The 57,671-nt window shown below is 51.3% G+C and carries 55 protein-coding genes (2 of these 55 cut by a window edge); 29 read left to right on the top strand and 26 right to left on the bottom strand.

What is annotated here, in order from left to right:
- From mnmE to rpmH, 5 genes are all read right to left on the bottom strand, one after another.
- On the bottom strand, positions 1–561 hold the 5' end (the start) of the coding sequence (gene mnmE, locus BTJ39_RS10090; RefSeq protein ID WP_078002561.1) for a tRNA uridine-5-carboxymethylaminomethyl(34) synthesis GTPase MnmE. 804 nt of this gene lie to the left of the window's left edge; the window shows 561 of its 1,365 coding nt (coding positions 1–561); the start codon lies at positions 559–561; the stop codon falls past the left edge of the window.
- A 74-nt stretch (positions 562–635) separates the two neighbouring features.
- Positions 636–2,282, bottom strand: coding sequence for a membrane protein insertase YidC (gene yidC / locus BTJ39_RS10085; RefSeq protein WP_078002560.1), 1,647 nt, complete (start codon positions 2,280–2,282; stop codon positions 636–638).
- A 2-nt stretch (positions 2,283–2,284) separates the two neighbouring features.
- Entirely contained in the window at positions 2,285–2,542 is a 258-nt protein-coding gene (yidD, locus tag BTJ39_RS10080; protein ID WP_078002559.1) for a membrane protein insertion efficiency factor YidD, read from the bottom strand.
- Positions 2,506–2,865 (bottom strand): ribonuclease P protein component, encoded by a 360-nt coding sequence (rnpA, locus tag BTJ39_RS10075; protein ID WP_078002558.1) that lies wholly within the window; start codon positions 2,863–2,865, stop codon positions 2,506–2,508. Before rnpA ends, yidD begins: the two co-directional genes overlap by 37 nt.
- 17 nt (positions 2,866–2,882) lie before the next feature.
- A complete protein-coding gene (gene rpmH / locus BTJ39_RS10070; protein ID WP_000831330.1) occupies positions 2,883–3,023 on the bottom strand; it encodes a 50S ribosomal protein L34 in 141 nt (46 codons plus the stop codon).
- 602 nt (positions 3,024–3,625) lie between these two features.
- On the opposite strand from rpmH, the gene dnaA reads away from it, so the two are divergent.
- The 4 genes from dnaA (at position 3,626) to gyrB (ending at position 9,829) form a co-directional block, all read left to right on the top strand.
- Complete coding sequence (dnaA, locus tag BTJ39_RS10065) at positions 3,626–5,020, top strand: chromosomal replication initiator protein DnaA (RefSeq protein WP_078002557.1); 1,395 nt, start codon at positions 3,626–3,628, stop codon at positions 5,018–5,020.
- 4 nt (positions 5,021–5,024) lie between these two features.
- Positions 5,025–6,125, top strand: coding sequence for a DNA polymerase III subunit beta (gene dnaN, locus BTJ39_RS10060; protein ID WP_078002556.1), 1,101 nt, complete (start codon positions 5,025–5,027; stop codon positions 6,123–6,125).
- Positions 6,126–6,317: 192 nt separating this feature from the next.
- On the top strand, positions 6,318–7,403 hold the full coding sequence (gene recF, locus BTJ39_RS10055; RefSeq protein ID WP_078002555.1) for a DNA replication/repair protein RecF: 1,086 nt from the start codon (positions 6,318–6,320) through the stop codon (positions 7,401–7,403).
- A 17-nt stretch (positions 7,404–7,420) separates the two neighbouring features.
- Positions 7,421–9,829, top strand: coding sequence for a DNA topoisomerase (ATP-hydrolyzing) subunit B (gene gyrB / locus BTJ39_RS10050; RefSeq protein ID WP_078002554.1), 2,409 nt, complete (start codon positions 7,421–7,423; stop codon positions 9,827–9,829).
- Between the two features lie 82 nt (positions 9,830–9,911).
- Here the strand turns inward: gyrB and BTJ39_RS10045 are convergent, their stop codons facing one another.
- Positions 9,912–11,378 (bottom strand): C69 family dipeptidase, encoded by a 1,467-nt coding sequence (locus tag BTJ39_RS10045; RefSeq protein ID WP_078002553.1) that lies wholly within the window; start codon positions 11,376–11,378, stop codon positions 9,912–9,914.
- Between the two features lie 317 nt (positions 11,379–11,695).
- Between BTJ39_RS10045 and yidA the strand changes: the two genes are divergently transcribed.
- Positions 11,696–12,505 (top strand): sugar-phosphatase, encoded by an 810-nt coding sequence (yidA, locus tag BTJ39_RS10040; RefSeq protein WP_078002552.1) that lies wholly within the window; start codon positions 11,696–11,698, stop codon positions 12,503–12,505.
- Between the two features lie 101 nt (positions 12,506–12,606).
- Here yidA and BTJ39_RS10035 read toward each other — a convergent pair whose 3' ends face one another.
- A complete protein-coding gene (locus BTJ39_RS10035) occupies positions 12,607–14,073 on the bottom strand; it encodes a sensor histidine kinase (RefSeq protein ID WP_078002551.1) in 1,467 nt (488 codons plus the stop codon).
- Entirely contained in the window at positions 14,070–14,792 is a 723-nt protein-coding gene (locus tag BTJ39_RS10030; RefSeq protein WP_078002550.1) for a response regulator transcription factor, read from the bottom strand. Before BTJ39_RS10030 ends, BTJ39_RS10035 begins: the two co-directional genes overlap by 4 nt.
- Positions 14,793–14,931: 139 nt before the next feature.
- On the opposite strand from BTJ39_RS10030, the gene BTJ39_RS10025 reads away from it, so the two are divergent.
- The 3 genes from BTJ39_RS10025 to BTJ39_RS10015 are packed head-to-tail and all read left to right on the top strand — an operon-like array spanning position 14,932 to position 16,637.
- Positions 14,932–15,540 carry a cytochrome b/b6 domain-containing protein gene (locus BTJ39_RS10025; RefSeq protein ID WP_078002549.1) on the top strand — a complete coding sequence of 203 codons (609 nt, stop codon included), beginning with the start codon at positions 14,932–14,934 and terminating at the stop codon, positions 15,538–15,540.
- Between the two features lie 3 nt (positions 15,541–15,543).
- A complete protein-coding gene (locus BTJ39_RS10020) occupies positions 15,544–16,338 on the top strand; it encodes a molybdopterin-dependent oxidoreductase (protein ID WP_078002548.1) in 795 nt (264 codons plus the stop codon).
- Positions 16,339–16,382: 44 nt separating this feature from the next.
- Complete coding sequence (locus BTJ39_RS10015; protein WP_078002547.1) at positions 16,383–16,637, top strand: pentapeptide MXKDX repeat protein; 255 nt, start codon at positions 16,383–16,385, stop codon at positions 16,635–16,637.
- A 157-nt stretch (positions 16,638–16,794) separates the two neighbouring features.
- Here the strand turns inward: BTJ39_RS10015 and BTJ39_RS10010 are convergent, their stop codons facing one another.
- A complete protein-coding gene (locus BTJ39_RS10010; RefSeq protein ID WP_078002546.1) occupies positions 16,795–17,538 on the bottom strand; it encodes an SDR family oxidoreductase in 744 nt (247 codons plus the stop codon).
- Between the two features lie 206 nt (positions 17,539–17,744).
- Here BTJ39_RS10010 and BTJ39_RS10005 point away from each other — a divergent pair, with 206 nt between their 5' ends.
- The 8 genes from BTJ39_RS10005 to BTJ39_RS09970 all read left to right on the top strand — a co-directional run bounded on the left by BTJ39_RS10005 (position 17,745) and on the right by BTJ39_RS09970 (position 26,207).
- Positions 17,745–18,539 (top strand): AraC family transcriptional regulator, encoded by a 795-nt coding sequence (locus BTJ39_RS10005; protein ID WP_198412943.1) that lies wholly within the window; start codon positions 17,745–17,747, stop codon positions 18,537–18,539.
- 168 nt (positions 18,540–18,707) lie between these two features.
- Complete coding sequence (locus BTJ39_RS10000) at positions 18,708–19,592, top strand: SDR family oxidoreductase (protein ID WP_078002545.1); 885 nt, start codon at positions 18,708–18,710, stop codon at positions 19,590–19,592.
- Between the two features lie 370 nt (positions 19,593–19,962).
- Complete coding sequence (locus BTJ39_RS09995) at positions 19,963–20,661, top strand: FadR/GntR family transcriptional regulator (protein WP_078002544.1); 699 nt, start codon at positions 19,963–19,965, stop codon at positions 20,659–20,661.
- Entirely contained in the window at positions 20,658–21,533 is an 876-nt protein-coding gene (locus BTJ39_RS09990) for a 2-dehydro-3-deoxygalactonokinase (RefSeq protein WP_078002543.1), read from the top strand. Before BTJ39_RS09995 ends, BTJ39_RS09990 begins: the two co-directional genes overlap by 4 nt.
- Positions 21,517–22,134 (top strand): 2-dehydro-3-deoxy-6-phosphogalactonate aldolase, encoded by a 618-nt coding sequence (locus tag BTJ39_RS09985; protein ID WP_078002542.1) that lies wholly within the window; start codon positions 21,517–21,519, stop codon positions 22,132–22,134. Before BTJ39_RS09990 ends, BTJ39_RS09985 begins: the two co-directional genes overlap by 17 nt.
- Complete coding sequence (gene dgoD / locus BTJ39_RS09980; protein ID WP_078002541.1) at positions 22,131–23,279, top strand: galactonate dehydratase; 1,149 nt, start codon at positions 22,131–22,133, stop codon at positions 23,277–23,279. Before BTJ39_RS09985 ends, dgoD begins: the two co-directional genes overlap by 4 nt.
- Positions 23,280–23,454: 175 nt before the next feature.
- Positions 23,455–24,780 (top strand): MFS transporter, encoded by a 1,326-nt coding sequence (locus BTJ39_RS09975; protein ID WP_078002540.1) that lies wholly within the window; start codon positions 23,455–23,457, stop codon positions 24,778–24,780.
- 164 nt (positions 24,781–24,944) lie between these two features.
- On the top strand, positions 24,945–26,207 hold the full coding sequence (locus BTJ39_RS09970; RefSeq protein ID WP_078002539.1) for a YidR family protein: 1,263 nt from the start codon (positions 24,945–24,947) through the stop codon (positions 26,205–26,207).
- Here BTJ39_RS09970 and BTJ39_RS09965 read toward each other — a convergent pair.
- Positions 26,188–26,553, bottom strand: a complete 366-nt coding sequence (locus tag BTJ39_RS09965; RefSeq protein ID WP_078002630.1) for a YceK/YidQ family lipoprotein — start codon at positions 26,551–26,553, stop codon at positions 26,188–26,190. The genes BTJ39_RS09970 and BTJ39_RS09965 overlap by 20 nt on opposite strands.
- 291 nt (positions 26,554–26,844) lie before the next feature.
- On the opposite strand from BTJ39_RS09965, the gene ibpA reads away from it, so the two are divergent.
- Complete coding sequence (gene ibpA, locus BTJ39_RS09960; RefSeq protein ID WP_078002538.1) at positions 26,845–27,261, top strand: small heat shock chaperone IbpA; 417 nt, start codon at positions 26,845–26,847, stop codon at positions 27,259–27,261.
- 257 nt (positions 27,262–27,518) lie between these two features.
- Positions 27,519–27,662 carry a hypothetical protein gene (locus tag BTJ39_RS24850; RefSeq protein ID WP_176110285.1) on the top strand — a complete coding sequence of 48 codons (144 nt, stop codon included), beginning with the start codon at positions 27,519–27,521 and terminating at the stop codon, positions 27,660–27,662.
- 376 nt (positions 27,663–28,038) lie between these two features.
- Here the strand turns inward: BTJ39_RS24850 and ghrB are convergent, their stop codons facing one another.
- The 6 genes from ghrB to BTJ39_RS09930 all read right to left on the bottom strand — a co-directional run bounded on the left by ghrB (position 28,039) and on the right by BTJ39_RS09930 (position 34,091).
- The gene (gene ghrB, locus BTJ39_RS09955; protein WP_078002537.1) at positions 28,039–29,013 is read right to left on the bottom strand and encodes a glyoxylate/hydroxypyruvate reductase GhrB; all 975 of its coding nucleotides are present in this window, start codon (positions 29,011–29,013) and stop codon (positions 28,039–28,041) included.
- A 48-nt stretch (positions 29,014–29,061) separates the two neighbouring features.
- Positions 29,062–30,345, bottom strand: coding sequence for an MFS transporter (locus BTJ39_RS09950; protein WP_078002536.1), 1,284 nt, complete (start codon positions 30,343–30,345; stop codon positions 29,062–29,064).
- A gap of 70 nt (positions 30,346–30,415) precedes the next feature.
- Positions 30,416–31,369, bottom strand: a complete 954-nt coding sequence (locus BTJ39_RS09945) for a sugar kinase (protein ID WP_078002535.1) — start codon at positions 31,367–31,369, stop codon at positions 30,416–30,418.
- Positions 31,370–31,373: 4 nt separating this feature from the next.
- A complete protein-coding gene (locus BTJ39_RS09940) occupies positions 31,374–32,108 on the bottom strand; it encodes a sugar phosphate isomerase/epimerase family protein (protein WP_078002534.1) in 735 nt (244 codons plus the stop codon).
- Positions 32,109–32,332: 224 nt separating this feature from the next.
- Positions 32,333–33,367: a LacI family DNA-binding transcriptional regulator gene (locus tag BTJ39_RS09935; RefSeq protein ID WP_078002533.1), complete on the bottom strand. Its 1,035-nt coding sequence runs from the start codon at positions 33,365–33,367 to the stop codon at positions 32,333–32,335.
- A 157-nt stretch (positions 33,368–33,524) separates the two neighbouring features.
- Positions 33,525–34,091, bottom strand: a complete 567-nt coding sequence (locus BTJ39_RS09930; protein ID WP_078002532.1) for a DNA-3-methyladenine glycosylase I — start codon at positions 34,089–34,091, stop codon at positions 33,525–33,527.
- Positions 34,092–34,236: 145 nt separating this feature from the next.
- Between BTJ39_RS09930 and BTJ39_RS09925 the strand changes: the two genes are divergently transcribed.
- Positions 34,237–34,821 (top strand): hypothetical protein, encoded by a 585-nt coding sequence (locus BTJ39_RS09925; protein ID WP_078002531.1) that lies wholly within the window; start codon positions 34,237–34,239, stop codon positions 34,819–34,821.
- A gap of 108 nt (positions 34,822–34,929) precedes the next feature.
- Here BTJ39_RS09925 and BTJ39_RS09920 read toward each other — a convergent pair whose 3' ends face one another.
- From BTJ39_RS09920 to tssF, 10 genes are all read right to left on the bottom strand, one after another.
- Positions 34,930–35,541: a glutathione S-transferase gene (locus BTJ39_RS09920; RefSeq protein ID WP_078002530.1), complete on the bottom strand. Its 612-nt coding sequence runs from the start codon at positions 35,539–35,541 to the stop codon at positions 34,930–34,932.
- A 165-nt stretch (positions 35,542–35,706) separates the two neighbouring features.
- On the bottom strand, positions 35,707–36,348 hold the full coding sequence (locus BTJ39_RS09915; protein WP_078002529.1) for a helix-turn-helix domain-containing protein: 642 nt from the start codon (positions 36,346–36,348) through the stop codon (positions 35,707–35,709).
- A 156-nt stretch (positions 36,349–36,504) separates the two neighbouring features.
- A complete protein-coding gene (locus tag BTJ39_RS09910) occupies positions 36,505–36,981 on the bottom strand; it encodes a DcrB-related protein (protein ID WP_078002528.1) in 477 nt (158 codons plus the stop codon).
- Between the two features lie 5 nt (positions 36,982–36,986).
- Positions 36,987–38,621 (bottom strand): OmpA family protein, encoded by a 1,635-nt coding sequence (locus tag BTJ39_RS09905; RefSeq protein ID WP_078002527.1) that lies wholly within the window; start codon positions 38,619–38,621, stop codon positions 36,987–36,989.
- Positions 38,621–39,253 carry a hypothetical protein gene (locus tag BTJ39_RS09900; RefSeq protein WP_078002526.1) on the bottom strand — a complete coding sequence of 211 codons (633 nt, stop codon included), beginning with the start codon at positions 39,251–39,253 and terminating at the stop codon, positions 38,621–38,623. Before BTJ39_RS09900 ends, BTJ39_RS09905 begins: the two co-directional genes overlap by 1 nt.
- A complete protein-coding gene (locus tag BTJ39_RS09895) occupies positions 39,247–40,572 on the bottom strand; it encodes a GlcNAc-transferase family protein (protein WP_078002525.1) in 1,326 nt (441 codons plus the stop codon). Before BTJ39_RS09895 ends, BTJ39_RS09900 begins: the two co-directional genes overlap by 7 nt.
- A gap of 32 nt (positions 40,573–40,604) precedes the next feature.
- On the bottom strand, positions 40,605–41,600 hold the full coding sequence (locus BTJ39_RS09890) for a fimbrial protein (protein ID WP_241825896.1): 996 nt from the start codon (positions 41,598–41,600) through the stop codon (positions 40,605–40,607).
- Positions 41,601–41,605: 5 nt separating this feature from the next.
- Positions 41,606–42,673: a type VI secretion system protein TssA gene (locus BTJ39_RS09885; protein ID WP_078002524.1), complete on the bottom strand. Its 1,068-nt coding sequence runs from the start codon at positions 42,671–42,673 to the stop codon at positions 41,606–41,608.
- A gap of 50 nt (positions 42,674–42,723) precedes the next feature.
- Positions 42,724–43,758, bottom strand: a complete 1,035-nt coding sequence (gene tssG, locus BTJ39_RS09880) for a type VI secretion system baseplate subunit TssG (protein WP_078002523.1) — start codon at positions 43,756–43,758, stop codon at positions 42,724–42,726.
- Position 43,759: 1 nt separating this feature from the next.
- On the bottom strand, positions 43,760–45,640 hold the full coding sequence (tssF, locus tag BTJ39_RS09875; RefSeq protein ID WP_078002522.1) for a type VI secretion system baseplate subunit TssF: 1,881 nt from the start codon (positions 45,638–45,640) through the stop codon (positions 43,760–43,762).
- A 361-nt stretch (positions 45,641–46,001) separates the two neighbouring features.
- On the opposite strand from tssF, the gene tssH reads away from it, so the two are divergent.
- The 10 genes from tssH to tssK all read left to right on the top strand — a co-directional run.
- The gene (gene tssH / locus BTJ39_RS09870; protein WP_078002521.1) at positions 46,002–48,662 is read left to right on the top strand and encodes a type VI secretion system ATPase TssH; all 2,661 of its coding nucleotides are present in this window, start codon (positions 46,002–46,004) and stop codon (positions 48,660–48,662) included.
- Positions 48,663–48,730: 68 nt separating this feature from the next.
- Positions 48,731–49,267, top strand: coding sequence for a fimbrial protein (locus BTJ39_RS09865; RefSeq protein WP_078002520.1), 537 nt, complete (start codon positions 48,731–48,733; stop codon positions 49,265–49,267).
- A 144-nt stretch (positions 49,268–49,411) separates the two neighbouring features.
- A complete protein-coding gene (locus tag BTJ39_RS09860; RefSeq protein ID WP_078002519.1) occupies positions 49,412–50,176 on the top strand; it encodes a fimbria/pilus periplasmic chaperone in 765 nt (254 codons plus the stop codon).
- 87 nt (positions 50,177–50,263) lie between these two features.
- Positions 50,264–52,870 (top strand): fimbria/pilus outer membrane usher protein, encoded by a 2,607-nt coding sequence (locus BTJ39_RS09855; protein WP_241825895.1) that lies wholly within the window; start codon positions 50,264–50,266, stop codon positions 52,868–52,870.
- Positions 52,855–53,451, top strand: coding sequence for a fimbrial protein (locus tag BTJ39_RS09850; RefSeq protein ID WP_078002517.1), 597 nt, complete (start codon positions 52,855–52,857; stop codon positions 53,449–53,451). Before BTJ39_RS09855 ends, BTJ39_RS09850 begins: the two co-directional genes overlap by 16 nt.
- A gap of 95 nt (positions 53,452–53,546) precedes the next feature.
- On the top strand, positions 53,547–54,077 hold the full coding sequence (gene tssB, locus BTJ39_RS09845) for a type VI secretion system contractile sheath small subunit (RefSeq protein ID WP_078002516.1): 531 nt from the start codon (positions 53,547–53,549) through the stop codon (positions 54,075–54,077).
- Between the two features lie 56 nt (positions 54,078–54,133).
- Positions 54,134–55,603, top strand: a complete 1,470-nt coding sequence (gene tssC / locus BTJ39_RS09840) for a type VI secretion system contractile sheath large subunit (RefSeq protein ID WP_096777715.1) — start codon at positions 54,134–54,136, stop codon at positions 55,601–55,603.
- Positions 55,604–55,746: 143 nt separating this feature from the next.
- On the top strand, positions 55,747–56,232 hold the full coding sequence (locus tag BTJ39_RS09835; protein WP_078002514.1) for an Hcp family type VI secretion system effector: 486 nt from the start codon (positions 55,747–55,749) through the stop codon (positions 56,230–56,232).
- 69 nt (positions 56,233–56,301) lie between these two features.
- On the top strand, positions 56,302–56,859 hold the full coding sequence (gene tssJ / locus BTJ39_RS09830) for a type VI secretion system lipoprotein TssJ (protein ID WP_078002513.1): 558 nt from the start codon (positions 56,302–56,304) through the stop codon (positions 56,857–56,859).
- Between the two features lie 7 nt (positions 56,860–56,866).
- Positions 56,867–57,671, top strand: partial view of a type VI secretion system baseplate subunit TssK gene (tssK, locus tag BTJ39_RS09825; RefSeq protein ID WP_078002512.1) — the 5' portion only. The gene runs 542 nt beyond the window's last position; 805 of the gene's 1,347 nt are visible here — the first part of the coding sequence; the start codon lies at positions 56,867–56,869; the stop codon falls past the right edge of the window.

Below are 57,671 nucleotides of genomic sequence, written 5' to 3'. Positions count from 1 at the left end.
GCCATCTGAAAGGAAGTCGATTTCTTCATCCGGGAAGTCAATTGCCGCCTCTACGTAGATTCGTAGGTTAGTAAGTGCTTCCACTAAGGTGTTAACGCGCAGTGAGAACGCACCCTGAAGGGAGTTCAACGCCGAGCGGGCCGCCTGCTCTGAGCTGGCGTCGATTAAATCGGCTATCGCCTCGGCCTGCGCCAAATCCAGCTTATCATTGAGAAAGGCGCGCTCAGAAAACTCGCCCGGTCGGGCAATGCGCAAACCGGGCAGGGCAACGATGCGTTTGAGCAACATATCCAGAATAACCGGGCCGCCGTGGCCCTGTAGCTCCAGAACGTCCTCACCGGTAAAGGAATGGGGTCCCGGAAACCAGAGGGCGATGCCTTCGTCCAGTGCTGCGCCGTTGGCGTCATTAAATGGCAGATATTCAGCGTAGCGCGGGCGAGGTTGTCTACCCAGCACCGCCTGCGCTACCGCCGCTGCCTGACTTCCGGATATGCGTAGAATACCGACGCCGCCGCGTCCCGGCGGCGTTGCCTGGGCAACAATGGTATCGCTATGGCTCATGCTCGCCTCTTAAAAAAATAAGGCGGTCTGCTGACCGCCTTTATGATGACTACGCCTGCGTTTAACGCCTGCCGTTATGCTTTTTTCTTATCCCGGCTATGCAGGCCGCGTTTTTCCAGCCCGCGATAAATCAGCTGCTGCTGAAGGATGGTGACCAGGTTGCTGACGATATAGTACAGCACCAGACCTGACGGGAACCACAGGAAGAAGACGGTAAAGATGACCGGCATAAAGGTCATAATCTTTTGCTGCATCGGATCGGTGACGGTAGTCGGCGACATTTTCTGAATGAAGAACATCGTCATGCCCATCAGAATCGGCAGAATGTAGTACGGGTCCTGGGCGGACAGGTCATGGATCCACAAGGCCCACGGCGCGTGGCGCAGCTCAACGGAGCCGGACAGCATATAGTACAGCGCCAGGAAGATCGGCATCTGGATAATCAGCGGGAAGCAGCCGCCCAACGGGTTGACCTTTTCCGCTTTGTACAGCGCCATCATTTCCTGACTCATGCGCTGCTTATCTTCACCAATACGCTCACGCATTGCCTGAATTTTCGGCTGCAGCATGCGCATCTTGGCCATTGAGGTGTACTGCGCTCTGGTCAGCGGATACATGATGCCGCGCACGATAAAGGTGATGGCGATAATTGACCAGCCCCAATTACCGATAAAGCTGTGCAGGAACTTCAGCAGCTTGAACAGCGGCTGAGAAATAAACCACAGCCAGCCATAATCAACGGTCAGGTCAAGATGCGGCGCAATGGCAGCCATTTTGTCCTGAATCTCCGGGCCGACCCACAGCGTGGCGGCAAGCTGCTGCTGGCTGCCGGGCGCGACGGTTACCGGCGCTGATTTATAACCCACGGCCGCCAGGCCATTGCCAAGGTTAGAGGTATACAGCGTGTTGTCGCCGCTGGTGCGTGGAACCCAGGCGGTGGCGAAATACTGCTGGAGCATCGCAACCCAGCCGTTAGGCGTTTTGGCGTCCAGCAGTTCGTTGTCGGCAACGGTGTCAAACTTCACTTTCTCGTAGTTAGTTTTATTGCTGGAATAAGCAATACCGCGGAAAGTGTGCAGCGCGAAGTTGTTATTGCCGGTATCGCGATGCTTGGGTAAATCAATGGTCTGCTTCAACTGACCGAACATTGACACTTCCAGCGGCTGCTGGGTGGTGTTGTCGACCTGGTAATCCACATTGATGGCGAACTGACCGCGTTTTAACACGAAGGTCTTGGTATAGACCGCGCCGTTTTCCGCTTTATAAGTCAGCGGAATGCGCAGCTCGCTGTCATTCGGACCGAGTTCGAAGCTATCCTGGGTAGTGGTGTACAGCGGGCGGGCGCCGTTATTCGGATTGTCCGGGCCATTACGACCGGTTAAACCGCTCTGTGCCTGATAAACAAAGTTCGGCGTGGTTTCCAGCAGCTCAAACGGCGCCGGAGAACCCAGCTTGTCCGGATAGGTAAGTAGCTGCGCCTGGTCGATATCGCCACCGCGAGTATTAATCTTTAAAGACAGCACATCGGTCTTAACGGTGATGGTTTTACCCTGCCCGCTGGCGGGTACGCCCTGGTCGGCTGCATCACCGGCTGCGCTGGTCGTGTTCTGTGTCGTCTGGGTTTGCTGAGGCTGCGGAGCGTGGTCCGTCTGCCAGGCTTGCCAGATCAGAAAAGACACGAACAGAAAAGCGATGAGAAAAAGATTACGTTGCGAATCCATCGTTAATGTTCTCTGTTATCGTCGGTTTTTTGTGGCACCGGATCGTCACCACCCGGATGTAAAGGGTGGCATTTTAATACGCGTTTCATCGTCAACCAACTGCCTTTTACTATGCCAAAGCGGCGCAGCGCCTCAATGCCATAATTTGAGCAGCTGGGATAAAAGCGGCAGCGCGGCCCCAGCAGCGGGCTGATGACACGTTGGTAAACGTGTATCAGCGCAATCAGGAGCCGCGCGCCAGGCGACAATGACGACGCCATAGCTTCTCCAACGCTTCAGCCAGCGCCCGGTTATCAAGCTCGGCGACCCCTTTCTTCGCGACCACCACAAAATCCATGGCGGGAAGTTCGTGCTGGCGCAGGCGAAAGCTTTCACGGGTCAGACGCTTGATCCGATTGCGTTCGTGCGCGCGCTTAACATTTTTTTTCGCGACGGTGAGACCGATACGGGGATGCCCCAGCGAGTTAAGGCGGCCGAGAATGGTAATTTGCGGCGTGCCAGCCCGTTGTGGCTGCTGGAAGACGTAAGTGAAATGAGTGGGAGTCAACAAACGTAACTCCCTGGGAAATGCGAGCTTAACCACTCAGCGGTTAGCTTTTATTACTTAGAAACGGTCAGACGAGCGCGGCCTTTAGCACGACGACGTGCCAGAACCTGACGACCATTTTTAGTTGCCATACGAGCGCGAAAGCCGTGAGAACGGTTGCGCTTCAGTACAGACGGTTGAAAAGTGCGTTTCATGGCGATTTCTACCTAAACTTTTTGAAAATTGTTGCTGTCGACGCGTTAACACGGAGCCGTAAAACGACCTGCGCCTCAGAGTATCTTTATATAAAGAGGCGGGATTGTAATAACTGTACAGTCCGGAGTCAATTTACTTCGCTTAAAACACCGCATTATGCACGCTTTTAATGACCTGTTTGCCAGCCTGCGCCTGGCAGGGCGGCACGCTGGGGGGAGAATTATACGGCCTCTGTTGCAAAGCGCAAGGATCGTCCAGGATCATCTTGCGATCCGCGAAGCAAACGCGGTTGTCAAAAGCGTGACGGCGGTATGAAATTTAATCGAATACGCACGATCCTGAATGCGCAATTAATCGAAAAGCGTAAACTGATGCTGCTTTTCCTGCCTGTGGATAAATTGGATCGAATCTGTGCAGAAAGTGGAGATCTCTGTCGCTGTTTGCGCTATGATCCGCCCTTCCTCTGAGGATCCCGTTACAACGATCCCAGCAGATATCATCGCAGATAGCGATGCGCATGCAGCAGAGATGCATGCGTCAACAATGATGAAAGATCTTAGCACTTTTTCTTCTTATCGATTTCGTTCGAGTGGAGTCCGCCGTGTCACTTTCGCTATGGCAACAGTGCCTTGCCCGATTGCAGGATGACCTACCTGCCACTGAATTCAGCATGTGGATACGTCCACTTCAGGCCGAACTTTATGACAATACGCTCGCTTTGTACGCGCCCAACAGGTTTGTGCTCGACTGGGTAAGAGATAAGTATCTAAATAATATCAATGGCTTATTAAACGACTTTTGTGGCGTTGACGCGCCGTTGCTGCGCTTTGAGGTCGGTAGCAAACCTGTTACTCAGACCATCAGCCAGCCGGCGGTGGCCGCCAGCGCCAGCGCGGTGTCTGCAGGCAGCGCCCGTCCGGCGGCAACCGTCCGGCCAAGCTGGGATAACCTGCCGGCGCCCGCCGAGCATTCCTATCGCTCCAACGTGAATACCAAGCATAATTTCGATAACTTCGTCGAGGGTAAATCAAACCAGCTGGCTCGCGCGGCGGCGCGTCAGGTGGCGGACAATCCCGGCGGGGCTTATAATCCGTTGTTCCTTTATGGCGGCACCGGTCTTGGCAAAACCCACCTGCTGCATGCGGTCGGCAACGGCATCGTTGCGCGCAAGCCTAACGCCAGGGTGGTTTATATGCACTCGGAGCGCTTCGTGCAGGATATGGTGAAAGCGCTGCAGAACAATGCGATCGAAGAGTTCAAGCGCTACTATCGTTCGGTCGACGCGCTGCTGATCGATGATATTCAGTTCTTTGCCAATAAAGAGCGCTCGCAGGAAGAATTTTTTCACACCTTCAATGCGTTGCTTGAAGGTAATCAACAGATTATTTTAACCTCCGATCGCTATCCGAAAGAGATTAACGGGGTTGAAGATCGCCTGAAGTCGCGCTTTGGCTGGGGGCTGACCGTGGCCATTGAGCCGCCCGAGCTGGAAACGCGGGTTGCGATCCTGATGAAAAAAGCCGACGAAAATGACATTCGTCTGCCTGGTGAGGTGGCTTTTTTTATCGCCAAGCGGCTGCGCTCCAACGTACGTGAGCTGGAAGGCGCGCTGAACCGGGTTATCGCCAATGCTAATTTTACCGGCCGCGCCATTACTATCGACTTTGTGCGCGAGGCGCTGCGTGACCTGCTGGCGCTGCAGGAAAAGCTGGTCACCATTGATAATATTCAAAAAACAGTGGCGGAATATTACAAAATCAAAGTTGCCGACCTGTTGTCAAAACGCCGTTCACGTTCGGTAGCGCGCCCCCGTCAGATGGCGATGGCGCTGGCGAAGGAGCTGACGAACCACAGCCTGCCGGAAATCGGCGATGCTTTCGGGGGTCGTGACCATACGACGGTGCTGCACGCCTGCCGCAAAATCGAGCAGCTGCGTGAAGAAAGTCACGACATTAAAGAAGATTTCTCAAATTTAATCAGAACATTATCTTCCTGACGCTATGAAATTTATTGTAGAACGTGAGCATTTACTGAAGCCGCTTCAACAGGTAAGCGGCCCGCTGGGCGGACGCCCTACTTTGCCGATTTTGGGCAATTTATTGTTGCAGGTGAACGAAGGTTCGCTGCTGCTGACGGGCACCGATCTTGAAATGGAAATGGTGGCACGCGTGGCGTTGAGCCAGGACCATGAACCCGGTTCCACTACCGTTCCGGCGCGTAAGTTTCTTGATATCTGCCGCGGCCTGCCCGACGGTGCGGAAATCAGCGTGGTGCTCGAAGGCGAGCGGATGCTGGTGCGCTCAGGTCGCAGCCGCTTTTCGCTATCCACCCTGCCTGCCAGCGATTTCCCCAATCTTGATGACTGGCAGAGCGAAGTGGAGTTTACGCTGCCGCAGGCAACCATGAAGCGCCTGATTGAAGCCACGCAGTTTTCCATGGCGCATCAGGACGTGCGTTACTACCTCAACGGCATGCTGTTTGAAACTGAAGGTGAAGAGCTGCGCACCGTCGCCACCGACGGCCACCGCCTGGCGGTCTGTGCTTTATCGGTCGGCCAGTCGTTGCCAAATCATTCGGTGATCGTGCCACGTAAAGGGGTCATTGAGCTACTGCGTCTGCTGGACGGCGGCGACGCCTCGCTGCAGGTACAGATCGGCAGCAACAATATTCGGGCGCACGTTGGCGATTTTATCTTCACTTCCAAGCTGGTTGACGGTCGTTTTCCTGATTATCGCCGCGTTTTGCCGAAAAATCCGGATAAAACCCTCGAAGCGGGCTGCGATATTCTTAAACAGGCCTTTGCCCGCGCCGCGATTTTATCAAACGAGAAGTTTCGCGGCGTTCGCCTGTATATCACCGAAAATCAGCTAAAAATCACGGCAAATAACCCGGAACAGGAAGAGGCGGAAGAGCAGCTGGATGTGACTTACGGCGGCAGCGATCTGGAAATCGGTTTCAACGTCAGCTACGTGCTGGACGTGCTGAACGCCCTGAAATGCGAGAATGTGCGCTTGCTATTGACCGACTCGGTGTCCAGCGTGCAGATCGAAGATGCAGCCAGTCAGGCGGCGTCTTACGTTGTCATGCCCATGCGCCTGTAACGTTGTTTTTAACCTCGGGCCAGCTTGCGTTCCGGCAGGGGGCGCCATCGTCAGGTACTCCCTGTTCGCGCTGGCGGCTGCGCTGGCGAAGCGCAATCTGCCTGCAACGTTAACGCCCCGGCTCAGCCTGCATTTTTGTCTGTTAAATGAAAGTCACTACATAAGTGCAACTTCCAGCGAGCAACTCGATATATGGCATTAACCCGCCTGCTGATTCAGGACTTTCGTAATATTGAAAACGTCGATTTGGCGCTGGCCCCCGGATTTAACTTCCTGGTCGGGGCCAACGGCAGCGGAAAAACCAGCGTGCTGGAGGCGATATACACCCTTGGCCACGGCCGGGCGTTTCGCAGTTTGCAGGCCGGGCGCGTTATCCGTCACGATCGGCCGCATTTTGTTTTACACGGGCGCGTGAGCGGCGCCGAGCGCGAGATTGCCGTTGGCTTAACCAAAAATCGCGCCGGTGAAAGCAAGGTGCGCATTGACGGCAGCGATGGCCATAAGGTGGCTGAGCTGGCGCAAATGCTGCCGATGCAGCTGATTACCCCCGAGGGCTTTACCCTGCTGAACGGCGGGCCTAAATACCGTCGGGCGTATATCGACTGGGGCTGTTTTCATAATGAACGCGGTTTTTTCAATGCCTGGAGTAACCTGCGGCGCCTGCTGAAGCAGCGCAACGCTGCGCTGCGCCAGGTCACACGCTATGCCCAGGTTCGCGCCTGGGATCTGGAGCTGGCGCCGCTGGCGGAACAGATTAGCCTCTGGCGGGCGCAATACAGCCAGGCGATTGCTGACGATATTGCCAGCACCTGCCGCCAGTTTTTACCTGAGTTTGATCTCTCTTTTTCCTTTCAGCGCGGCTGGGATAAAGAGAGCGATTATGCTGAGCTGCTGGAGCGCCAGTTCGAACGCGATCGGGCGCTGACCTATACCTCCAGCGGCCCGCATAAAGCTGATTTTCGCATCCGCGCCGATAATACGCCGGTAGAAGATTTGCTGTCGCGCGGCCAGTTAAAGCTTTTGATGTGCGCGCTGCGCCTGGCCCAGGGGGAGTTTCTCACCCGCCAGAACGGCCGGCGCTGCCTCTATCTGATTGATGATTTTGCCTCGGAGCTGGATGACACCCGTCGCCAGCTATTAGCCACCCGGTTGAAAGCCACCCAGGCGCAGGTTTTTGTCAGCGCCATTAGCGCGGAACACGTTATCGACATGAGCGATGAAAAGGGCAAGATGTTCCGCGTAGAACAGGGTAAAATAACGCTTCAACCTGAAGATTAAATGAGCGAGAAACGTTGATGTCGAATTCTTATGACTCCTCAAGTATCAAAGTTCTAAAAGGACTGGATGCGGTACGCAAGCGCCCCGGTATGTATATCGGCGACACGGATGACGGCACCGGTCTGCATCACATGGTATTCGAGGTAGTGGACAACGCCATCGACGAAGCCCTCGCAGGTCACTGTAAAGACATCGTTGTCACCATCCACGCCGATAACTCCGTGTCGGTACAGGATGACGGTCGCGGTATTCCTACCGGTATCCACCCGGAAGAGGGCGTGTCTGCGGCCGAGGTCATCATGACCGTGCTGCACGCCGGTGGTAAGTTCGATGATAACTCCTATAAGGTTTCCGGTGGGTTGCACGGCGTGGGGGTATCGGTAGTTAACGCTCTGTCAGAAAAGCTGGAGCTGACCATCCGTCGTGATGGCAAGGTGCATCAGCAGGTATACGTACACGGCGTGCCGCAGGCGCCTCTGGGCGTTACCGGTGAAACCGAATCCACCGGTACGCGCGTGCGCTTCTGGCCCAGCCCGCAGACCTTTACCAATGTCACGCAGTTTGAATACGATATTCTGGCGAAACGCTTGCGTGAACTGTCATTCCTTAACTCCGGCGTATCTATTCGCCTTGAAGATAAGCGCGATGAGAGGAAAGATCACTACCACTATGAAGGCGGCATTCAGGCCTTTGTGGAATATCTCAACAAGAATAAAACGCCTATCCACCCGACGGTGTTTTATTTCAGCACGGAAAAAGACGGTATTGGCGTTGAGATAGCCCTGCAGTGGAACGATGGCTTCCAGGAAAATATCTACTGCTTTACCAACAACATTCCGCAGCGCGACGGCGGTACGCATCTGGCCGGCTTCCGTGCGGCTATGACCCGTACGCTCAATGCTTACATGGACAAAGAAGGGTTCAGTAAAAAGGCCAAAATCAGCGCTACCGGCGACGATGCGCGCGAAGGGCTGGTTGCCGTGGTTTCGGTGAAGGTGCCCGATCCTAAATTCTCTTCGCAGACCAAAGACAAGCTGGTCTCTTCTGAGGTGAAATCGGCGGTTGAATCGCAGATGAACGAACTGCTGGCCGAGTACCTGCTGGAAAATCCTAACGACGCTAAAATCGTCGTCGGCAAAATTATTGATGCCGCTCGCGCCCGTGAAGCGGCGCGCCGCGCCCGCGAAATGACCCGCCGTAAAGGGGCGTTGGACCTGGCGGGCCTGCCCGGCAAGCTGGCGGACTGCCAGGAGCGCGACCCGGCGCATTCCGAACTGTACCTGGTGGAAGGGGACTCGGCGGGCGGCTCTGCTAAGCAGGGGCGTAACCGCAAGAACCAGGCGATCCTGCCGCTGAAAGGTAAAATCCTTAACGTGGAGAAAGCGCGTTTTGACAAAATGCTCTCTTCGCAGGAGGTGGCGACCCTGATCACCGCGCTGGGCTGCGGCATCGGTCGCGATGAGTACAACCCGGACAAGCTGCGCTATCACAGCATCATCATCATGACCGATGCGGACGTTGACGGCTCCCACATCCGTACTCTGCTGCTGACTTTCTTCTATCGTCAGATGCCGGAAATCGTTGAGCGCGGCCATGTCTATATTGCCCAGCCGCCGCTGTACAAAGTGAAAAAAGGTAAGCAGGAACAGTACATTAAAGACGATGATGCGATGGATCAGTATCAGATTTCCATCGCGCTGGACGGCGCGACGCTGCATACCAATGCCGATGCGCCAGCGTTGGGCGGTGAGCAGCTGGAATCGCTGGTGGCCGAGTTTAATAGCGCGCAGAAAATGATTAAGCGTATGGAGCGCCGTTATCCACTGGCGCTGCTGCGGGCGCTGATTTACCATCCGACGCTGAGTGCGCTGAGCGATGAAAGCCAGGTTAGCGGCTGGCTGGAATCGTTGGTGACCTCTCTTAACGAGCGTGAACAGCACGGCAGCCAGTACCGCAGCGTGGTGCAGGAAAACCGCGAGCTGAACCTGTTTGAACCGGTGGTGCGGGTGCGCACTCACGGCGTTGATACCGATTATCGCCTGGATAATGAGTTTGTCACCGGCCCGGAATACCGCAAAATCTGTACGCTGGGCGAAAAGCTGCGCGGCCTGATTGAGGAAGATGCCTACATCGAGCGCGGCGAGCGCCGCCAGCCGGTAGCCAACTTCGAGCAGGCGCTGGAATGGCTGGTTAAAGAGTCACGTCGCGGCCTCTCGGTACAGCGCTACAAAGGATTGGGCGAGATGAACCCGGAGCAGCTGTGGGAAACCACCATGGATCCGGAAAGTCGTCGCATGATGCGCGTTACCGTTAAAGATGCCATCGCCGCTGACCAGCTGTTCACCACGCTGATGGGCGATGCGGTCGAACCGCGCCGCGCCTTTATCGAAGAGAACGCGCTGAAAGCCGCCAATATCGATATCTGACGGTGTTTCAGTAACCAGCAAAGGGTAGCCCAACGGGCTGCCCTTTGTTTTTTCAGCTCCGCCGCAGGCGGAAATCGTCCGATCAGGCGCCTTCGAAGTGATACTTCATATCGGTGTTATGGGTCATTTTGGTCAGTACCTGCCAGGTTAGCTTATGCGTTAACGCCAGCGCATCCGTCATGGTTTTATCTTCAAACTTCTGAATAATCTGCGTCGCTTTTTTCGGCTCGGTTTTATACGCCTTCAGGTACGCCTGCTCCATAGCGTGCTGGCGGGTCGCTGTCTGCTGCTGGAACGCCTGATAAGCGCGCTGTACGTCCGGCGCGTAGGCGTTGTAATCCTGCATCACCAGCGTCTGCAGCACGCGGTACTGCCAGGGAACGGAATCCGGGCTGGCGTTACCGGTGCCCTTATCATAACCCGGCAGGTAATGCGTCATGCCGGCGTAGTAGGGCAGGTAGACGCTCAGCGACGGCATGCCGAAGGCGACATATTCCACGTCGCCAATCGCTCGCGGCAGCTTAGGGCGAACCTGAAGTACGTGCGACTCCTGGGCGCGGAATACGGAAACCGGGCGCCAGGGCTCCTGCGGATTGTTATTGGCATAGGGGTCATGGGGGGTGCCCTGGTAGTGGTTTTGCAGCGCTTTCTCAACGTCGGCAACGCTGATCTTGTGCGCCGGCTGCAGAAATACCGGGAACTGCTTACCGTCGGTAACCTGGGTTGTTAGCGTCGGATTAAACTGGTGCTGCAGCGCCCAGACGCGCGGGTAGTTATAGGTTACGTCGTTGGCGGTATCTTCCGAGTAGGCCTGATGAAAGTTAAACGGACCCTTGTCCGCCTGATACAGTCCGTGCTTTTCAGCAAAGGCGATTAGCGTTGGTGAAGCCAGGTAGTTGTGCTTATCCTGCGGGTTGTACTGCTGTAACCGCCCCTGATTGGCCGAAATGAAATACGTATCCGCCGGCAGGCGCGTGGCCATCCACTGGTGGCCGCTGCCGGTTTCCAGATACCAGATGCTGTGATCGTCAATAAAGGCTACGCCAAAGCCTTCGCCGGCGCCTTTTTGCTCAATAATGTGACCAAGCAGCTCCACGCCCTCGCGCGCGCTGTGAATATAAGGCAGCACCACCGTCTGAATGGAATCTTCGGTAATGCCGGTTTTAACGACGTAGGGATCGTACTTCAGCGCCTGCGCGCCGTTATAGATCGTTTCGGTAGCCGACATGCCGACCCCGGCGGAGTTGAAGCCCGCCTCGCCCATTGATTGATCCTGGGTGTTATCGTCATGAATGGCCGTATAGCGCAGCGCGGAATGCGGTAAAGGCCAGGTAAAATCATTATCGTGCGATTTAAACACGCCGGTTTGCTGCGCGACCGCCGGATGAATCACCATATGCTTGGGGTTAGTGGCGGAAGAGTCTTCGTTACGCGCAATAATAAAAGAACCGTCATTCGTTGCCTGGTTGCCAACCAGTATCGTAGTACAGGCGTTGGCCTGACCAACGCACAGCAGCGCAATGCCCGCTGCCAGCATGCTGACTTTCATAAAAAGCTCCAGTAACCGTTTTACAATTTTTAAAATGTTTCAATCAAATTTAAAGCTAAGGCAGGCCACGTTTTAGCTCAAACGGTCCCTATGCCATTGTGGTTAGTTTTTGTAATGAATGGTAATTTAACTTGTTGATAAGTAAGAAGTTAATAACTTGTGGCGCGACGGGGTAACTTGCTAAATTTATGGATTTTTTCGGTTGCCTGAATGCTGTGGCGCGGTGGTATTTCCGGAAAAGTCGCGGCGCGAAATGCTCGTCAACGTGAGGCCGATCACGTTAGGATAAGCGTAAAACTCACAGCAACGAGGACGTTATGGCAATTAAGCTAATTGCGATTGATATGGATGGTACTTTACTCAATCCCCAACACCAGATCTCTGCGGGCGTTAAGGCTGCAATTACCGCCGCTAAAGCGAAAGGTATTAACGTTGTACTGGCGACCGGTCGCCCCTACGTTGGCATTGAGCGTTATCTGCTGGAGCTTGATTTACAGCGTGAGGAGCAGTACGCAATTTCTTATAACGGCGCGCTGGTACATCGCGCCGCTGATGGTGAGCTGGTTTCCGAAGTCAGCCTTGGCTTTGACGATTACCTCTATTTTGAAGCATTAGCGCGCGAACTTGGCGTTCATTTCCAGGCTCTGGATAAAACCGCGCTTTACACGCCAAACAAAGACATCAGTGAATTTACTATCCACGAGTCGTACCTGACGGGTATTGCGGTGCGCTATCGCAGCGTGGAGGAAATGGACCCGCAGTTAACCTTCCCCAAAGTGATGATGATTGACAAGCCCGAGCTGTTAGATGCGGCCATCGCCCGTCTGCCGCAGGCGGCACGCGATAAATACACCTTGCTGAAAAGCGCGCCTTATTATCTGGAAATACTCGATAAGCGGGTGAATAAAGGTTATGGCGTGAAAATGCTGGCTGAGCTGCTGGGCCTGAAGCCGGAAGAAGTTATGGCGATTGGCGACCAGGAAAACGATATCGCGATGATCGAATATGCCGGCACCGGCGTCGCTATGGGCAATGCCATTGAGTCAGTAAAATCCGCAGCGCAGTTTGTTACTCGCACCAATATGGAAGACGGCGTCGCTTACGCCATTGAGCGTTTTGCTCTCTGACCGTTTAGCGGCCGGGCTGCTGATGTCAAGCCCGGCTCGCCTGATTATAACCAGCAGGATCCCAGGCTCCGGCGAGCTTAGCTACGCTGAGTTTCATCCCATTAATCAAGCTGAACCGGGATGAACAAGCGGAAACAGGCGCCGGTCGGCACATCAATTAAGCGAATATCGCCCTGATGTAGTTGCAGCATGCGCCTGACTATCATCAATCCTAAGCCGCCGTTGTCCCGACGACTGGCGTCGCTGATTGAGGGGCGCTCGAACAAGGTAGCTTTCAATTCTGCAGCGATCCCCGGACCACTGTCAGCAACTTCAATGACGAGTTGCTGCGCTTCATTCCAGATATGTAAACGGATCTCACCCTCGTCGGGAGTATGCCTGATCGCATTATCAATCAGGTTAGTCAGCACGCGCTCAATCATTGACATATCGGCATCGACCAGCGGTAAAGGCTTTGCGATTTCAACGCGCAGCGCTTGACGGTGCCGGGTCATCGGCAGCTCAAATTTTTGTATAACATCCTGCACCAGATCCGGCAGCGAAAAGCGTTCGCACTGTGGCGTCACTACACCGTGTTCCAGGCGAGCCAGTTCAAACAGCTGCTGCGCCAGCGCGCCGACTTTCTCACTCTCGATTAGCGCAATACTAAGATAGCGCCGGCGCTCCGCATCGCTCAGGCTGTGGCTTTTTACCGATAGCGTTTCCAGATAGCCCTGAACAGACATCAGGGGGGTACGCAGATCGTGGGAGATATTGGCAATAAACTCGCGCCGCTGGTCATCTTTCAAGGCCAGCGATGTCCACTGTTCGGAAATATGGCGGGCCAGATTAATAAACGCCGTACGCAGCTGGGCTACTTCATCCTGCTGGCGGGGTAAAGGTGAGGCAGCAAGGCGTTCAATAAGCTGCTGGCTGTGATTATCCAGCTGGCTGACTTGACGGGTGAGATTGCGTACCGGACGGGTCACCCACCAAAAAGCGAAGCTGCCGGCAATCAGACCGCACAGCAGGATGATAGCGACCGACCACAGCATCGAGTGTTGCAGGGCGCTGGATAACGCATCGTGATTTAGCTGGTTGTAATCTTCGCCTTGCAAAATAACGTACAGGTAACCGGCCGGCTTGCCGTCAACCCTGAGCTGGGTGGCGCTGAATACCTTCTGGCGCCGGACACTGCGGGGATCGTCGCCATATACCGGCAGCGTTTTCCCTGCCAGCAACTGATGTAGCGGCGTCAAGGAAATTCTCTGCCGCCTGATATGCCCGGCAGGAGCGGCATCCGCCAATATATTTCCTTTATTATCAATGAGGTAAACTTCAACGCTAGGATTGTAGGCCATCATCTGGCTAAACAAGGCTTTCAGGGCTGTTTGCTCGGTGCCCCGGGCATTCATCAGCACCCGGTTCTGCGCAATACTGGTGGCCAGATTGCGCGATAAATTCTGAATCATGGCATCGCTGTAGCGGTTGCGGTTTTGATACTGGATCCAGACCGTTAGTGCGCTGCAACCTAGCAGCAGAAGGGCAAAAACCAGCGTCAGCCGCTGGGCCAGGGTTATTTTTTTCATTCGTCCGCTGCCGTATTTTCCGGGGAGGAAAATTTATAGCCTTTTCCCCAGACGGTCAGAATACGCGATGGCTCGGCGGGATTAGCTTCAATCTTCATACGCAGCCTGTTGATGTGCGTATTGACCGTATGCTCATAACCTTCGTGTTGATAGCCCCACACCAGGTTAAGCAGACTGAGGCGAGAAAACACTTTACCCGGATGGCGGGCGAAGTGATAAAGCAATTCGAATTCGCGCGGCGTCAGCTCAACCAGTTTTTGCCGTAAATAGACCTCACGGGCGATAGGATCGATGGTTAAATCTCCCTGGGTGAGAATACCGGCCGCCAGCTTGAGATTCATACTCATTGCTTGCTGGCGGCGAAACAGCGCTTTAACCCGGGCAACTAATTCCAGCATTGAGAATGGCTTAGTCAGATAATCATCCGCGCCCAGCTCCAGCCCTAACACGCGATGTACTTCGCTGGCCCGGGCGCTGATCATAATAATTGGCGTGTAGTGCGCCGCCATGCGCGCCTGGCGACAGAGTTCAAGCCCATCGACGCCCGGCAGCATAATATCGAGTATCACCGCATCCCAGCGTTGGTTTTCCAGCAGCGCGCCCCCCTGAGTACCGTCCGCAGCGTGCGTGATATCAAAACCCTCATCGCGCAGATGAATCTGCAACAGCTCGGCGATATTACCGTCATCTTCGACGATAAGAATTTTTTTCCCCGCCATATTTCCCCCTCTATAGCACCGGGTCAGATTACACAAATTCTGGTCGGCGAGTTATCACGTTTTGTTTAACTCTGCGTGAGGATTCGGTGATCGGAGTCAGCTCACACTGGCTTATCGTTAATGGCCGCAGAGAAACAGGATGAGCAAATTAACCGCGCAGGTTCAGCAAAACGTTCATCCGCTCTGGCTGCGCCTTTGTCACTGGCTCAACGCTTTTGCCGTCCTGATGATGGTTATGAGCGGCTGGCAAATTTACAACGCGTCACCGTTATTCAACTTCAGCTTTGCTAAGTCTGTTACCCTGGGCGGTTGGCTGGGCGGCGCATTGCAGTGGCATTTTGCGGCAATGTGGCTGTTTGGCGTCAACGGCGTCGTTTACCTGGCCATCAATATTCTAAGCGGACGTTTACGCCGCCGCTTCTGGCCGCTTAGCCTGCGCCAGCTGTACCGGGATTTAGCCGCTGCCCTGCGGGGACGGCTGAAACATAACGATCTGCGTCATTACAACATGGTGCAGAAGACGGCTTATCTGCTGATTATGCTGGATGGCCTGCTGCTGGTGCTATCGGGATTAGTGCTGTGGAAGTCAGTACAGTTTCCGCTGCTGCGTACGCTACTGGGGGGCTATGAAACCGCTCGCTACCTCCATTTCACTGCCATGACGCTGATGGTGGTCTTTGTGCTGGTGCATCTGCTCATGGTGGCGCTGGTGCCGAGGACTTTGTTAATCATGCTGCGGGGGCGCTGACAGATGGAGAGGGATGGAAAAAAACAGGCGCTCTCTACCCGCGAAGCACGGGATTTAGTCGCTGACGCACAACGCTTATTAACGCAGAAGCTGAGCGGTTCGTCCCGCCGTCATTTTTTACGCCAGGGGCTGACTCTGGGCGGTGTGATGATGCTAACCGGCTGTGATTTGAGTGATAACCCTGAGGCGGAGCAGGTACTCAGCGCCATATCACGGGTCAACGATCGGGTTCAGGGCTGGTTATTCAGCGGTAATCGCAGGGTACCGGAGTACAAGGAAAGTGACATTACACGCCCCTTTCCTTTTAACGCCTTCTATGGCGAAGAGAGCATCCCCCGGGTTAGCGGCGATGATTTTCGTTTGCATATTCGCGGCCTGGTGCGTGACAGCCGCGACTGGACGCTAGCCGAACTGAACCGGCTGGCACAGCACGAACAAATTACACGCCATATCTGCGTTGAAGGCTGGAGCGCGATTGGCCGCTGGGGGGGCGTACGCTTCAGTGACTTTCTGCGGCTGATTGGCGCTGATATTCGGGCTAAATACGTCAGTTTTCGCTGCGCGGATGATTATTACACCAGCATTGACATGGCGTCTGCACTTCATCCGCAAACCCTGCTGGCGCTCAGCTGGGACGGTCGGGTTCTGCCAGCGGAATATGGTTATCCCATGAAATTACGCATTCCAACCAAGCTGGGATACAAAAACCCAAAACACATTATTGCCATTGAAATCACCGATCGCTTCACCGGCGGCTACTGGGAAGACCAGGGCTACAACTGGTTTGGCGGCAGTTAACGCATTTTTGTTATTACCCTCACCCCTGAAAAAAGGAAATGAAGATGAAAAAAGTTATTACAACTGTACTGGCAGGATCGTTGATGTTGGTTTTTTCTGGCGTCTATGCTGCGGACTCTATGGCGAAAGATACGATGAGCCATGATGGTATGAAAAAAGAGAGCGCGATGTCCCATGATGGCATGAGCAAAGACGGGATGAAGAAACCAATGAAAAAGCATGACGGCATGAAAAAGGACAAGATGTCTAAAGACGGCATGAAAAAAGGCAATATGACCAAAGAGGGTATGAGCAACTAATGAGGCGCAGCTAGCGGGTTTTCTGTCCGCTAGCTGGCGATATCTCTGTGAGTCCGTGCTTTCGCTGCTTTTCTGTTATGACTCAGGAATATCGCTCACTGGGGTGCCTGCACAGCATTGTTTGCAGGCAGCGGTTTGAATCTATTTTTGGCGATGATTACCAGCCATAAGGCGCGATGCCCGGCCCGTCACCGTCATGATAAAAGCCACCGGTCGGCCCCATCCAGTCGAGCGTGGCAAGGCGAACCGCGATTGCGGCACCCTGCCCGACGGTGCGCGGCGCTGTTGGACCACCCATATCGGTTGCAACCGAGCCCGGGCAGGCCGCATTGACTTTTATCCCTTCAGCCAATAGCTCCTTTGCCAGCTTAACCGTGAACATATTTAACGCAGCTTTTGACGCCGAATACCCCATTGCGGCAAGCCCCCACGTCGGAGACTTCATATCGCCGGTCAGCGCTAAAGACCCCAGCCCGCTGCTCATCATGACCACGCGCGCAGCGGGCGCCTTACGGATCAATGGCAGAAATGCTTGCGTTACGCGGATGGTGCCGAAGACGTTGGTGTCGAACATAGCCTGTATCTCGGTGATATCTTCATTACTGGGCTGCATCGCCAGCCCCGATCCGATGCCAACATTGTTAACCAACACGTCCAGCTGTGCGGTGCGCGCTTCGACATGCTTCATGGCGGCGCTAACGCTTTGTTGATCGGTAATATCGAGCTGCACAAAATGGGCATCGATCCCTTCAGCGCGTAATTCCTCTTCAGCCTGCCGGCCACGGCCTTCATCGCGGCAACCCAGCCAAACAGTGTGACCCAGTTTGCCCAACTGACGTGAAATTTCCCGGCCAAGGCCCTTATTGGCGCCGGTGATCAATGCAGTCTTGGTGGTTGTCATGCTCTTGTCTCCTTATTGACGGAGAGTCAGTATAAGCTTCAGCTTTTGCCCCCGGCATTCCTGATGGTGTCAGAGATTTGCCTGATCCTGCCAATTTGCGTATTCTTCCTGCCATGACCACGCCTTCTCTCGCCATCGACCGCCTTCTTAATGACGTTAAGGATTTGGTCACTTGCCAACCGGGCACCTATTGCCGGGAAACCCCCGTGCCGCGCCTTAGAGTATGGTCCAGTACGGATACGCCAACCCCTTCTCCTGCGCTGTTTAACCCGATGTTTTATGTTGTTTTACAAGGGGTTAAGGTGCTTACCCTCGGCAGTAACCGCTTCACGCTATCCGCAGGGGAGTGTGTGGCAACGTCTTTCGGCCTGCCCTTCGTTGTGCATTTTGAACAGGCTACACCCGCCGCGCCTTATATCGCCATTGGACTGGATTTGGATGTCGATCTGCTGGTGGAGGTTATGCTCGATATGCCTAAATATGAAGATCGCTGGGTCTGTTCTGCGGCCGGCGGCAAGCTGAGTGGCTCAGTCGAAGAGTCTTTTATCCGGCTGGTCAGCCTGATGAGCACGCCCGACGACCGGGCTATGTTAGGCCGTTATTATGAACGAGAGCTCTACTATCGTCTGCTCCAGAGTTCGATGGGGGATACGCTTCGTCAATTAGGTCAGCGCGACAATCGCTTACGCCGTATCAAGAAAGCGGCTGACTGGCTTTGTGCAAACGCGGAACAACCGCTTGTTGTCGCCGAGCTGGCGGCATCGATCAGTATGAGCGTCTCTTCTTTCCATCGCCATTTTAAAGCCGTCACCGGACACAGCCCGCTGGTTTTTCAGCGTCAGATACGACTACTGAATGCACGCAGGTTGCTGAGAGCGGGCGGCATCACCGTTTCGCAGGTCGCGTACACGGTGGGCTACGTTAGCCCGTCGCAATTCAGCCGGGAATATAAAAGCATGTTCAGCGTACCGCCCGCCACCGATCAGGGAGGAGCCAACTGATGCAGCGTCGCCGGGATGGCGCTCCTTGCCCGCTTTTACGTGCCATGCAGGCCTAAGCCAGGTATCACGGTGGTTATCCTGTTAATATTTATACCGGGATAACGTCACTACTTCTCTGCTACGCATTTATGCACAACACTGCCTGTATCATGGTAATGGAGGTCGTTTATGCGGGTATTTTTAACAGGCGCAACCGGTTTTATCGGATCGCGTATTGTTCCTGAACTGCAGGCCGCCGGTCATCAGGTGCTTGGCCTGACAAGATCGGACGCGGGCGCTGAGGCCCTGAGGGCGGCGGGCGTGGAGGTCCATCGCGGTACGCTGGAAGATCCCGCCAGCATCGCCGCCGGCGCTGCCCGGGCGGATGCGGTTATCCACACCGCCTTCGATCATAATTTTGCTAACTTCGTGGATAACTGCCAGAAAGATGTACGGGTGATTAGCGCGCTCGGTGAGGCGCTGAAGGGCAGCGACCGGCCGCTGATTATTACTTCCGGCACCGGCATGGGGGATAACGGCTCGGGTCAACCCGCCGTTGAGTCGGTTTTTAATCCGGTGAACCCCAATCCACGCGTTGCCTCTGAGGTGGTCGGCAACGAGCTGTTACAGGCTGGCATTGATGTGCGCGTAATGCGCCTGCCGCAGGTACATGACACCGAACGTCAGGGGCTGATTTCACCTTACATCGACAATGCCCGCGAGAAAGGCGTTGCCGCTTACGTTGCTGAAGGCCGCAATGCCTGGCCGGCGGCGCACGTGCTGGACGTAGCGAAGCTGTACGTGCTGGCGCTGGATAAAGGGGAAAAAGCGGCGCGTTATCACGCCGTGGCGGAAGAAGGCATCTCTTCCCGGGCGATCGCGGAAGCGGTAGCAAAAGGGTTGGGCGTACAGGCTGTTTCCATTTCGCCCGAAGAAGCGCAGCAGCATTTTGGCTGGCTCGCCATGTTTACCGCGCTGGATCTGCGGGCCTCCGGGCGCTGGACGCAGCAGCAGCTTGGCTGGCATCCGGTCGGGCCTTCGCTGATCGACGACTTACTGCACATGCAGTACTGATATTTACTCTGCTCTCAGCGGCTGTCAGTCGGCGGCCGTATCAGCCTGTATGCCTGCCGCGTCCCACGCGGCATTATTATGCGATGACGTCGGTTAATTCGCCTGCCGCTGGTCGTATCTCCCTCTTTGACTGAGACATATTCGCGCAGCGTTATCAACCAACCTCCCTGTAGACGGTTTTTGCGCTGGCGGCCGGTGCTTGTCGGCTTTCTCCGGCGCGGCAGGTTAACAGCCCGTGTCTTTTTTGTGATCCATATTGTAGTACAATATTGTTCATAAGTACTACAATGACACCCTCGTTGCCCACTATACAGGGAACGCAAGGTGATAGCGTCCGGGCGATAAGGATACACTCAGCGCAGGGAAAACTATGAATCAGCAAACCGTCAGCAAAACCGATCGTATCATTCTGGCGCTGGGCGAAGAGATCGTCGCAGGCAAGTATCTGCCCGGCGCCGCGCTGCCTGCTGAAGCGGAGCTGTGCGAGAGGTTCACCACGTCGCGTAACATTATTCGCGAAGTGTTTCGTACGCTAACGGCCAAAAAACTTATCGAGATGAAGCGCTATCGCGGCGCTTTTGTTACCCAGCGTAGTCAGTGGAACTTTCTCGACAGCGACGTGTTGCAGTGGTCATTAAAGTACGATCAGAACCCGCAGCTGATTGCCGCGATGAGCGAAGTCCGTAACCTGATTGAACCCAAAATTGCCCGCTGGGCCGCCGAGCGGGCAACCTCCCGCGATCTGGCGGAGATAGAAACGGCACTAAATGACATGATCGCACATTACGACGATCGCGCGGCGTTTAATCGCGCGGATATTCGCTATCACGAAGCGGTGCTCGCCTCGGTGCATAACCCGGTGTTGCAACAGCTGAGCGTCGCGGTAAGCCAGCTGCAAAAAGCCGTGTTCGAGCGTACTTACATGCCCGATCGCGGCAACATGCCGCGCACCCTTCAGGAGCATCAGGCGCTGTATGAGGCGATCCGCCATCAAAATCCCGACGCTGCCGAGCAGGCGGCGTTAACCATCATTGCCAGCACCACTAAACGCTTAAAGGACATCACGTGAGCAGCTATATCGCTATTGACTGGGGATCAACCAACCTGCGCGCCTGGTATTACCAGAACGGCCAGCGCGTCGATGAACGTCGCTCCGAAGCGGGCGTGACCCGTCTGGACGGGCGCACGCCCGCGCAGGTTTTCGACCAGGTGACCGCCGGCTGGCCGGTCGACGAGCTGCCGGTGGTTATGGCGGGAATGGTTGGCAGCAATGCCGGCTGGCTGTCAGTGCCCTATCTGCCTTGCCCGGTTTCCCTTGACCAGCTGGCCTCGCGGCTGACGCAGGTCGACAATCGCGCCTGGATCGTGCCGGGACTGAGTGTAAGCCGGGATGATAATCATAACGTGATTCGCGGCGAAGAAACCCAGCTGCTGGGCGCCAGCGAGCTAATGCCGGCGGCGCTGTACGTTATGCCCGGCACCCATGCTAAATGGGTAATCAGCGAGCAAAACCGGGTTGATGATTTTCGTACCGTGATGACCGGGGAAATGCACCATCTACTGCTGAAGCATTCCTTAATCGGCGCCGGCCTGCCGGAGCAGCAGGCGCATCCGGAAGCGTTCCGTGCCGGCGTGGAGGTGGGCAGCAATGACCGCACCATCATTGCCCGGCTATTTGAAGTTCGTGCCTGCCATGTGCTGGGCGCGCTGCCGCGCAGCGCGGTAAGTGACTACCTTTCCGGCCTGCTAATCGGTCATGAGGTAGCCAGCCAGCTGCACGATATCGCAATTAAAGGTTCCCTGACGCTGATTGCCGGAAAAGGTCTGGCTGAGCGCTATCAGCAGGCGTTTGCGCTTCAGGGGGTATCAATAAACGTGCTGGATGGCGATGACGCTTTTCAGCAAGGCATCAGGAGTATTGCTAATGAACTGGCCAACTAAACTGCCGCTAATTGCCATCTTACGCGGTATTACACCGGACGAAGCTGAACAGCACGTCGGCGCGCTAATTGACGCTGGCTTTGACGCCATTGAAATTCCGCTGAACTCTCCCGAATGGCGGAAAAGTATTCCACAGATGGTAAAAACCTTCGGCAGCCAGGCGCTGATTGGCGCCGGCACGGTGTTGAAAGCGGAACAGGTCGACGAACTGGCCGGTTTTAACAGCCAGCTGGTGGTAACGCCGAACACTGACGCCCAGGTGATCCGCCGGGCGGTGGAGAAGGGGATGACGGTGGCTGCCGGCTGTGCCACAGCATCTGAAGCCTTTACCGCGCTCAACGCTGGCGCACAGGCGCTGAAAATCTTCCCTGCCTCAGCATTTGGCCCTGAATATATCAAAGCGCTTAAGGCCGTACTGCCGGCGGAGGTGCCGGTATTTGCCGTTGGCGGCGTGACGCCTGACAACCTGAAAACGTTCCTGGACGCTGGCTGCGTCGGCGCCGGGCTTGGCGGCGATCTCTATCGCGCCGGTCAGTCGCTGGATGTCACCGTTGAGAAAGCGCGTGCGTTCGTGCAAGCCTGGCAGGAAGCTACCCGATGAAAATAACCCGACTGACGACCTGGCGCCTGCCGCCGCGCTGGATGTTTTTGAAAATTGAAACCGATGAAGGCATTGTCGGCTGGGGCGAGCCGGTTATTGAAGGACGCGCTCGCAGCGTTGAAGCGGCAGTAGATGAGCTTTCGGAATACCTGATTGGTAAAGATCCGGCGCGGATTAACGATCTGTGGCAGCTGATGTATCGCGGCGGTTTCTATCGCGGCGGGCCGATCCTGATGAGCGCGATTGCCGGTATCGATCAGGCGCTATGGGATATTAAAGGCAAGGCATTAGGCGTTCCTGTGTATCAGCTGCTGGGCGGACTGGTGCGTGATCGCATTAAAGCCTACAGCTGGGTTGGCGGCGATCGTCCCGCCGAAGTGATTGCCGGCATCAACAAGCTGCGCGCGATTGGCTTCGATACCTTCAAGCTAAACGGCTGCGAAGAGATGGGAATTATTGATAACGCGCGTAAGGTTGATGCGGCGGTCAATACCGTGGCGGAAATCCGTGAGGCGTTTGGCAAGGACATCGAGTTTGGCCTTGATTTCCACGGGCGCGTCAGCGCGCCGATGGCGAAAGTACTGATTAAAGAGCTGGAACCCTATCGCCCGCTGTTTATCGAAGAACCGGTACTGGCGGAGCAGGCGGAATACTACCCGCGTCTGGCTGCGCAAACCCACCTGCCGATTGCGGCGGGCGAGCGCATGTATTCCCGCTTTGATTTCAAGCGGGTACTTGATGCTGGCGGTCTGGCGATTCTTCAGCCGGATCTGTCCCACGCTGGCGGCATTAGCGAGTGCTTTAAAATTGCCGGTATGGCCGAAGCCTATGACGTGGCGCTGGCGCCCCATTGTCCCCTCGGCCCGATTGCGCTGGCAGCCTGCTTGCACCTTGATTTTGTTTCCCGTAATGCGGTGTTCCAGGAGCAAAGCATGGGCATTCATTATAATCAGGGGGCCGAGCTGCTGGACTACGTCATTAATAAGGACGATTTCAGCATGAACGACGGATATTTTAATCCGCCGAACAAACCCGGGCTCGGCGTGGAAATTAATGAAGAGCTGGTGATTGAACGCAGTAAAAATGCGCCGGACTGGCGTAATCCGGTATGGCGTTTCCCCGATGGCAGCGTCGCTGAATGGTAAAGAAATAGCCTGCATGCAGGCTAACTGAGCCATTGCTTCAGCAGGATTAACGCCCGCTCAGTTGGCCGCCTCTGTGGCTCTGTGCGGGCAATAAAATAAATAAAATATACCTGCCGGATTAATTAAATTTAATCCGGTGCCTCGCCTTACGCTGCAATTCCGTGAGAGGTAAAACATGACAGAACATCTGCAAAAAAGCACTATCAAAAAAATGGATGGCAGAATCATGCCATTTATTATGCTGCTTTATCTGATTGCGTATATCGACCGCGCTAATATCTCCGTCGCTGCGCTGCAAATGAACGCCGATCTGGCGATGAATGCGGAAATGTACGGCATCGCCGCCGGCATTTTTTTCGTCACCTATATTATTTTCGAAGTGCCAAGCAACGTGTTGCTTACCCGCTTTGGCGCCCGGCGTTGGATTGCTCGCATTATGGTTAGCTGGGGCATCATTGCGGCGGGAATGAGCCTGGTGCAAACACCCGTCCAGCTATACGTTATGCGCTTTTTACTCGGTGCGGCGGAAGCGGGCTTTACCCCCGGTATCATTTTCTACCTGTCGCAGTGGTATCCGCGCGCGCAGCGGGCGCGGGCGATGTCACTGTTTTATATCGGCGCGGCGCTGGCGTCGGTGATCGGCCTGCCGCTGTCCGGTTCGCTGCTCAATATGCATGGCATGCTGGGCATTGAAGGCTGGCGCTGGCTGTTCTTACTGGAAGGGCTGCCGGCTTTCTTTCTGGGGATCGTCAGCTGGTTTTATCTTGAGGACAGCCCGCAGCAGGCCAAATGGCTGAGTGCTGCCCAGCGCGACTGGCTGAAAGTGACCTTGCAGCAGGATGAACAGCAGGCCGCCGTACAGGATCATCGCTGGTGGCTGGCGTTAAAAAGCGGCCGGGTCTGGGCTCTCAGCCTGCTGTGGTTGCTGCAAGCATTTGGCACCATTGGCATCACCCTGTTCCTGCCGCTGATCGTCAAAGGCGTCGCCCCTGACAGCAGCAATCTGACGGTAAGTCTGCTGGCGGCGGTGCCGTTTCTGTTTGCCTGTTTGTTTATGTATTTCAATGGTTCTCATTCGGACCGTAGCGGCGAGCGCGCGCGCCACCTCGGCCTGCCGCTGCTGGCGTCCGGGCTGCTATTGCTGGCGGCACTGCTGGTGCATCAACAGCTGGTAGCGTATTTGCTGCTGGTGCTGATGGTCGGCCTTAACTGGGCGATTACCCCGGTCTTTTGGGCGGTGACCACTGAAACGGTGGCGGGCGTAGCCGGCGCCGCGTCGGTTGCCTTTATTAATGCGGTGGCCAACATCGCCGGGCTGGGCTTTCCGCCGATTATGGGACGAATTAAAGATGTTACCGGCAGCTATGACAACGGCCTGATGATCGTGGTGGCGGCGCTGATTATCGGCGGCCTGCTGGGGCTGAAACTTGGTTCAACACGCATGATTGAGGGCAGGGCAGCCTCATCCGACAAGACGCAGAAAGCACCCTGGAAACGATAACGGCATCGGCAGCGGCGCAGGCCTATATCGCCGCGGTCGCGCTGCTGGGTGCCATTAGCGACATATTGCGGGTGGGCGAGACGGAGCGCGTTACTTAAAGGGGCTGCATCGTCCGGTCAATTAGCGTAGCTTGTCGGCAAGTGATTTATTCAGGACGCTTTAATATGGAAAAACAGCTCACTTTCGCGCCGCGAAATCATCAACTGACCAATATTAACGTCTGGACGGCCGACAGCCAGTGGCTGGTCTATGATGTGCGGCCGTCACAATCTTCCTTCAGCGGCCTGACCCTTGAGCGCGTCAGCCTGAGCGGTGAGCGCGAAATTCTTTATACCGCTCGCGATGGCGCGCACGTGGGGGTGGTGACCGCCAGCCCGACGCTTCCTCAGCGCTATCTGGCGATCCACGGCCCGGAATATCCCGATCTGCGCGGGCATTATGATTTTCATCACCGCCGTGGCGTGGTGGTGCAGGCGGGCATCGCGCAAACCCTGGACGCCTGTGATATCACCCCACCCTATACGCCCGGCGCCCTGCGCGGCGGTACGCACGTCCACGTTTACAGCCCGGACGGCGAACGCATCAGCTTTACTTATAACGACCAGGTGATGCACCAGCTTGATATCAAACGCGATTTGCGCAACGTCGGCGTAGCGGTGCCGCTGAAGGCCGTACGCCCGCCGAAGCAGCATCCACGTGAATATGATGGCAGCCATTTCTGCGTGCTGGTCAGCCAGACCCCCCCCGAACCGCGTGCGGGCAGCGACGAGATTGATCGCGCCTATGAAGAGGGCTGGGTGGGGCTGCACGGCTATTTGCGTACTGACGGCAGCCGGCAGCATTCAGCGCTGGCATTTATTGGTGATACGCGCTCAGCGCAGGGAGAAAAGGTAGCGGAGGTGTTTATCGTCGATCTGCCGCAGGCCGATGCCGATTTCGCCATTGCCGGCGCACAGCCGTTGCAGGGTACCCCTGCCGCGCTGCCAGCGCCGCCTGCCGGCGTGATGCAGCGCCGCCTGACATTTACCCATCAGCGCCGGTGGCCCGGCCTGGTCAACCAGCCGCGCCACTGGCTGCGCAGCGCGCCGGACGGCAGCGAAATTGCTTTTCTGATGAAGGATGATCAGGGCATCGTCCAGCTGTGGGGCATCGCCCCTTCAGGCGGGGAGCCGCGTCAGATAACCCACAGCGAATGGTCAATGCAGTCGGCGTTCAGCTGGCATCCTCAGGGCGGCAAGCTGGCGATTATCTGCGATAACAGCGTGATGCAGGTCGAGGCCGAAAGCGGGGAAATGCAGCGCCTGACGCCGCGCTCCAGGCTGGCGCCAGTCGGCGACGCGGCGGTCTGGTCGCCGGACGGGCGCTATATCGCTTTTCTGCGTCAGGTTGATGGCTGGCAGCAAATATTTATTGCGGATGGCCGTTAACCGCCAATGGCGTCGCCTGCGACAGGCTTTCATTGGTGCCTGAGAGTTTTTCACTGCGCAGCACCCGCTCTCGCGGCGAGTCCTTAGATTTATCGCTACCGCTGCGGATATAGTCCATAGGCAGCAATAGCGTATCCATCAGCGCGGAGAAGGGCAGATCGATCGCGGCCAGCGAGCGCAACGGCCAGCCGTTATTGCTGTCGGCGACCATACTGGCGCTGGCGCGGGTGCCGGGATAATAGCCCTGATCGGGACCGGTGTGCGTCATGACGCTGGAACAGCCGCTGCCGGCCAGTGAAAGGCAGATAACAATTCCCGCTGTGCGGGGTTTTTTTGGCACTATCATCATGTAATCCCTACAGTCCTGCTTATCAGGCTGAGTTAAGTTACCGCGGGCGGGAGGTCATCCCGGCCACTCTGTGGTGGCTCAGTCCCGGTGGGTAACGTTTCCTTGAGTGTACGCTATTGGTAAATTTTGGCTAAAAAAAACCATAATCCGTCTTGAAAACTGCGCGTTCAGCACCATTTTATTCACGTGGCCACGGAGCGCTGTGCCGACAGGGCAGCAACGCCGGACCCCATGCCTGTCCATTATGGAAGGTAAATGTAAAATCTTGCTGATTATCAGGAGCTAAAAATGCGTAACTTTGACCTCGCACCGCTGTATCGTTCTTCTATTGGTTTTGATCGTCTGATCAACCTGCTTGAATCTAACCAGAATCAAAGTAACGGCGGCTATCCTCCGTACAACGTTGAGCTGGTGTCAGAAAATAAATACCGTATAACGATTGCCGTGGCGGGTTTTGCCCAGCAAGAGCTGGATATTACCGCTCATGACAACATGCTGACCGTGCGCGGCTCTCATCCTGAAGAGCAGGCTGAAAAAACTTACCTCTATCAGGGTATCGCCGAGCGTAACTTCGAGCGCAAATTCCAGCTGGCCGATCACGTTCAGGTGCGCGATGCCCGCCTTGAACTGGGCCTGCTGTACATCGATCTGGAACGCATCGTGCCTGAAGCGATGAAGCCGCGCCGCATTGAAATCCTGAAATAACCTTCAGCCAGAAGCCATAAGGGAGGGGGAAACCCCTCCCTTACTGTTTGCTGCGCCGTTCAGCCAGATTACGCTGAAGAAAAATTTCGTACTTGTCAAATATCCCACCTTAATAAAAAAAGCCACTATAGCTTCACGGGGCAGGCGTCAAAAAAATGACGACAAGCTTACTTTACATCTGATTGTTAATTGCCAGTCATTAATCATGTAAGCGTGTGACCATATTAGAACGTTGCGGGTTAAAGTGGAGATATATTATGTCTGTTATAGCAAAAAAATCGCTGTCATTTAGCAAAGAACAGCATGGAAATAAAATTAACCGGCGTGCAGTCTGGATTGCTATGCTCTCACTTTGCACTATCTTCTGGCTGGTAATGATTTCGCTTTACATGGCTCTGTGAAAATTAGCACAGTTATTTTTAGCCGTTAACCTGCTGCAGAGAATTATATTATTTAGCATTAAAATTAATAACTCACGCACCAACTATTAATTCTTTATTTTTATTCTGTCAGCCTCCAGGCTGGAGTGTTAGTGATATTACGCAAATACACGCCGATTACATTGGCAAACGCCAGTGATTATCCGCCTGCCTGTCGGATGGCCAAACCGTTTCATTATTACTGCATAGTCTGTTTCAGCTCAGTGCAGGGTATTTCGTCCGCTGCGGGGTGACATCCTGACGCCAAAATGATTAAGCCGGCAGGTGGCAGGCCGTTTTCACCTGCTGGCCTGCCGACGTGCTGCCTGGCGTTTATATCTTATTGCGCCACGGTTTGTTACTTCAGTACCTGCGGATTAACGCAGTTTTTTTCCACCTTGCCACTGAGTGCTGCAATCAGATTATCTACCGCATCACGGGCCATGCCATAACGGGTTTCATGGGTGGCGGAGCCAACGTGAGGCAGGGCGACGACGTTCGGCAGCGCAAGCAGGCCGGAGCTTGCGGGGAGCGGCTCTTTTTCAAACACGTCCAGTCCGGCGGCATAGATTTCTCCCTGCTTCAGCGCCTCAATCAGCGCCGGCTCATCAACCACCGGGCCGCGCCCGGCGTTAATCAGAATGGCGCTTTTCTTCATCATGGTTAGCTGTTCGCGTCCAATCAGATGATGGGTCTGCTCGGTTAAAGGCAGGCTGATACAGACGAAATCAGACTCGCGCAGCAGGGCTTCAAGGTCGGTATAACGCGCGTTATAGCGGCTATCAACCTCAGGATGCGGCTTGCGGGCGTGGTAGAGAATATCCATACCGAAGCCAAAATGGGCGCGCTGCGCCAGCGCCATACCGATGCGCCCCATGCCGAGAATGCCCATTTTCTTGTGATGCACGTCAGTGGCGAATAGATCCGGCCCGATGCTGCCGGTCCAGCCGCCAGCTTTGACTAACTCCGCCAGCTCAACGACCCGACGGGCAGATGCCAGCACCAGTGCCATCATGGTATCGGCAACGGTTTCTGTTAGCACCGTTGGAGTATGCATTAACACCACGCCGCGCTGGTTTAGCGCCTCAACGTCGAAATTGTCATAGCCGACCGAAACGGTTGAGGCCGCGCGCAGCTTTGGCGCCGCCGCCAGTAAGGTTGCGTCCACTTTACCGCCGGTGCCGAGCAGCCCTTCGGCCTGTTGAAAAGCGTCGGCATATTTTTCGACGTTTTCCGGCGTCAGGCCGTTAATTTCGGTGACGCTGAAATGTTCGTCCAGTCGCTGGCGTAAATCGTCAGGCAGGGTTTTATACAGAATGATGGCAGGCTTCATGGTTTCTCCCTGTAAAATAGGTGGCAACGGGCCAGCAGGCCCGCCGGATTAAGCGTGTCTGGCATTGTGTGCGGGTGCCGTTCGCTTGTTGTTTGCGGGCTTGACGATAACGGTCAGCACCACGGCGAACAGCAGCGAGCCGCCCATAAAAATGTAAGAGGCTGCCGGGCTGCCGGTGGCGCCGTTCAGGTAGCCGACAATCCACGAGCCGAGGAAAGATCCCAGCGCCCCCATGGCGTTAATCAGCGCCATGGCGCCGCCGGCAACGTTGCGCGGCAGCATCTCCGGTATGATGGCAAAGAACGGGCCGTAGGGCGCATACATGGCGCCGCCGGCAATGACCAGTAGCGCATAGGAAAGCCAGAAATTTCCGCTACCGACAAAATATGAACCTAAAAAGGCCAGCGCGCCAATCAGCAGCAGCGGCCAGACAAACAGTTTGCGATTTTGCAGCTTATCGGAGGCCCATGACACCGCGATCATCGCCAGGGTTGCCGCCAGATAAGGCACCGCCGATAGCCAGCCTGCTTCTACCATGCCCATCTGCGTACCGTTACGCAAGATAGAGGGTAGCCAGAGCACGAAACCGTACACGCCGATGCTCCATGTGAAATATTGCAGACACAGCAGAATAACGTTGCGGGTTTTAAACGCCTCGCCGTAGTTACGTACCGCTTTAATGCCTTCCTGCTCCTGTTGCAGCTTCTCTTTCAGCGCGGTTTTCTCTTCGGCACTCATCCATTTTGCCTGCTCCGGCTTGTCCTGCACCATAAACCACCAGGCGATGGCCCAGATAACCGCCGGAAAACCTTCAAAAATAAACATTTCCCGCCAGCCAAAGGCATCGATCAGGTAGCCGGAAAGCACCGACATCCATAATACGGTGACGGGATTTCCCAGAATCAGAAAGGTATTCGCGCGCGAGCGTTCGCTTTTGGTAAACCAGTTGCTGATGTAGATAAGCATCGCCGGCATTACTGCCGCCTCAACCACGCCGAGCACAAAGCGAATCAGCGCCAGCATGGCAATATTACTTACCATGCCGGTCAAAGACGCGCAGCCGCCCCACAGTATCAGGCACCAAAAAATCAGCTTTTTAACGCTGCGCCGCTCGGCGTAGATTGCGCCGGGGATCTGAAAGAAAAAGTAACCAAGGAAAAACAGGGCGCCCAGCAGTGAAGACATGCCTTTGGTAATACCCAGATCTTCATTGATTCCTGCGGCGGAAGCGAAGCTGAAGTTCGCCCTGTCGAGGTACGCCAGGCTGTAGGTAATAAACACGATGGGCATGATAAACCACCAGCGTTTTGGCGCGATAATATGTTCTTTCATCGTTAAGCCCTCTGGCAAACAGGGTGTATTCTGTTGCGCGTTATGAAATTCAGCGGGGTAGTGCTGATCGTCAGTAATCACCCAGCTCGCGGCGGTTGGGTAACCCTTCGCTGTCGCCGCTGACCTGAATCGCTAGCGAGCCGATGCGGTTGCCACGGCGTACCGCCTCTTCAATGCGTTTGCCTTCCAGCAGTGCGCTGATGACGCCCACGGCAAAGCCGTCTCCTGCTCCAACGGTATCCACTACCTTTTCCGGCTTAATTGCCGCGACCTGGCCTTTATCGCCCTGGGCGGTTTTGTACCAGGCGCCGTCGGCACCGGTTTTAATCATTACCGCCTGTACCCCGCGTTCAAGATAAAAGTCGGCAATGGCCTCCGGCTGGCGATGGCCGGTCAGAATCACCCCTTCATTGATGCCCGGTAGCACCCAGTCGGCGCTGCATGCCAGCTGATTCAGCTGACGAACCATCTGCTGGCGATCGGGCCAGAGCACCGGACGCAGGTTAGGATCGAAGGAGAGGGTTTTTCCGGCGGCTTTCATATATCCGGCAGCTTGCTGTAGCAGAGCAAAGGAGCCGTCTGACAGCGCTGCGGCCACGCCGCTCAGGTGAAGGTGTCGCGCTGAAGCAAAATAATCACGGTCAAGATCGGCAGGGGAGAGATGGCTGGCGGCAGAGTCCTGGCGAAAATACTCCACTTGCGGGTCGGAGCCGTCATCCACGCGCCCTTTCAGCTGAAAGCCGGTACGATGCTGACGATCGGTCGTTACGCAGCCCTGGTCGACTCGCTCTTTTTCCAGCTGCTGGCGAACAAAACTGCCAAAGCTGTCATCGCCGGTGCGGCTCACCCAGCCCACTTTCAGGCCGAGGCGCGCCAGGCCAATGGCAACGTTCAGCTCGGCGCCGGCGACGCGTTTTACAAAGTTTTCCACGGCGGCAAGATCGCCGCTCTGCTGGGCGACGAACATCGCCATTGCTTCGCCGATGGTGACGACATCCAACGCGCCGTTAGCGTGACGGGTCATATGATTACTCCTCACGCAGCAGGTCGACATAACGACGCGTAACGGCAACCAGATCGTCACCTTCAAGCGGAAACTCAATGCCGCGTGGGATATCGGCGGGAAGTTGGCTTAATACGGTGCGCCAGCTGCCGTCTGAATCATCCAGCGCCACGGTATGCAATGCCTGCTGATGTCGCTGTACGGCTTTGATATGAATATAGCGCACTCTGTCGGCCAGCTGGCGCGCCGCTTTCTGCGGGTCCTCACCCAGCCACAGCCAGTTGCCGATATCAAAGGTTAATCCGCTGATGCCGGCAGGCAGGGGAACACTTTCTATGGCCGCGAGGCTGCCGTCGCTGGTTTGATCGTTTTCCACCACCAGCGCCAGCTGAGGATCGCAGGGTACAGCCTGCAGCGCCCGTTCGCTCACGCCGGGCAAGAAGTGGCCGACGGCGAACTTAATCAGCTGCGCGCCCAGCTGGCGCGCTTCGTCCAGACGCTGTGCCATGTTGGGGTTTAGCGTACCGTCGGTCATCAGCAGCGCTTCCGGCACCGAATAAAAGGCATCCAGGCGCTGCGCCGCAATGGCGGCGCCGAGCTCGCTCAAACGCGTCAGCTCATGGGCGTCAAATAGCTCGCGGCGAATTTCCACGCCGTCGGCGCCTGCGGCGCTGATTACCGGCAGCAGCGCCTGCTGCCCGCCTTTTTCTCTGACCTGCTGTCGACCATAAGCCGAAGTGACCACCATAATTTTTCGCATTTCTTTTCTCCTGGCAGGAAGGCTTGCCGTTTAAAAAACGGTAAATGGAACCGGTTCCAAAGAAAAGTAGCAGGGTGATGAAATATGATCGCGCTCACGAAGTGAGCGACAGAAGGCGCGATTTTGCCGCGCTGAAGGTTAGCTAAGAACTTAGCGCGGACAGGGCGGGTGTACAGCGAAAGATCGGCCTGAGTAGCTGCTCCGGTCTCAGGCTTTTTTTGTCTTTAGTTACCTTCAGTCCGGCTACGGGTTGAACCGCGTATAATCAGCTCTCCCGGCCAAATCTGCTCTTCGGGAGGTGCATCATCGCCCTCAATGCGACGCAGCGCCTGCTGTAGGGCGGCATAGCCCATCCTGAAGGTAGGCTGTTTCAGGGTGGTGATGCCCGGGCCGGCCAGCTCCGCCCACTCAAGCTCGTCGAACCCAAGCAGTCCGATATCCTCCCCCCAGCGCAGGTTAAGACGGCGCATGGCACGGGCTACCTGCAAGGTCAGCGCGCCGTTAACGGCGATAACGGCGCAGGGGATGTGTTGGTAGCGCTGATGGAAGTCCGCCAGCAGCCGCTGCAGCTCGTCAGGCTGGTTGAGAGCCACCTCGACGCGTTCGGCAATGGCATCTGCACGGTGCACCATGGAGGTTTCAAAAGCCCGCAGACGTTCATGGCGCGTATTGACGGTGCCCAGCGGCTCGCTGATAAACAAAATGGCGCGATAGCCCTGGTCCAGCAAGTGCTGCGTCGCGGCGCTGGCTGCCGTTTTATTATCCAGGCCGACGACATCACAGGGGAAATCGGCAATTTTGCGGTCAATCAGCACCATCGGCAGCAGCGATTGCTGAAGGCGATTTAACACCTCTTCTCGCATGCCGACGGCATTAACCAGAATCGCTTCAACCTGATAGCTGCTCAGCAGATCCAGATAGTGGCGTTCCTGGTCCAGCTCGTTATTGGTATTACACATTAGCAGGGTAAAACCGCTGGCCCGGCAGGCCGCTTCAATACCGCTGAGAATTTCCAGCGAATAGGGATTGGTGATGTCGGCGATAATCAGGCCGATCAGGCGGGTACGGCCGCGCTTAAGGCCGCGCGCCATCTGGCTTGGTCGGTACTCCAGCTGCTCAATTGCCGCCGTAATTCGCTGGCGTAAATTGTCCGACAGCGCATCGAACTCGCCGTTAAGATAGCGTGAAACGCTGGTTTTACCGGTCTGGGCGGCTTTGGCGACATCGCTAATCGTGGCGCGTCCGGATTTGCGGTTCATGTTCGTCCCTTAAATTAACCCTGCCAGCAGACTAGCACAGGCGTTAAGCTGGCGAAAACAGCGGGCATACCGGCGCTGAGGTTGGTGTATCAGGCCGTCGACGGCGCGCCGCGCTGTCAGCAGGCGTTTAGCTGCTATTACCGCCCCGGTCCGCCGGTTATTTTCTGAGGTTATCCGGGTGACAGAAACAGCCGGTAGCGTGATCGTTAATCAGCCCGCAGGCCTGCATAAATGAATAACAGATCGTCGAGCCAACGAATTTAAATCCGCGTTTTTTTAGCGCCTTAGATAGCGCATCAGATCGTTCGCTGGTAGTGGGCGCATCGCGGTAGTCAGCGTAGTGATGAAGCTGCGGCTGGTTATCGACAAATGACCAGACAAACCCGGCGAATTTTTCCCCTTGGCTTTCCATCGCCAGCAGCGCCCGGGCATTAGTGATGATTGCCGCAATTTTTCCTCTATGGCGGATGATGCCGGCATTTTGCATCAGGCGCTCAATATCGCTGTCATCCATCAGCGCAACCGTCTGCGGGTCAAACTGATGAAAAGCATCACGATAATTCTGACGCTTTTTCAGTACCGTGATCCAGGAGAGGCCGGCCTGCTGCCCCTCAAGGCAAATCATTTCAAACAGCGCCTGACGGTCAGTCTGCGGAATTCCCCATTCTTTATCGTGATATTGCAGATAAATCGGGTCGTTTGTCACCCAGCCACAGCGTTGCATGGTTAATTTTCCTTATAGATTACCGGGTATTTTTTACCGGCTCGCTTGACGTTAACGCCAAACCGATAATAGTTAATTAAGGTTGCTAAACAATATTCACTATAACCTGTTTATCCCGCATTTTGGCTCGCTCTGGGGTCATTTAATGTTAAACAAAACTCAACGCCCAGCGGGGCGTACTTTTTGGTGTGCGCTCTGGCTCGCCGCCGGTGCGATTATCGCCTTTCCGGCCTGGGGGTGGCAGCAGCAGGTAACCTCTGGTGACGGGAACGCTGCTGGTCAGGCTATTGCAGCGCAGCCATCCGGCAAACCCTTACGCTATGAGGATATTCTGGCGGCAAAAATTAATCAGTCTGAGTTACAGGATTCAGCGCAGTTGGCATCAGGCTCGCTGGCGCTTCACTGGGGACAGAGCGGCACTGCCGATCTTGCCACTGCAGCGCTTTATGCCAGTACGCAAGTGCAGGCTTTTGGCTGGCGGGTCTCTTCACAGTGGCTTGGCATAACGCCCTGGGCTGAGATTAGCTATCAGCGCTTTACGGATGGTGACCGGCCGCCTGCGGCGCTGACCGCCCGGGAGAACGATCGCTGGATGGACGTTACGCTTGGGGCGCATCTGCCTATCAGTCGGGAGCTTTCGGCGTTTGCGAGCTTTTCACAGACCGGCGGCGGTGGCATAAACAGCAACGAGCAGCTGTTATACAACTTTGGCATCAGCGCCCGTTTCTGAATTTCGCTAAATTGCCTTTTCCGCCGGGCTGGCTATGAGTAGCCGCCGTTTGGGAAAGATGACCCGGGTTAATAAACCGTTCATGGCAGGTGGCGATGCGACCCGTATTTAAGGCGTCGGCGGAGCGGTGCGGGCAAAGCTGTCGCGCTGGAAGAGCTTTTCAACCAGCTTCACCAGCGCCGGTCGATTTACACACCAGTTGGGCGCCACGTGGCGCAGGTTAAGGTAACCAATCATGCAGCCGCTGGCGATATCGGCCAGGCTAATGTGTTGGCCGTTCAGCCATTCGCCCTGTGCTGCGGTTTTTTCCAATGCATCAAGGCCTCGCTCGACTTTTTGCCGCTGGCGCGTCAGAAGTTCTTCAGACTGCTTCTCCGGCGGGCGCATTTGTTCGCGCACGATGAGCTGTGCCGCCTCGCAGATGCCGTCGGCCAGCGCTTCAAGCTGGCGCACCCGCAGTGCATCCATTGGCTCCGCAGGGATGAAAGATGGCAACTGTCCCTGCTGTTCGATCCAGCTGGCGATAACCGGCGAATCAAACCACACTTCATCTGCACTGACCGCCAGCGCCGGGATTTTACCCAGCGGATTGTAGTTCGCGGCGTGACTGCCTTCCAGCCAGGGATTTTCATTGACGAATTCGAACGTAATGCCTTTTTCCATCAGCATGATGGTTATCTTGCGGACAAACGGGCTGCTGTAGCTGCCGATAAGTTTCATTACGCTCTCCTGTCAGAGGGATGCTGTCAGTGCCAGCCATATTTCGTCTGTCCGCCGATACAAATCCTTTTGCCCGGAGCCAATGCTATCCATTTGGGTCAGTAACCAGCTGATAACGCACCGCATGTAAAATATCTTTGTTTAACCATTGGTTAGTAGCAAGCATCAATCATGGTGATAAGGACTCTTGCTGACAATATTGATGTTATAAATTACCCAACAGCGATATTGCTGAATCAAAGTATTTTGGATTATGCAGGTTGCGAACCTGTATAAATGGTGCTTACTACGCAGATAGTGTTTAGTTATCAGGTATTTCTTATAATTGTAGACACTTTTCTCTGAACAACCAAGCATGCGGGCAATCTGTGCGTTCGTTAACCCTTTACCTGTCAGAACGAATATTAATTTTTCTCTTAATGAAAGTTTGTGAAAGCTTTTAATTTCTGAATGTTTTTTATTATAAATTTTGCCTATGTCTTTTGGGTAGAATATGCCATTTTTTTTCGTCACATCATAAAATAAATTTTTAATTATCACTGATTCATTATCTGATCTGTCATTTTTAATGAATATATAACGTTCAAATGAATCACTGGTGGTGGCAGCGGTTCCTTTGTACGCATCTGTGGCAATGATAGCGATATTGTCATATATGAAAATTTTAATATCGTTGTGATGCTTTATTTCGTAATGAACGTTTTCTTTGATATTTATAAAGTCATTTTCATTAAACATCTGGCAGATGGTTTCATAAAGACCTTTTTTATAAAAGTTATTGTCTGTTTTTATCGTAATTTCTAACATAATGTCCACTAAAATTTGGCGGGAGGCATGTGAAAATAAACGAGGTAATATTCGATAAAATCACGCCTCCCGCTACAAGCGGGTTGTTATCTGAGATAGGTTAGTATTGAAAGAATGCTCAGTGTTTTATATTGCCATATGATTTTATTGGTTTTATTAATCATCCATATTTGGTGAGAAACTATTGATTACGCGGACGTAGTGTTGCCTCTGATAATCTGTAAATTCATTTTTTGTATTCAGATTAAAAATGATTATTTCTCTTCCTTCCGGATTATAAGTGCTGTTTTTCGGCAGGCTGATAATGGACAGAACCTGCCTGATGATGTCTCCGTCATTCAGATAGCGGTTAGCGATCTGAATAATTGGAAGCTTTGTCGGTCCAATTTCATCTTTCAGGAGTTTTCCTTCAGATTGAAACCCCGGGAGCTTATTTCGTAAATTTTCTGTCTCAAGCTCATACCAGTCTTCAACAGTCTGATCCTCTGCCAGTGTTGTTCGGTTAATGATAATTTGATACTCCTGGTCGCTCGGGTCACGGAACATCAAAATGTTTATTGTTCTGTCCAGAACCGGAGCGGTTGTTAAAAAATTTCCTTCATAAAGTGTGTAGGAATTTATGGGTTTTTTCATGATGATTAACTCCTGTTTTGCGTAATTTCCGATGGGACTACGAGTACCTCAATGCGCCGGTTATGCTGCCGTCCTGCCAGAGTATTATTGTTGGCAACAGGCTCAGACTCTCCGGCAGCACTGATTTTCAATCTTTGTGGCGCGATATGATTTTCCAACAACCAGTTACGCACTGATATTGCACGTTTTTTAGACAATAAAAGGTTATAATCAGAACGTCCGGTGTTATCTGAATGACCTACAATCAGTAGATTATTATGTGGATATTCCCTGGCAAGAGTAAGAGCGTTTTGCAGTTGCCTGGCCGCTGCTGGAAGTAACGTGGCGCTACCGGAATTAAATATTGCCTGCGGCCCTGATGTACTGAGTACAGGAATAGATTTTAATTGGTTTAGTAGAGTCAGTATCCGATCGGCGTAAGTAAAGTAAGGAAAAAATCCCCAATTTTGGAACATAATGGATTCTGCCTGTTGTGACCTTTTTTTGTACTCGTTTTCCAGATTTCTTATACGGCTTTCTAATTTGTTTATTGATAAGTTATTTATTACTGAGTAGCGCTGTAACTGCTGTTTTGATGCCGTCTCCTGTTGGTATACATACCATGCATGACTAAACATATGGGCGGCGATAAGCATTGTCGCTAAACAAACGCTCCAGTATATCCGAGGCAGGATAGTATGCATTTTTTTTCTAATGATAACCGGCGCTTCTTTTACGGTTATTGCGATCGGAGGTAGCGGAGGAAGTGTTATGCCCGACCCCAAAGAGGGTAAAATAGCATATTGATTTTCCAGCCAGTTTGACCATGCGCCATGACGAGTAAAGCCATTGCCATAATCACATAGCAATATTTTATCGAGCTTTAATGATGAGCATGAAAATATGTCAGATATTCTCTGACTTATGCGGCTTCCTCTGATCCAATCCAGTAGCGTTAATGCAAAAACTTTTCTCTGACTATGATTGAAATCATTTTCGGTATTATTCTTTATGTGTAATTCGAGCTCGTTAAGCGCCTGGTGAAAGTCAACCGATGTAGTGGGCTGAATAACCAGATCCTGGTTCCATGTAGCATTATCAGGTGTGTGGCTGCGACGCTCACTGCTAAGCCGCGCATAAATAGCAAATGTGCAGTGGAGAGGTCGTGAGGTCAGGATAGCACTGAAGGAACCCAGCCAGCCGCGCAGTTTTTTCATTGTTAGCTCAACGGTTTCACTATCATCGGGCAAAAATGGGAAAAACGCATGGACAGGCGTGTCACTGGCATACTGACTTATGTAGTTTAAGCGCTTCTCAAGTTCCTCCGGCGTTCCTGTCTGTAACCAGGTTGCTGATCCAGCATAACGGGGATTATCTGCAGCATCAGATTTGCTGAACCAGGTTGCAGCATAGGGGCCAAGCAGTAAGATAACGGGCTTTTCCGGTTTAACGGGTAATTCAGTAAATTGTTCGCTGGTTTGTGATTTTCCGGTTCTCAACTGATACATGCATTGCATGGCGATGGTAGCAATCATTGCAGTAAGCATCAGAAGCGTCATCATTGTCGGCATAAAATGCGGAAAAATCAGACTCAAAAAAAAGGTCAGCAAGCTAATAAATGTTGTCGCAATCAGCGTAATCAAAATAATTTTATTATTCATTAAATGCTATCCCGCAGAAAGTGCCAGCAGCTAAGCCACAGCATTATTAATATCACGATGGAAACTGAAACCTGGATGAGAAAAGGGGGCCAGAAACGGCATTTTTCAGTTGTTTCCTCATAGCTAATTTCCTGCTTGCTGATGGTATCTACATAATTTCTCTCCTGTACATAACAGGTATTTGCGTATCCATTCAGTGCGTCCATTGTGGACATATACATCTGCTGTATCTGTCTATCGTTAAACTGAATTGGTGCGAGCGTAATCAGTTGGACGGCATAATGTGTAATCTCAGGTATTCCGCTATTAAAAATAGCGGCAGCATGATCCCTGTCAAACAACAGCGCATCACTGTAGCCATAAAATACATGCTCCAACTCATAGCCTTCCCATTTAACGCCCTGAGGTGCTAAGGTTTTTTTTGTCTGAATGTCGATAACGAGACAAATTAAACGCTGCAGTGCATCTACGGACTGCTCATTATGTCCGTGCATTTTCAGCGAACCACTTAGCTTCTCAACGCGCTGGATTATCTGATACTGAAACTCAAGTAATGAAGGAATGACGCCATGAGTGGTGACCAGCGTCAATGTGGTAATGATTTCATCGAAATTTTTATTATTATTCACCATGTTTTCTCCAGTACAGATCCCCAGCCTGTATTATTCCGATATGGACATATCCGAATAAAGGTTATGGGATTTGGTTTTGAGGTGGTGAACCTGAGTTGCAGAGTGATAATGTCACTCTCCGACAGCGTAGCCTGTCTTTTCAGGGCCTCTGGTAGGTTATTGATGATAGCGAGCGGCGTATTATCAGCGGCGTATATGCCTATATGCCACCAGGCAACCTCTGAATCATGAATATTGATCTCATCGTGATTTAGCCGCAGGTTTTTTTCATGGAAAAAACGCAATGATGCCAGCCACTGGTGGTGATTGGCGGGCAGGTCATCAAACCAGCTAACCGAATCCGGTTCCAGAATTGCCGGATGAATCGTTTTCTGATGAAAATTGACGCCAATATGATATTGATATTCCTGTAACGTTCGTCGGCAGGCGGTGTCATCAGCCTGCTGCTGCTCAGTCGTTAGTTGATTCAGTATATGGCGTTTTGCGGCTTTATCTCTTTCCCACCAGGCATTACTGACTAACCCGGCGTTTTTGGCGTCATCGGTGTGATCCTGCCAGATTTTAGGCGCGTCATTGCGGGTATAAAAGTGCCATAAAAGAACGCGATGAGGGGACCAGATGTCATAGCCCTGCAGCCAGGCGCGTACGGCCATCGAGATCTCTTCACCCATGAAAAAGATGTGCGGATCATTTGGCACGCGACTAACAAAATGGCCATCAGCAAAAATAAAGCCGGCAGCGATATAGCCACACCGTTGCGGACGGCTGGCGCTAAAAGGCTTTGATGTCAGGCTAAGGATGCCATCATCAGTGAAGCCATTGAATACCAGACGACTGACATAATCTTTACGGGCCTCGCTGTCACCCGGTATATATCCCGGCGGATAACTGGAGAGAACGGGACACGGACTAAATTGGCGAAGCGATCCCAGCATATTGATCATTTCACTATCCCAGTGCGTGGTAAAACGACAGTGGGAGTCAATTTGCAGAAAGTAATCTTGCTGGTTATAACATGTATCCAGCAGATGGCGGGCCCAGCAGGCTCCCTGACTTTTCAGATAGTGAACATTTATGATTTGTATTGAGGCTCCCTGCCAGCGAAACAGAAGGCATGGGAACTGCTGGTGAGTAGTACTGCCGTCAGGCTCCATTCCTGCTTCAATAAAGGGTGTTACATCCAGCTCTGCTTGCAGGCATACGGCAATATACAGACGATTCGCGTATTTAGCCTGCTGGATTAAATCCTGTAAAGTAGGGAGTAACTCCGGATCGCGATAGCTTGCGATACTGATAAAAAGAGTTTCTTCTGCTGCCATAATATTTCCATGTCAAAAAAGCGAATCTTTCCTTAATTCAACTGCAAAATTATTTCTGCATTTGCAGAAAATTGACCTCTGGCTGGCATGCTTTGCGCCGGGCCTTTCAACAGCGTGGCCGTCCACTTGAATTGAGCGGGTATATTATTTCCAGTTCCTTTGATTATTTCTGCATTTGTTCCATCAACATGCATCAAAGATCCTTTACTATCGTCAATACGAATTTTAAGTCTGTCGGTATTGCCAGCATTATCTGTAACCTGGATATAATTATTGTCACTTGTTGGTGTGGAAGTTGTCAGTTTGGCTGTAGCAGAATAGCTGCCGTAGTCGGTTGTACAGGCCATTGCGAAATTAAGTGGTCTGCTCACGCCATTACTAATGTTATCTGAAGATACGGTATTGAAGTCGATGGTTTTTTTTCCATCAACGCGACAAACGGGAGTGCTGATAATATGAATCTGTCCGATATTAAGCCGCTGGGCAATATCACCCGATGAATCACTATTTATCCAATTGTAAGCAATAGTCCCACCATCGAGTAGCACATCGCCGGCATCAGGGTCAGTAAGCTTCAGCTGAGGCTTAGTTTTATAGAGTTCGATACGAAAATATGACTGTGGGGCATAATTAACGCGATTTTCACTCACTGCGGCAATGGAGGGAAATTTGCCGAAAGCGGCACCGTTATTCCACAGCGGCATTATTTCCAACCCATCAATATTAGTAGCAAACATTTTATTCTGGGTTGCTCTACCCGATAGCGGAGGAAATACGCTTTTGCCGTACATTTCACCACGGTCGCAAAGAAAGCTAACCATTCCACCGCGAGATGAATCCATACTGCCAATGGGTTTTGAACGATCGGCGGGTGCATCGGCATCAACGTGAATGGTAAAGGCCGGGATTTGCAGGGTGGTAGGCGTTCCTCCCCCCAGTGGCGGCGTGGTATCCAGTACGCATCTTGCCAGCGCGGGCTCCGCGCTCAGCATGCTGATGATGAGTAATGTTGCATTCCCTTTTTTCAAGTTAATCACTCCTGTGATGTGGCAATTTTGGCAATGACCTCAGCCGGTAATAGCTGAAGTAGTTCAGTAAAGCTTTTCCCGATGGTTTGTTCTGTGAACGCCAGTAAAGTAATTACCGGGCTGCTGGGTTCTGTCTGCGTAAACCAGGCACGAACTTCGCGCAAACACTGTAGTGCCTCAGCGCGACTTGCCATTTTTTCTCTAACCCGCCCGGTTTCGCCTGGCAGTGCAGCTTCAGTATTTGTCTGAACTGCGTTGGGGATTTCCGAATCGCTGTCTTCGGCTAATGTTCGCGGTGCGGGTTCGTCCGTCTCCTCCGCTGGCGGTGGAGTTGACGCTATGCTGGAGGACGAAAAAAAGTATCCAAACAGGGTGAGCAGGCGAGTGAGGTCGGGTGCATCTTCCCCAGGCATCTGCTGTTGCAAGGTTTCTTTAAGCAAGGTCGTTAGCTCAAATGCCTGCTTAAACAGCTGGATGAGCGGCTGATGCTGGTTCTGCCACGCTTGTAAAATCTGCTGGCGTGCTTCTTCGGTTAGCGCGTCTTCTTCGCGTGGTGAGCTGCTGGCTCGTTCGATATCACGGATGGTGATATGTAATCCGGAAACTGCCGGTAGCGTTTGTTGTCGAATATCGGCCAGAAAACCTTCATTTGACTCCAGTTCGGCAAAAGCGTTAGCGCGCATTATTGGTGTAAATTCGCCTTCATCCAGTAGTTGGGGATGAAGATGGTCCGGCCAGCTTTTTAGCATCCATAGTAAGGTCTTAAGGCCTTCGGGCAGAGCGGGAAGCCCGATCTGACGTAAGCGACAGCGCATCAAAATAATCACTAACCGAACATCTTTAGAACGTTGCAACAGCTTGAGGGTATTACGTTCTGTATCCGCCCAATTAATTGGTTCAACCGCCTCTACAAAATCGCCATATTCGGCGCCCAGTCGCGGTTGGATCTCTCTTTGCAGCATAATGAAGTCAGGGTCATACTCCAGGCTTTCACCACAAGGCGGTGTATCCGGTACGGTGTCTGTAACTGAGCGATACCATTCCGGGCATTCGGTTATATTCAGCGCTGGCATCTGTTATTTCCTTATTTTTCCTGCTTGATGTAACTAAGGTTCGTTTAGTTTTATGGTGATGACAGGCAATACATTTCCGGATCGAAACTCATGCCTGCCAGCGGCGTAGCGTGGTCATAGCGTTCAAGCCAGCTGGTATATCCCAGCTGGTGTATTTCCCCTAAAGTGGCGCAGGGGACTTCATTTGCTTCCAGCAACAAAATGACCTCCCAGGCATATTCAAACCCCACGAAGTTGCGCACCCATTCACGTAGCACAGGTAAATCCTGGCCCCAGGGGCTGAAGCGCAGATATTGCTCCAGACTGAGTGGCCCAAAGATAAGCTGAAATTTATGCTGACGATCCTGAACCGTATCGCCAAGAATGGCGCCATTGCCCAACATCAGGCAGGCGTCGCTATTGCCGAGTTGGCTTTGGTCATTTGGTTGCAGAAAAACCCACTGGACGGCGAACTCACTGATTTGCACCGGCACTTCAAAATAATAATGAAGCGCACCAACCAGCCCTTCGGGGTTGCGGGCTTCACGTATCAGATGCGCAGCAGACGCAAGCCTCGGATGCAGCGGTAGCTCACTGGCTGGTAATTCCCGGGATTCCAGACCGACAAGGCTGCCTACATAAAACGAAAATTTGTCTTCGGCCTGTCGGTCCAGCGATGCGGTGTCCTGAGAGAGAGACCAGGCACGATAAAATTGTGACAAAGCGCGATGATGGAAAATATCGACAAACTCATTTAGCGTATTGTCATGGTTTTCGCTGCGCGTGTAGGCCAGTTCAGAAATATGTAATGGCATTGCCCCCTGAGGGCCCCAGACGCCCAAACCGAATAGTTGTAAATCAAGTTTGTCATGTTGCAGCTCAATATGCGCAATTTCACGTGGAGCAAACACCATATGGGCTGTCTGTCCCAGTCGAAAACGCTCCTGCGATGGCAACGCGGCAATGCCCGGCGCAGGTAATTCAGGCGTGCGGGCAGCAATGGCGCGCATAATACTGATAAAGCCGCTATCCCACGGCGAATCCTGCTGATACCAACTGCTAAGCCCCATCGGGAGTGAAGCCATGTCCTGCTCAATGTCGGCCATTTTACAATACACCTCGTCGACCAGGGCGTGCTGGCCAGTGGGCAATTTTGCCCCGTTGCATTGAAATGAGTTCTGTCTCAGTGAAGACATTAATAGCGGCATGACGGGCGATATAGTTCTCCATAATCATGCCAAACAGATAGGGACTGACGCCGGAAAAGCCTTCTTCATCCACCGTCAACGTGCAACGAATACCTCTTCCGTAGATGAGTAAACCGTTGCCGGGTAGACGTCTGATTACCGGCTCGCTATGGCAGCCGACGAGTGCGTTAATTTGGGCATCAGATTCGTAATCAACTTTGCTGATGAACAATCTCAGCATGTTCCGTAATGATTCCCCCCCCTGACTGTGCGTCATGTCTGACAACGGAAGATAATTGAAACTCAGTTGCCTTATGAGCCGCCATGCCGATTCACCGGCAGCAAAGGGTGGCCGTGGCGTACTGGGTTGAAATACAAACCGGGCGCTTTCAACCGGCGCGGAATCCAGCAAGGTGAGTGAAAGTTTACCGCTGGCTGCAACTAACATTGGTAGATCACGGTTAGTGACCTGTGCGTTAATTGATAAATAGCGGATATCACCGCTGTAAGGTGCTTCTTGTTGATCAACTAACGAAATAAACACTTCTGTGCCTGCATAAGAGGCGCGGGTGTCATATTTTCTGGTGTCATTGTTGCTACGCCGATCTTTACGGGTAATGGAAAAATAACGGCCGAAGTTGCCGTTATCACAATGACGTGTTTGATACAAAGGGTTAAAGACCACTTGATTGCTGGTTTCCGCTTGCTGACCAAACACTCTATCAACGGAGAAGATTTCAAAATCAAGAGGGCGACTATGGTCCGGCACGACGTGGAACTCATTTAACGCCCGGTTGATTTCCAGCTTATCCAGCTGCCGTGAAAAAAGGTTAATGACCGGCGTACAGTAAAGTAAGAAGTGTGAGGCCGAAATATGACCAATAAGATTCTGCGCCAGCCTGTCAAGCAGGATGATAACCTCCATTTCTGAAGAGTCATTCTGCTTAAGGCTACTTGCAAGCTGTGTGATTGTGAAAAAATAGAACTGCTGTCGGCAGGCAAAATACTCTTGTATCAGGTTATGCCCATGAAAAATATTCCATGCAACTGGTAGCAATCCCTGATCTGGCGCCAGACCTTCGAACGATAGTGCATCTTTACTAATAATATTATCTTTTACCTGGTCACCTTGCCCGGTTCTTATAATTGTTGCAATGTGCCCGGCATGAATAAGTTCAAAAATATGTGAAACTATCCTCTCATCACCATTGATGTAAATTGGTAATCTGTTCAGACCCTCAAGTTGAGAGAACTTCATATCTCCATTTAATCTTAATTTAATACGAAGTGCGCCTTTCAACTTATGCGGTGGGATATTATATTTTTCCATCTTAGGCATGTCTGGCGGTAACGAGCTAAGACGTGCCTCAACTATTTCCATCGGCCACAACTGCACATCCTGTCCACTGCGAAATTCGCAGCGTGTTACCTCATCCTTTATTATCGGCATAAATAAGGCGCTGTTACGTGGTACACGATAGCCTTGTGTCAGGTCACCCTCTTTAAGATTGGGTTTTAGCTGAACAACCCCCATTGACGGCGTTGGTGCAGTATAGTTTGGATAGACTATATCTAATAGCCGTTGAGTGAAAAGAGGGAATTCTGCATCCAGTTTAATTTGCGTTCTGGCCGACAGGAAACAAAATGACTCAATGAGGCGCTCGACAAAAGGATCTGCGGTTTCAAGTCCTCGCATGCCAAGACGCCCGGCTATTTTTGGGTGTTTTTCAGCGAACTCACGCGCCATTTCGCGCATAAACGTGAGTTCCTTATTATAATAATCCAGAAAAATATTATTCATTTTTCAACCGATAATGAAATTAGGTTCCTCTAGCGAATGGCTGCCTTTGATGGCGTGACCATTCTCTTACCTTTCTGCAGCTGTTGAGTGAAACAATGTGCCCCTGCTTTTCTAATTTTTTATGACTGGAGCAAATACGTTTAATCAAACAAGAATGTTAATGGAGTTCATTTTCTTGGTATATAGTGTATTTGGTTTATTTAGCGATTTTTTTCTTTTTTAATCTTAATTATTTTCCTTATTTTCTTTAATTCTGAAAATTACAACGCCAAGTTAAAATAACGATAAATACGTAGTATAGTCCTTAATATTACTGTTCTTAGTGACTATTGCTTTTACGCTCATTATGTAAGGGACTATTGTGGCTGTTTTAAGAAAGAATCTATTTGGTAAGCTGGATTATACGTTATTCAATACCATTGAAAGCGCTACATCATTGTGCAAGTTACGAGGCAACCCTTATGTTGAACTTGTTCACTGGATTAATCAGATATGGAACCATGAAAATAATGATATTAAATGCATCGTCCGCTACTTCAATATTAATATTGAGGAGCTGGAGCGCGGGCTTGCTCAAGTATTAGCCGGATTGCCCGGAGGGGCAACGGCAGTCTCTGATTTTTCTTACCATATAGAACTGGCTATTGAGCGCGCCTGGGTGTGTGCCAGTCTCGAATATTTTGATAATCGTATCCGCAGCGGGCATTTGTTACTGGCCTTGCTGACCAATATGGAGCTGCGTCGGGCATTACTGTCGATATTACCAAGTCTTGATAATATTGCACTCGACGTACTGAGTAGCGAACTGAACTACATTACCCGTGAATCGCCAGAGAATGACGAGACGGCGAGAGACGGCAGTGCGTTTTATGATGGATCGTTACCAGGAGAGGCCAGCAGCGCTATGGCTGAAAAGCCTGATGCCCGGCTTGCGCAATTTACCACTGACCTTACCGCCCTGGCGAAAGAAAGTAAGATCGATCCGGTACTGGGGCGCAGTCACGAAATATCGACGATGACCGATATTCTTTTGCGTCGCAGACAAAATAATCCACTGTTAACTGGCGAGGCCGGGGTAGGTAAAACCGCCGTTGTTGAAGGGTTTGCTCAGGCCATCGTGGCCGGAGAGGTTCCTCCCGCACTACGTAATGTACGTTTACTATCGCTGGATATTGTCGCTCTTTCTGCGGGTGCCAGTATGAAAGGTGAATTTGAGGCCCGTCTCAAGTCTGTGCTGGATGAAGCCATCGCTTCAGTCGATCCGATTATTTTATTTATTGATGAAGTACATACACTGGTTGGCGCTGGCGGTAATGCCGGAACAGGGGATGCCGCTAATTTACTTAAGCCAGCGCTGGCTCGCGGCCAAATTCGCATGATTGGTGCCACAACCTGGGGTGAGTTCAAACGCCACATTGAAAAGGACCCAGCGTTAACGCGCCGTTTTCAGGTTTTACAGGTTGAGGAACCCGGTGAGGAAAACGCCACGGCTATGCTACGTGGTCTGATCCCTTCGCTGGAAAAACACCATAATGTCTGGATCATGGATGAAGCGGTGTTAGCCGCAGTGCGCCTCTCACATCGTTATATTCCGGCAAGGCAACTGCCTGATAAAGCGATCAGCTTACTGGATACCGCGTGCGCGCGTGTCGCAATGGCGCAATTTACACCGCCATCAGAATTACAGCATCTTAACTGGCAGTGTGAAATAGCTGAAAAAGAGCTGATGTCGCTGGAGAAAGCGCGCAGCTTAGGCAAAGAGCAAGGTCAGAGAATTGAGCAGCTACAGATATCGATTGCGCAGACACGCGAATCACAAGCAGCTTTAGCGCAGCGCTGGCAAGCGGAGCGTGAATGCGTTGAAGGAATTGTGGCACAGCGCCAACAGATCCTTGCTGCAATAGAAAGCGAAGATGAAGTACTGCCGGCATTACGCCAGATACTGGCCGAACAGGAGGAGGTACTTACTTCGCTCCGACAGGAGCAATCACTGGTCCAGGCGGAGGTGAGTGCTGAAACAGTTGCCCGCATCGTTGGGGACTGGACCGGCATACCGGTTGGCCAGATGATGAAAGATGAGATGCGGGCCGTAATGGAGCTTCCCCAGCGTCTGAATAACCATGTCTTTGGTCAGCAATATGCGCTGGAACAATTGTGCGAAAGCATTATGACAGCCCGGGCAGGTTTGGCTGACCCGCGTAAACCACTCGGTGTATTTATGCTGGTAGGGCCGTCTGGCGTTGGGAAAACGGAAACGGCATTAGCCATTGCTGAAAATATGTATGGTGGTGAGCAAAACCTGATCACGATAAATATGAGTGAGTACCAGGAATCTCATACCATTTCTACATTAAAGGGATCGCCGCCGGGATACGTTGGTTACGGTGAGGGTGGCGTACTGACTGAAGCAGTGCGTCGTCGTCCCTATAGCGTGGTGCTATTGGATGAAATAGAAAAGGCCCATCCGGATGTGCATGAGCTTTTTTATCAGGTATTTGACAAAGGTCAGATGGAAGATGGTGAGGGTCGGTTAATCGACTTCAAAAATAGTGTTTTATTATTAACAAGCAATACAGGTAGTGACCTCATTGAGCAATTGTACTCTGATCCTGATACCGCTCCGACACCAGCAGCCTTGTTATCAGTACTTCAGCCGATATTATTAAAAACTTTTCCTGCTGCATTTTTGGGCCGGGTCACTGTGATTCCTTATTTGCCATTACAAGCAGGAACACTGAATAATATTGTTAAGTTACATCTTGAAAGAATAAGCAAACGCTTGTATCAGCAGCATCAACTTTCTCTCTCATATAGCGAGTCAGTTGTTGAATATATTGTTTCACAATGTCGGGTTGCCGAAACAGGAGCAAGGCTACTGATTAGTTACATTGAGAAAAATATATTGCCAATGATTGGGCGGGAGATACTGGTTTGTCACAGGGACGTAAAAAATGGCAGCGTTAACCTTGAGGTTGATGCTGATAATAGTGAAGTTAATGTAACTATAGTGGAGGAAAGATAAAATCATTTTTAATCACTTGTGAATTAACATTATTTAATTATGATTGCGAAATATAAATGGAGGTTGATATGCATAAATTTAAATATGCATTATGTGCGATAGGAATTGCTTCCTGTTTTGGTGCAAATGCAGCGACCGATGGAAAGGTTTCATTCAATGGTGAGCTTACTGATGAAACCTGCCAGGTAAAAGATAACAGTAAAGATATTGTGGTTAACTTACCAAAAATCTCTACTGCGACACTGGCTACGACCGGAGATGAGGCAGGAACGACCGCTTTCAAAATTGAAGTTGAAAAATGTCCTGTTTCTGTTAAAAAAGTAACCGCTCATTTTGAGGCGGTTAAAAACAGTGGTTATGACCCTTCAACGGGTAATTTGAGAAATGACTCAACCGCAACTGGATCTGCTACCAATGTTCAGGTAAGGCTTTATAACCTGGACGACAATAGTCAGGTTACAATTGGCGGAACTGGTCATTCATATCCGGTTAATGCTGATTCAAAACAGGCAACGATGTACTTTGCTGGTGGCTATTATGCTACCGGTCAAACTACACCTGGAGCCGTTACAGCTAATGTACAATATGTGCTAGCTTATCCATAATCATTAGTTAGTTAATAAGCATTAATTTTAATGCTGTGACTCGTCGTCCGGCGAGTCACAATATTTAATTAAATATATATTCATATGTTTAAAAAGGACAAGCTGGTAGCTATTTTAGTTGGCGGCGTAGAATAAGGAAATCTAATGAAAAAAAGAGCAATTTTGCTAGCCTTCGCTATGCTGGCAGGCAGTTTTTCTGCTATTGCGTCTATGACTATCAGCGGAACTCGTATCATTTTTCCGGCGGCCGAAAAAGAAGTTAATGTTCGGACTAATAATAAAGGAACCAAGCCTGCTTTAGTTCAGGTTTGGATCGATGATAATAAAGGAACGGCAAATCTGAATGAAGTTAAAGTTCCTTTTATCGTTACGCCTCCGATTTATCGCGTAGAGTCGGGTAAAGGACAGAGTGTCCGGTTAATTTATAACGGCATGATCCTACCACAAAACAAGGAGTCTGTTTTTTGGTTCAACATGTTAGAAATTCCACCGCAATCGACTTTGTCACCAAACAGGCAACGGCTGGAGCTAGCCTTCCGTACCAGAATTAAAATATTTTATCGCCCTGATTCTCTCTCTGAAAGTAATTCAGCCAACGAAAGAAATAAACTAAAATGGGAGACAGTGACCGATGCTATAAAAGGGGTTGGTATAAAATTAACTAACCCCACGCCATACTATTTTTCCTTTGATGAGTCCAGTGTAGAGACTCATGGTAAAAAAATAAATTTGAATGTTGAGATGGCGGATCCATTTTCATCTATCGTCTTTTACCCGGAAAGAAAAATAAATAAAGGAGAGAAAATTACCAGCATCAATTATGGTTTAATTAATGACTATGGTGCTGTAATAAAAATAAAGCTTTCTCCACAAGGAAATGGTTTTTTTTCTGATTTAGCAGGTAAATAATTCACTTCAGTCAAGGATAAGAAGTTCTGAGGAATTTTGATTTTAAATAATTAGAATTAAAAATTCGTAAATAAAGGGAGTTTTACCGTGAATTTTCCTGATGTAGGGGACATGAGCAACGATGCAAAACGTCGTGCTAATGTTCTGCCGTTCACTTTTACCCTGATAGGCGGTTTATTATTTTATCGTTCGGGCTGGGCTGCTACTGAACCGCCGTCTTTGTTAAGCGAAAATGAAAACGAAACCATAGTAAACTTTAATCCCAGATTTCTTCACGGTAGAGGAATAGACGTTTCACGTTTTAGTGAAGGTAACCCAATATTACCGGGAAAACAGAAAGTCACGGTTCTGGTGAATGGTGAAAGACGTGGGAAAATGACGGTATTATTTTCTCTTCGGCCGGGTAAAAAGAGTGCTGAAGCCTGCTTCAGCCTCAGGCAGTTGAGGCAGATTGGGATTCGCATTGCTGATAAGCCGGCAGAAAAAACTGATTCATGCCGGGTTATATCTGAATGGGTTTCATGGGGAAAAAGTAGATATGACTCAGGAGAATTTGAGCTAAATCTTCAGGTTCCTCAACTGTATGTTAAGAAAATGCCACGCGGTTACGTTGACCCCGGCTTATGGGATGCAGGTGAAACAGTGGGTTTCCTGGATTACAGCGGCAACGTTTTCTCTATCTACAATGGTGGGAATAGCGCGATGCGGGGGAATACCTATACTGGCAACCTGGGTATGATGGCCGGTATAAATATTAATCAATGGCGACTAAGAAAGCGTATAAACGCCAGTTGGAATAGTCGCGGTTCTTCGTCCACTCAAAATCTTAATGGTTATGCCGCACACGATATTACGGCATTAAAAAGTGAGCTGATCTTGGGGGAGAATAATACCTCCGGAGACATATTTGATAGCTATGGGCTGCGGGGCGTTTTTCTCCAGTCTGATGATCGTATGTTGCCTGATTCTTTGCGCAGCTATTCGCCGGTATTGCGTGGTGTTGCGGAAACAAATGCCAGAGTTACCGTCAGGCAAAGAGGAATGACTATATATGAAACCGTCGTTCCGCCCGGTCCTTTTGAGTTAAGTAACATTGGTACGATGGGTTATGGCGGCGACCTTGAGATGGTCGTGACTGAATCTGATGGACGGGTAAGGAGAACAAATATTCCCTACTCGGCGCCACCGCTATTGTTACATGAAGGCGTGTCATATTTTGCTTTCTCCGCCGGTCAGCTTAAAGAGGAGCTGGTAAGAAATCATCCTGCGGTTGTGCAAGGCAGCTACCGTTATGGCTTGTCTGACCGCCTGACGTTGTTTGGTGGTATGCAGATAGGCGAGAAGTATCAGTCAATTGCCGCCGGGAGCGCATTAAATACCCCATTAGGTGGAGTGTCATTTGGCATCAGCCATGCAAGATCAACGCTGAATGATGATCAGCTTTACACCGGCAATAGTTATCAGCTCAACTTTACTAAATATCTTGGAAGTACAGATACAAATTTACTGTTAGGTGCATATCGTTATTCTTCCAGTGGTTATTACTCTTTCCGTGATGCCAGCATAGCGCGAAATAATAGATCGACTGATGGTCAGTATATTATTGATTTCAGGCAGCGCGACCGGCTATCGGTCACTTTATCTCAGCAGTTATCGGATAATATGTCGCTTTATCTTACTGGTAATCAATATAATTACTGGGGAAATCGCAGTTCATCAAGGCAATATTCAGTGACCTTTAATCAACGTCTACGTCACTTCAGTTATGGGGTGACTGCAAGCCGTACGCTTAATGATCAATATAAAAGTGAAAAAAGCGTATTGCTGTTCGTTAATATTCCTATTGGTAATGGCGTCATCAACAGGAAGCCAGTATTCAATTCCTTATATACCAGTTTGAATCATGATAGTGGGGGCAATACTCAGCTTCAGACGTTGGTTAATGGCAGTCAGGGTGAACAAAATGAATGGAACTATGGACTTGGTGGGACGCTGAACCATTACCCTGAAAGCAGGGCAAATAACTCGGTCACCGGCAATCTAAGCTACCAGGCTGGCTTTGGTCGTCTGGCTGCGACGGCATCGGCAGATAACCATAGTACGCGTCAGCTCTCGTTTTCAGCAGACGGTAGCCTGGTCGCTCATAAAGGGGGTATTACGCTTGGCCCTGCAGTGGGGGATGCACCATTTGCCATCGTCGATGCTCGGGAGGCTAATGGCGCGAAGCTGTTAAATGGCTACGGAAGTCGGATTGACCGCAACGGTTACGCCATTATGCCGTCACTGACGCCCTACCGGGAAAATACTATCTCCGTCAGCGCTAAAGGGTTGCCTTTAAATGTCGACTTAATGGAGAACGAAAAAGTAGTGGTACCAAGAGCGGGTGCTGTCATTCCCGTTGAAGTGCAGACCATTAGCGGTAATCCCATGATATTAACCTTGCGCGATGAGAAGGGGCAGCTTCTGCCGATCGGCACCGATTTGCAGAATGCTAAAGGTATAAGTCAGGGAATCATTGGTCAGGGTGGTCAGGCGTTTATCCGGGGGTGGCAACCAGAGACCCAATCCCTGTTTGCGGTGGTAAACGGGCAAAAAATGCAGTGCCGGGCACGGACATCACCTGACAAACGACGCGCATCGGCGACCCGACAAACGCAGATATTACAGCTGGAGGTTATATGTTTGCGCAACTGACAGGAAAGGAAAGGATAGGTAAGACTGTTGGCTGGATTTTACTGGGAGTTGGTATGTCAACCAGTACGTCAGCGCTGGCAGAAAAATGCTTATCAACATCAGCTTGTCGCATACCGGTCTCCTTCACCGGTATCTATCGGGATGACACCTGTCGGATAAGCATTAATAACGGAGGCTCTGATGAAACGGTCACTCTTCCCACCCTTTCAACCTCGAACTTACAGTCCAATGGTGATGAGGCTGGCAGTCAGCAATTTAATATTACGCTGAAATCATGCCCGGCGAGTCAAAGAATTGATTTGCACTTTGTCTCAGCTGGCAGTGCGATAGATAGCAGTACGGGGAATTTAGTAAATAGTTCGGAAAGTGGAATGAGTCGGGGAGTGCAGATACGTATTCGTGATGAGTCCGCCAGGCAGATGTTTATTGATGACCACAGTAGCTTTCAATCATATGTTATTCCTTCAGGAGGTAATGATGTGACACATTATTATAGCGCCAGCTATTATGCGAAAGGTTCAGGAGTAGTAACGTCTGGCGGGGTCCGTGCATTATCAGGTATTGAACTGATCTATAACTAATAGTGGAGTTGGTGTTTTTGTCCTCTTAATTTCTTATTAAGTTACTTAAGAGATAATTTTTATTTCTGAGAAAGATAACATGGTGAAATTATATTATGAGTAGTAAAAATAGCTCTCAAAAATTTATTGCAAGAAACCGTGCTCCTCGTGTACAAATTGAATATGATGTAGAGATATACGGTTCAGAAAAAAAGGTAGAATTACCCTTTGTGATGGGGGTTCTTGCTGATTTATCAGGTAAGCCACTGGAGCCTCTGCCTTCGGTTGTGGACAGGCATTTCCTGGATATTGATATTGATAATTTTGATGAGCGTATGAAAGCAATGCGCCCTCGGGTTGCTTTTGCCGTACCTAATACATTAACCGGTGAAGGGCAGTTGATGGTGGATATGACTTTCGAATCTATGCAAGATTTTTCTCCGGATGCGATTGCCAAAAAAGTTGATTCATTATCACAATTGTTAGATGCAAGAACGCAGTTAGCGAACTTGCAAACATATATGGATGGCAAATCTGGTGCAGAAGATTTGGTTATGACCATGCTTCAGGATAAGGCTTTATTAAAAGCGCTGGCTGCTGCACCAAAAAAAGATAGAAATCAGGTTGGTGAATCTCAGGAAAAATAAGAGTAGAGGGAATTATGTCATCATCAAAAAATTCAGCAGTGCAGAATGCTCCAGTAATGGAAAAATCAGCATCAAATTTCGACGCATTTAACTCATTACTTAGTAAGGAGTTCAAAGCAAAGTCAGAGCAAACTAAAGCAGCCGTCGAAGGTGCCGTTAAAACGTTAGCGGAACAAGCCCTGGTTAATAGTGTAACCATTTCCGATGACGCATATAAAAGTATTGCCTCAATTATTGAAGAGATAGATCGTAAACTTTCTGAGCAGATTAACCTGATACTCCATCACAAGGAATTCCAGTCACTGGAGAGTGCATGGCGTGGTTTGCATCATCTGGTCTTTAATACTGAAACCGATGAAAAGCTCAAGCTGCGTTTTATGGATATTTCAAAGGATGATCTGCGTCGTAGCATGAAGCGCTATAAAGGGGTGGCCTGGGATCAAAGTCCTCTCTTTAAAAAGATTTATGAAGAAGAGTACGGTCAGCTCGGTGGCGAACCCTATGGCTGCCTTGTTGCGGACTATTTCTTTGACCATTCAGCCCCGGACGTCGATCTGCTGACATCGGTGGCGAAAGTAGCAGCTTCGGCTCATGTCCCTTTTATTGCTGGTGCGTCACCAACAGTGTTACAGATGGATTCATGGCAGGAACTGTCAAACCCGCGCGATTTAACGAAAATTTTCACGCAAAATCTCGAGTACGCCGCCTGGAGCTCACTGCGTCAGTCAGAAGACTCACGCTACATCGGCCTGGCCATGCCACGTTTCCTGGCACGTGTGCCTTACGGTATTCGTACTAACCCGGTTGATGCTTTTCATTTTGAAGAAACTACCGATGGTGCCGATCATAGTAAATATGTCTGGGCGAATGCCGCCTATGCGATGGCTGTAAACATCAATCGTTCTTTTAAAGAGCATGGCTGGTGTACCCTGATTCGCGGTGTTGAAAGTGGCGGTGTTGTTGAGGGACTTCCCTGCCATACCTTCCCCACTGATGATGGCGGCGTGGATATGAAATGTCCCACTGAAATTGCTATTTCAGATCGTCGTGAGGCGGAATTAGCCAAAAATGGATTTATTCCATTAGTTCATAGAAAAAATACCGATTATGCCGCGTTTATTGGCGCCCAGTCTCTGCAAAAACCAGCAGAATATTACGACCCCGATGCGACAGCGAACGCTAATCTGTCTACGCGGCTACCCTATCTTTTTGCCTGCTCGCGTTTTGCTCATTATCTGAAATGTATTGTGCGCGATAAAATTGGTTCCTTTAAAGAGCGTGATGAAATGCAGCGTTGGCTGAACGACTGGATTATGAACTATGTTGATGGCGATCCAGCTAACTCGACAATGGAGAATAAGGCCCGCCGACCTTTGGCCGCAGCAGAGGTTATTGTGGAGGATGTGGAGGGTAATCCTGGATATTATCAGGCAAAATTTTTCCTGCGTCCGCATTTTCAGCTGGAGGGTTTAACCGTTTCATTGCGTATGGTAGCAAAACTCCCGTCTCTTAAAGATGTGGCATGATTTTATATATTTAACATACTGATTTTATATAAAAAATTTTTCTGAAAGGAAAAATAAAGTTCTTATTTTTATAAGGATAAGAACTTATATCACCCAAAACGTCGTGTTAGGGAATATTAATCAACGTCATAGAAGAGGATATTATGGCTCAAGATATGTTTATTAAAATTGATGGGATTGACGGCGAGTCGTTAGATTCCACACATAAAGATGAGATTCAGGTTCTTGCCTGGAAATGGGATGTTTCACAGCATTCTAATATGCATAGTGGTTCTGGCGGCGGGTCTGGTAAAGCATCAGTTTCTGATTTCTGCTTTGAACATTATACCGATAAGGCCAGCCCTAATCTTCTGAACTACTGTTTGTCCGGTAAACATATTAAGAATATTAAGTTCGTCATTCGTAAGGCCGGTGGTAATCCACTGGAATACCTGAGCATTAAATTTACTGACGTCATTATCACGCATGTTGAAATGCTTGGTTCTATTGAAGATGAGACCCGTCCGCGTGAAAACGTGCGCTTCTCATTTACGAAGATGACGCAGGATTACGTTATGCAAAATGCCGAGGGCCATAAGTCTGGCACTATTTCCGCCAGCTATGATGTTAAGGCGAACCTGAACTCCTAATTTTGTGGTTTATCCCTGCGGCTTTAGCCGCAGGGTTTATGCTTATAGCGGTGAAGAACGGTAAGCTAAATGAGTGCAAGAAAAAATCATATAGTTAATGTATTTAACCATGGTGATTGGAGGAAAGTACTGACAATTTTATTTTGTCTTATGCTTCTTTCCTGCTCTTCTGCGAGCACTGAATCTGAAAAAGAAAATGAAATTAAAGAAATAATAATAACATTACAGGCTGCCAGTAACATAAACCCAGATAAATATGGTAACGCCAGTCCTGTCAGAGTGGTATTTTATCAGTTGACAGAAAATGATTATTTTTTTGCCAGCGATATTTACAACCTTGAAGATCGTAGTGATAAGGACCGTATCTCCCGAGTAGAGAAAATGGGTAGCTTTATCATATCTCCCGCTGAAGAGATGAGAATTAAGCTGCCTTTTAACAAAGAAAATAAAAATTTGGGAATAATAACGGAGTATCGCGATATCACACATTCTGTGTGGAGGGTGGTTTATCCAATACCCGGAAAGCCAAAAGAACCCTGGTACCAGGTATTTTGGCCTGCCGGGGAAAATTGGCAGCCGGAGGTCACCGTTCATCTGGAATATTTGACAACTTCGATAAAAAAGTGACTTGACTATGAGAACTAATAAGGTCGTCTGGAGTGAAGGACTGTTTCTGCGTCCACAACTTTTTCAGCAACAAGAACGCTACCATGAATATTTTGCCCATAAGCGAGCGGCGACCATCACGCCTTTTTTTTGGGGGTTCTCACAGTATGAGGTCGATCGTGAAGCGCTGGCATACGGTAAGCTGGTTTTACGCTCCGGATCCGGGGTCTTACCTGATGGTACTCCGTTTGATATTCCCGGACACGCCGCTTTACCGGACCCGCTAACTATTCTGCCTGAGCATTTAGGCAAACTCATTTATCTGGCGGTTCCGCTACGCCTGGATAACAGTGACGAAACCATTTTCGACGAGAACGATATAGGTTCGCTGGCCCGTTTCAGCGCTGAAGAAGAAGAATTAAACGATACGAATGCTATCAGACAGGGGCCCAAACCGGTACAGCTGGCACAGCTGCGTTTACGGCTGGTTTCTGAGGGGGAAATGACCGAATCCTGGATTGGGTTGCCATTAACCCGGGTTCGTGCGATCCAACCTGATGGTAGCGTATTACTACATACCGATGATTATATTCCGCCAATCACTGGTTATGCTGCAAACGGTCTGTTAAGCGAATGGCTTATTCATCTGAATGGCCTGGTTAAAATGCGTGCCGATATGCTGGCCCAGCGGCTATCGAACAGCGATGGAAAAGCCAGTGCCAGTGCGGAGATAGTCGATTACTTACTGTTGCAGATCTTTAACAAGTACGAGCCGATATTTGATCACTTCCGCCATATCCCCGAACTTCCCCCGATCGCGTTTTATCAGGAAC

Source organism: Izhakiella australiensis (assembly GCF_002006995.1).
Lineage (GTDB): Bacteria > Pseudomonadota > Gammaproteobacteria > Enterobacterales > Enterobacteriaceae > Izhakiella > Izhakiella australiensis.
This window is presented reverse-complemented; position numbering and strand designations above follow the sequence as displayed.

Bases quoted from the DNA above. Each gene is read 5' to 3' on its own strand.
- yidC (WP_078002560.1), bottom strand. From the start codon at position 2,282: ATGGATTCGCAACGTAATCTTTTTCTCATCGCTTTTCTGTTCGTGTCT.
- yidD (WP_078002559.1), bottom strand. From the start codon at position 2,542: ATGGCGTCGTCATTGTCGCCTGGCGCGCGGCTCCTGATTGCGCTGATA.
- rpmH (WP_000831330.1), bottom strand. From the start codon at position 3,023: ATGAAACGCACTTTTCAACCGTCTGTACTGAAGCGCAACCGTTCTCAC.
- dnaN (WP_078002556.1), top strand. From the start codon at position 5,025: ATGAAATTTATTGTAGAACGTGAGCATTTACTGAAGCCGCTTCAACAG.
- recF (WP_078002555.1), top strand. From the start codon at position 6,318: ATGGCATTAACCCGCCTGCTGATTCAGGACTTTCGTAATATTGAAAAC.
- gyrB (WP_078002554.1), top strand. From the start codon at position 7,421: ATGTCGAATTCTTATGACTCCTCAAGTATCAAAGTTCTAAAAGGACTG.
- BTJ39_RS10045 (WP_078002553.1), bottom strand. From the start codon at position 11,378: ATGAAAGTCAGCATGCTGGCAGCGGGCATTGCGCTGCTGTGCGTTGGT.
- yidA (WP_078002552.1), top strand. From the start codon at position 11,696: ATGGCAATTAAGCTAATTGCGATTGATATGGATGGTACTTTACTCAAT.
- BTJ39_RS10035 (WP_078002551.1), bottom strand. From the start codon at position 14,073: ATGAAAAAAATAACCCTGGCCCAGCGGCTGACGCTGGTTTTTGCCCTT.
- BTJ39_RS10030 (WP_078002550.1), bottom strand. From the start codon at position 14,792: ATGGCGGGGAAAAAAATTCTTATCGTCGAAGATGACGGTAATATCGCC.
- BTJ39_RS10025 (WP_078002549.1), top strand. From the start codon at position 14,932: ATGAGCAAATTAACCGCGCAGGTTCAGCAAAACGTTCATCCGCTCTGG.
- BTJ39_RS10020 (WP_078002548.1), top strand. From the start codon at position 15,544: ATGGAGAGGGATGGAAAAAAACAGGCGCTCTCTACCCGCGAAGCACGG.
- BTJ39_RS10015 (WP_078002547.1), top strand. From the start codon at position 16,383: ATGAAAAAAGTTATTACAACTGTACTGGCAGGATCGTTGATGTTGGTT.
- BTJ39_RS10010 (WP_078002546.1), bottom strand. From the start codon at position 17,538: ATGACAACCACCAAGACTGCATTGATCACCGGCGCCAATAAGGGCCTT.
- BTJ39_RS10000 (WP_078002545.1), top strand. From the start codon at position 18,708: ATGCGGGTATTTTTAACAGGCGCAACCGGTTTTATCGGATCGCGTATT.
- BTJ39_RS09995 (WP_078002544.1), top strand. From the start codon at position 19,963: ATGAATCAGCAAACCGTCAGCAAAACCGATCGTATCATTCTGGCGCTG.
- BTJ39_RS09985 (WP_078002542.1), top strand. From the start codon at position 21,517: ATGAACTGGCCAACTAAACTGCCGCTAATTGCCATCTTACGCGGTATT.
- dgoD (WP_078002541.1), top strand. From the start codon at position 22,131: ATGAAAATAACCCGACTGACGACCTGGCGCCTGCCGCCGCGCTGGATG.
- BTJ39_RS09975 (WP_078002540.1), top strand. From the start codon at position 23,455: ATGACAGAACATCTGCAAAAAAGCACTATCAAAAAAATGGATGGCAGA.
- BTJ39_RS09970 (WP_078002539.1), top strand. From the start codon at position 24,945: ATGGAAAAACAGCTCACTTTCGCGCCGCGAAATCATCAACTGACCAAT.
- BTJ39_RS09965 (WP_078002630.1), bottom strand. From the start codon at position 26,553: ATGATAGTGCCAAAAAAACCCCGCACAGCGGGAATTGTTATCTGCCTT.
- ibpA (WP_078002538.1), top strand. From the start codon at position 26,845: ATGCGTAACTTTGACCTCGCACCGCTGTATCGTTCTTCTATTGGTTTT.
- BTJ39_RS24850 (WP_176110285.1), top strand. From the start codon at position 27,519: ATGTCTGTTATAGCAAAAAAATCGCTGTCATTTAGCAAAGAACAGCAT.
- ghrB (WP_078002537.1), bottom strand. From the start codon at position 29,013: ATGAAGCCTGCCATCATTCTGTATAAAACCCTGCCTGACGATTTACGC.
- BTJ39_RS09950 (WP_078002536.1), bottom strand. From the start codon at position 30,345: ATGAAAGAACATATTATCGCGCCAAAACGCTGGTGGTTTATCATGCCC.
- BTJ39_RS09945 (WP_078002535.1), bottom strand. From the start codon at position 31,369: ATGACCCGTCACGCTAACGGCGCGTTGGATGTCGTCACCATCGGCGAA.
- BTJ39_RS09940 (WP_078002534.1), bottom strand. From the start codon at position 32,108: ATGCGAAAAATTATGGTGGTCACTTCGGCTTATGGTCGACAGCAGGTC.
- BTJ39_RS09935 (WP_078002533.1), bottom strand. From the start codon at position 33,367: ATGAACCGCAAATCCGGACGCGCCACGATTAGCGATGTCGCCAAAGCC.
- BTJ39_RS09930 (WP_078002532.1), bottom strand. From the start codon at position 34,091: ATGCAACGCTGTGGCTGGGTGACAAACGACCCGATTTATCTGCAATAT.
- BTJ39_RS09925 (WP_078002531.1), top strand. From the start codon at position 34,237: ATGTTAAACAAAACTCAACGCCCAGCGGGGCGTACTTTTTGGTGTGCG.
- BTJ39_RS09920 (WP_078002530.1), bottom strand. From the start codon at position 35,541: ATGAAACTTATCGGCAGCTACAGCAGCCCGTTTGTCCGCAAGATAACC.
- BTJ39_RS09915 (WP_078002529.1), bottom strand. From the start codon at position 36,348: ATGTTAGAAATTACGATAAAAACAGACAATAACTTTTATAAAAAAGGT.
- BTJ39_RS09910 (WP_078002528.1), bottom strand. From the start codon at position 36,981: ATGAAAAAACCCATAAATTCCTACACACTTTATGAAGGAAATTTTTTA.
- BTJ39_RS09905 (WP_078002527.1), bottom strand. From the start codon at position 38,621: ATGAATAATAAAATTATTTTGATTACGCTGATTGCGACAACATTTATT.
- BTJ39_RS09900 (WP_078002526.1), bottom strand. From the start codon at position 39,253: ATGGTGAATAATAATAAAAATTTCGATGAAATCATTACCACATTGACG.
- BTJ39_RS09895 (WP_078002525.1), bottom strand. From the start codon at position 40,572: ATGGCAGCAGAAGAAACTCTTTTTATCAGTATCGCAAGCTATCGCGAT.
- BTJ39_RS09885 (WP_078002524.1), bottom strand. From the start codon at position 42,673: ATGCCAGCGCTGAATATAACCGAATGCCCGGAATGGTATCGCTCAGTT.
- tssG (WP_078002523.1), bottom strand. From the start codon at position 43,758: ATGGCCGACATTGAGCAGGACATGGCTTCACTCCCGATGGGGCTTAGC.
- tssF (WP_078002522.1), bottom strand. From the start codon at position 45,640: ATGAATAATATTTTTCTGGATTATTATAATAAGGAACTCACGTTTATG.
- BTJ39_RS09865 (WP_078002520.1), top strand. From the start codon at position 48,731: ATGCATAAATTTAAATATGCATTATGTGCGATAGGAATTGCTTCCTGT.
- BTJ39_RS09860 (WP_078002519.1), top strand. From the start codon at position 49,412: ATGAAAAAAAGAGCAATTTTGCTAGCCTTCGCTATGCTGGCAGGCAGT.
- BTJ39_RS09850 (WP_078002517.1), top strand. From the start codon at position 52,855: ATGTTTGCGCAACTGACAGGAAAGGAAAGGATAGGTAAGACTGTTGGC.
- tssB (WP_078002516.1), top strand. From the start codon at position 53,547: ATGAGTAGTAAAAATAGCTCTCAAAAATTTATTGCAAGAAACCGTGCT.
- tssC (WP_096777715.1), top strand. From the start codon at position 54,134: ATGGAAAAATCAGCATCAAATTTCGACGCATTTAACTCATTACTTAGT.
- BTJ39_RS09835 (WP_078002514.1), top strand. From the start codon at position 55,747: ATGGCTCAAGATATGTTTATTAAAATTGATGGGATTGACGGCGAGTCG.
- tssJ (WP_078002513.1), top strand. From the start codon at position 56,302: ATGAGTGCAAGAAAAAATCATATAGTTAATGTATTTAACCATGGTGAT.